The following is a 47,028-nucleotide window of genomic DNA, read 5'->3' as shown; positions in this document are numbered from 1 at the left end:
TATCAAGGTTTTAACAAAAAATAATAAAAGGTTATGAAAAGTTTAAAAAGTTCACAACCTAGTTAGTTTTAATATTTAAAAATTTTTTTAAAACAATGTTTGAGCAAAGAGGTATTTAAGTATACCGTAAATATTAAAAATAATAATAATACAAACTTAAAAAATTTCATTTTATAATAGTCTCCTTATGATGATATGATTTACTTTATGATTGCTATTTAAAATAGTTTTCAAATTAAATAAAAGAGTTAATCATTAACTCTTTTATTTAACTTCCATTACTTAAAGGTGTTTGACTTACATTTTGTTTCAACATTAATATTTTCTTTTCATGCTTTAACTTTTGAGTTTCTTGAAATTTCAACTGATATTGTAGTTTAAGTAAATCTCTTTTTTCTATAACTTCTTTTAAATTTTTAATTTCTTCTTCAGCACAACTATGTAAATATTTTTCTTTCAATGAAGTTAGGTCATTTTCTTCAAAATCATTATATATTTTGTGTCTAATATTTGTTATATCAACAACTTGTTTTTTATTTTTCAAAACAGTTTTTACAGCTTTAATATTTAAAAATGGAGTACCACTTTTATTCTTTAAAACCTGATAAGTTCCTTCCACAAATAAAACTTGCTGATTTAACTTGCTGTTTGTTAAATGAGTAGTATGCCTTCTGCTAAAATTTATTACTGCAATAGATGGATAAGAACCATCTATTGCAGGTATTTTTTCAATTAATCGGCTTTCTCCATTTTCTAAAAATGTTAAGTTTTCTAAATCGCTACATTCTAAAGCTAGGGTTATGTATGCATCGATAATTTTCATATTTTTAAATCCTCCTATAAAACTAACTAAATAAAATTGAATAATAACTAAAAATTAAAAAGTTTTAATAGTTAAAATAAGCAAAAAGGAATAAACCCTAATCGCTTTTATATGTACCAACACGTATACAGGTTAATTGAGTTAAATAGTGTTAAAGTAAAAACTAGATAGTATTATCTTTAATCGTTTATAGCTACACCTGTAAAAGTAAAGATTTTTTTAAATATCTTGATTAAAGAGAAATCTTTTTTGAAGGAATCTCTCTTAGTTACAGAGTTGTTGTCTTTACATTTATCATGTATTTTATCTATTGGTGTAGATATATATTTATACGGAAGAACCACTTTACCACTAAACTCACTTTTTTCAGAATTCATGATTTTTTTTATAGAAAAGTGATATTCTAAATTTTCATATATATCATTCCATAGAATCGTATTTGAATCGATATTATATATTCCATTACTAGAAATAGCCTTATCCAGTATATGTATAAATGATCCATCTATGTTTCTTATAACATTGTTAATTTCAATAGGTGATGAATCTAAATTAAATTCATAATTATTTAAAACAACTTCTTGGTTTTGTAGGTCTAAAAGACCAATGTTATTTAGACCATTTAAAGTATTTAAGTTTCTTATTCTATTATTATTTAAACTAAGACAAACTAAATTGGTCAATTTTGATAGAGGGCTTAAATTTTCTATTTGGTTTGAACTCAAATCTAAGTAGTTTAAGTTAGTTAAGTTCTTTAAAGGTTCTAAGTTGGTTATATAATTTTCACTTAAAGTCAAATAAGTTAAGTTAGTTAAATTTTGTAAATAAGTTATGTTATTGATTTTATTTTCATCTATATTTAGAGTAACGAGCTCTTTTAGGTTGCATATAGGGCTTAAATCACTAATCTCATTTTTTGATAACCCCAGATAACTCAAGTTTTTGCAATACTGAATGCCCTCAAGATTGTTTATTCCCACTCCAGTTAAATTCAATGCTAGAAGACTCTCTAATTGAACTCTAGTTATAGGGGCATCATCGGGTGAGTTAAATTTTGTGTTAAGAGCTTTCTTTAAGTTAAAATCAGGTATATTAATAACTTCATGTCTATTCATTAGTGTATTTTCTTTTTTCTTAAAATCAGTAGTTAACTTTACAATTGCTTGTTCCATGTATATTCTCCTTTTGTCATTAAAAATCTTATATAGTGATAAATTTATTTTTTAAATTAATGTTTTTTATTTTATAAAATACAATTCGATTTTATGCATTTACAATATAAGAGGTAAATCAAAACAAAAAGGTTCAATTTTTTTAAAAAGTTTTTATATTTTTATATGAAATATTTTTAATTAGAAAAAATTAATACATATTTCATATAAAAAGCATATTAAATTTATCTAAATAGAATATAGTGTATGTACAAGTAAAGGTATTAAACTTGAAAAATTAAAGTAAATACTTATTAAATTAAAAATATAAATTAACTTGAAATTAATCTCATGTTTTACATATATAGGAAATTATAAAACTGAAGATATTTATACTTATACACTCTAAATTCAATGGAGTTACTATGTTTAACTATTTTTAGAGTAGATTTTTCATAGATATAATTTGTTTTAAATTAAAATATTGAAGTTTTCTTACAATATTGACATGAAAGTTTAATAAAAAACATGTTAAACTTTCATTAAATAAGTGTATAGATGTATATTGTAGTATAAATTTATAAAATTGTAAGGAGAGGATGATTAGATGCCTAAAAGTTTATCTCATTATTCATTCAATGATGATTTAACAATCAGAAATTATTTAGCATTAATGACATGCATTATAAATCCAAGAATGACTCAATCAAAGGCTGTAAAGTTATTTGAAATTAATTGTAAGGGTGATAAAAGAAGAAAATAAATACAGATATTAATAATGTTTAAGTTTTTAGAAGGTAAATAAAGTTTTAATTTAAAATTAATATGGGGTATTCTATTAAGTTTTAATCGTTATAGTTTTATAAATTTAAAACTATCTTACAGATTAGCTTAGTTAAATATATAAATGAATTGAAAAAACTGAAGATAGTCTATCTAGTGATTAGGTAGACTATCTTTAGTTTTTGTTAAAAAGTTAAAATTTAATTGATTTTATGGTCAATATGCGCTATATAATTTTATTAAGGATGTAAATATATTTAAAATTAAATTAGATTAGGATGGTGTAAGTATGAAAGTATTGTTAGTCAATGGAAGTCCAAATAAAAATGGATGTACATACACAGCATTAGAGGAAGTTTCAAAAGCACTAGAAGCAAGTGGAATAGATACAGAAATTTTTCACATAGGTAATAAGCCTGTAGGAGGATGTATAGGATGCCGTTCATGTAAAAATACAGGGAAATGCTTCATGAATGATGGAGTTAATGATTTTGTAGAAAAGGCAAAGTATTCAGATGGATTTGTATTTGGATCACCTGTTTATTATGCATCTGCAGCAGGATCATTAGTATCTTTTTTAGATAGAGTATTTTATAGCGGAGGAAAACACATGGCATTTAAGCCAGGTGCTTCAGTAGTTAGTGCGAGAAGAGCAGGAACTACTGCTACATTCGATCAATTGAATAAGTACTTTACTATCTCTAATATGCCAATTGTTAGTTCTCAATATTGGAATATGGTCCATGGAAACACTTCAGACGAAGTAAAAAAAGATGTAGAAGGATTACAAACAATGCGAGTTTTAGGCAAAAATATGGCCTGGATAATAAAATGTATAGATATTGGTAAAAATAATAATATAGAAAAACCAGATTTAGAAGATAGATTACATACAAATTTTATAAGATAAAAATTATAATAAAAAAGCACTTCGAAAATACGAAGTGCTTTTTTATATATTAGAAAGTTTTTCATCTTTGTTTTTAAGTATTTTGGATATTATAAGCTTTTCTATTCCCCACATTGAAAAAGCTATAATTCCAATAATAATACCTTGATTTAGATTATATGAAGAAACAACAACTCCTACAACTATGCATACAAAACCATTTATTACTCCATTCACTTGATCCTTAGAATTATAAAATAACGGAACTCTTTTATACTGTTCTATTGCTGATACTATCAGTCCATATACAATAAAAAATATACCTATAATCATTTTTATAATCATAACTTCTCTCATAATTTTAATCCCTCCCTTAATTTAATCCCCTAGTTTACTAAAGCATACTATTTTAAAAATATAAAATCAACAATGTGTATATTTTTGTAACTTAATTGAAATTTTAGCTCTTTTATAATATAATAAATTGGTAAATTAAATCGGCGATGGAGTTCGCCATTAAATGCATAAGATGCTAATGACTCCTACTCTTATAAATATTTAAGGGTAGGAGTCTGTTTTTTTGCAGAAAATAGACTAGGAGGATTAATTGTGAATGAATTAAAAAAACATATAAAAGAAAGTGAAGTAGTATCTATTGTATTTTTAAGATGGTTTTTGCTAGCATCCATATCTGGGATTGCTGTTGGAATTGTAATATCATTTTTCTTAAAAAGCTTACAATGGGCAACAAGTACGAGAGAATCAAATCCATGGTTATTATACATGTTACCTATAGGAGGAGCTTTTGTAAGTTATTTATATTCTAAATACGGTAAAGATTCATCAAAAGGAAATAATTTAATTATTGAACGAATTAATGAGGGTGAAGGTAGAATTCCTTTTAGAATGGCACCACTTGTGTTTTTAGGAACGTTTATAACCCATTTATTTGGAGGATCTGCTGGTAGAGAGGGTACTGGAGTTCAAATAGGAGCTAGCGTATCTTCTAAAATAGGGGAACTTCTAAAATTAAAAGGTATGGATTATACAATACTTATAATCAGTGGTGTAAGTAGTGGTTTTGGAGTTGTATTTGGAACACCTATCGCAGGAACTGTATTTGGACTTGAAGTTTCAACTCTTGGTAAAATGCGATATGAAGCAATAATACCTTGTTTTATATCAAGCTATATAGGAAACTTTATAGCAGAAATTTTTAAGGTTCAGCACAGTCATTATAATATGGGATTATCTTTAACTGGTGTTGATGTATTTTTCAAAGTTATAGTATGTGCTGTTTTATTTGGGCTTACTAGCAAACTTTTTGCAGAGCTTACACATGCTCTAAAGAAGTTTTTTGCAACTAAAATACCCAATACATCTTTAAAAAGCTTTATAGGAGGTATTATCATTATTATTATAGTTTTAATTCTTGGAACTAGAATTTATCTTGGATTAAGTCTAGATTTATTAAGTAATGCATTTAACCAGCCTGTTCCTAAAGGGTCATTTATAATAAAGCTTGTTTTAACATCAATTACGCTTGCTGTAGGATTCCAAGGTGGAGAGGTTACTCCATTATTTGTAATAGGAGCAACTTTAGGAAACTTACTTGCAAGTATTATCGGACTTCCTATTGAATTTTTAGCAGGGCTTGGAATGATAGGAGTATTTGCAGGAGCTACAAAAACACCTATAGCATCTTTTATAATGGGAATTGAATTATTTGGATCTGCTAATATTGGATTTATATTCATTGCTTGTGTAATAAGTTATGTATTTGCAGGTAAAAGCGGTATATATACATCACAAGACAGTAGTCTTCTAGATAGATAATTTTTTACAAATAAAAAAAGACTGTTTCCGATACAGTCTTTAAAAGGGGTATTTTAATATTAATACTATTATTGGGGGGATAGTATTATTAACTTGATTAATGAGGGGCATTTAAAGCCCCTCTATATATGTCCGTTCCTACTGATTGTTAATATATGTCGTTTCTTGATGTCTATGTATACAATATACTATAATAAAATATACATGTCTATAATATAAATATATTTTTATATAAAAATATATTTATATTAATTCTTAATAGTTAAAATATATAAATTAATTTATATGTTTTTCTAGGATTATTACATTTAACGTCTAATATATTTTAAATGAGCATTCATAGAGCGCTTAAAATGGAGGTTATTATGTATAAAAGAAAAATATTAGAAATGGATGAACTTCAGGTTTACACATATATAAACTGGAAATATGAATATCCTTATGATTTTTATAATATCCCAGAAGAAGGTATAAAAGAAACTATTGATGAAATATTTGAAGATAATAATAGCTTTTACTTTTCTGTATTCGATTCTAATGATAAATTATTTGGTATATATGAGTATACCTTTAGAGCAAACTTTATGGAAATTGGACTTGGTATAAGACCTGAAGATACTGGTAAAGGACTGGGGTTAGACTTCATAAAAGAATGTATTCATTTCGGAAGGACTACCTTTTTATATAGAGGAGATATTTGTTTAAGAGTTGCTGATTTTAATAAGAGAGCTATAAAGTTATATAAAAAAATAGGTTTTATTGAATTTTCTAGAGAAGCAAATATTTCATTTGGAAAACCTGTTGTTTTTATATGTATGAGGCTACTTAATAGTGCCTCATATCTTAATGATTCTCCTGAAATCGAATATGAACACTTTAATTGATTTAATAGCTCAGATATATATTACTATTAAATACAATTTAAATTTCCTTATGTTTGTTAAAATAAAAGGTATGTAAATTGAATATTATAATATTCAATTTACATACCTTTTATTTTTATATTTTAGTTTTTAATATAGTCTATGTCTTTTTTCCTTTATTTCATATGCAAACGAACTCCATGTCCATGTTGTATAAATTAAAAATAAAGTTGTGTAAAATGCAGAAAATAATATATCATCAGTTTCTTTATGCACTAACTTTAGTATTAAAAAACATGAACTTTCAAAACATAAAATAGATGAAATAGCCATATTAACATATAAAGGTTTTTTGAAAAAATTCACCACATATTTAATAAGCTCTTTATTTTCACTTGAATCTTCAAAAAGCAATTATATCATCTCCCCCTAAAATTCTATAACCCCTCAATATATATGGTATCACAAAATTGTCACACAAGTTTTAAATTGTAGTAAAATTTGTATTTTTCGCACTAAAATTAAACAAATTACCATTATTTTATAAAGTATATTCTTTTAAGAGTTTTACTCAGGCTATAACTAAATATATATCAAAGTTTTAAATGCATATTTTATATGTTTAATGTTTGAAGCCATTCCTTAACCTTGTCTAATGAACTATCCGTTTCTTTTTTTAATGGATCTACTAATTCGATATTCCCTATAAACATATTTTCTGAAAGTTCTTTTTTGAAGTTAGCGAAACACTTCTCACTTCCACCACCTCCATGGCAAGCAAATAAAGCTATATTCTTATTATTTATAGTACTAATATCTAAAAAAGTATTAAATGGAGCTGCATAAGTTCCAGCCCATACAGGAGTACCTAAAAATATATTATCATATTTACTTATATCAATTTCCTTATTCATAAGTTCTGGTTTTTGCTTAAATATTACACTCTTACCTCCCCATACATACTTTCTAAATCCTGAAGATGGAAATTCTTTTTTAGGTTTTAATTCTATTATGTCTGCGCCAATTTCTTTAGCTATAAATTCTGCTATTAACTTCGTATTACCCTCTAATGAATAGTAAACTACTAAATTTTTCATGTGCTCTCCTCCTTATATATGGATAATTATATCAGATATATAAGTTATAATTATTATCTATATAAATTTAAGTTATTTTAAATTTTTTGTAACGAAAGTAGCTTTTAGAAGTCTCATTTATGTAAGGAGGATTCTACTTTGAATGATTTTGAAAATTTATACAACCAACATTTCAAGTATGTTTATAGGTATATATTATCTATTTGTAAAAATACTGAAATAGCTGAAGATATAACACAAGAAACATTTTTTAAAGCATTAAAAAACCTAAAAAATTTCAAAGGTCAATGCAATGTAAGATCATGGTTATGCCAAATAGGCAAAAATACTTATTTTTCATATTTAAAAAAGCTTAAAAAACAATGTGAAATAGATATATGTGAAACAAATAGCATTAGTTACTTAGAAGATAATTTAATTTTACAAGAAAATGTATCCGAAGTTCATAAGGAAATAGATAAACTTGAAAATGTATATAAAGAAGTTTTTTGTCTAAGAACATTTGGAGAACTTTCTTTTTTAGAAATAGCCAAAATTCATTCAAAAAGTGAAAGTTGGGCAAGAGTTACATATCATAGAGCAAAATTAAAAATCAGAAAAAACATGGAGGTGAACATTTATGAAAAAAGTTGATTGTGAAATAATTCAAGACTTGCTTCCTTTGTATATAGATAACATATGTAGTGAGAAAAGCAAGGAATTAATAAATATACATATACACTCTTGTGATGAATGTCTACGCGATTTAAATATAATGAGAGAGTCTATGTTCTTAATTGAGCCTCATACTAATTCAGATAATAATTCAGAAATAGATATATTAAAAAAAATTAAGAGTTCTTTATTAAAAAGAAATATAAAACTAGTATCTATTAGCTGTATTTTTATAACTATAGTTTTTGTATTACTTGGACTTTATATATTTAAACATGAAGATGTTATTTTATATAAAGATGTATCTATTAAAATCGATGAGTTTGGTCCTGAAAAAAATATAATCTACACTGGTCCTGCTAATAATTTAGTTAAATCTACTGAAAAGACTATAAAAGAAACTGATGATACAATATATCAATCAATTAACTTATGGCTAACAAAGACTCCTTACACAACATTTACTAAACCAAATCTTAAAAATTATTCTGTTTTTACTTTAAATGATTATGTGGATTGTGTTGATGTAGAACATCCAGATACAAAGAAAATTTATAAGCATGTTGAGATATATTATACGGACGGTATTTCAGGTGAAAAGCATTTATTATGGAAAGACAAAACGTTTTAATATTAAAATTTATAAAGGTGTACTTTTTTTGATACATAAATATATTTAAAATTGTTGTAAAATTAGGATTATATACAAAGTTTTGAGGGGGATATTATTATGGCTTTTTTAGAAAAATCAACTAGAAAATGTAATGAATGCGGTGAGGTCCTTGGTAGATTTTGGGGTGATGATATATGCCCCAAATGTAAGGAGAGTAAAAATGAAGCAATTTTAGCAATTGAAAATCAAAGAAAAACTGAAGAACTAGATAAGTATGAAGAAGAATGTAAAAAAGCAAAATCAATTTGCAAAAACATTATACTATCAACAACACCTTCATTAGAAGGCTATAAGATAAGTGAGTACTTAGGAATAGAAAGTTCTGAGGTAATAATCGGAACAGGGGTTGTTACTGACTTTATATCAAGTATTACTGACTTAGTAGGTGGTAGAGCTAGTGGGTATGAAAATAGCCTTGCTAAAGCAAAACAAGAAGCCTTTGATATATTAAGATTTAAAGGAGCCTTACTAGGTGGAAATGCAATTGTTGGCGTAAAGTCAAGTTATATGGATATTGGAGATAATATGTTTGGTGTTTTTATTGAAGGAACTATTGTAAAAGCTGATTTAATCAACTATGAAATATAATAACATAGACTTAAAATCAAGTATTATTATATTTCATTATAAAAATTATCTGTTAACTTAATTAACAAATTAAATCAATCAACTTCTTAAATTTTAACTCATAATGCCGATATTAAATGTTAGTTGGAGTGAGTGGATAAATAGATAAATTTGAATTTACGGGGGATGTAATTGAAAAAACAAATAATTTTTATAATATTAATAATCTCAAGTTTTACTATTACAGGATGTACTTATACTAAAATACCTGGCAATACTGATGAATCTATTAAGCAATACTTAATAGGCTCTAAATTAATAAATTCGCCAAGTAAAGAAGATATATCCATTGTAGATAATACTTATATTCAAAACTCTAAGATTGTAGGATTTTCAAGTAAATATAATAATGGGGTTGTTATATGTGAAAAAAATAAAAAAGGTAACTATATATTGAGCGATGTTAGATACTCTACGAAAAAAAAAGAAACACTTGGAGTTGAAAATTTTTTAGTTAATTATAATACATACAACGGTGCTTCTAAAAGTAGTAATGCTTTTGTCTTAATATCTGATGGTTCTAAAGTTTCTCATGTAGAAATTACAATAAATGATACATATAAGTGTAAGGAATCATTTAAACTAGATCGTCCATCTATGATTGTTGTCAGTAATGATTTATTAAGCAAAAAATCTTCTTACGTAAATTGTAAGTATTTTGACAAAAATAATAATGAAATAATCCAAGAAATTTAATAAAAAAGCTAGCTGGAGGACATTTGTCCTCCAGCTAGCTTTTTTATTAAATTTCTTGGATTATCCTTAATGAATGGAGATGTTTAAGTTCCTAATCTTTTAAAATATATTTAATCTTTTTTTAAAATGTTTTAAATGATTTTTAAATCTATATTTTTTATAAAAGGTAATTTGAAATTAATATTATGTTTTTGTATTTTAACTTCAAATACTAATTGTCTTTAATATATTTAGAAACTATACGGATTTAAGATATAAACAATAACAACTGTCTATATCAAACTTTATTTGATATTTTTCAACTTTGACATTATAAAAAATATTTCGTAAATGTAAACAAAAAACGACAAAATAAAATATATTTTTATGTTAGGATTTATATAAAAAGTTGGAGGTATTATAATGGAAATAATAGATAAAGAATACACAATCAACAAAAATAATTTATTGGTATATGTTGTTTTAAGCATGCTAACATTATCTATTATCATTATTTTAAATGTATTTTTAAAAGAAAATATTGAATCAAGTTATCTACAATCAACGTTGCATTTCATAAAATTTTTTAATTTTCTTATTTCCTTACTAGCCATAGGTAGTTGTTTAGTTTCTTACAATAGAACAAAAAATGAAAGTATTTTTTTAGTTTTATTAATGTTTGTTGGTTTGTCAGTCGGAATTTTATTTGGGCATATAGATTATCTACCTTATTACTCAAAGGAGCTATCTTCATCCCTATATGTAGTTATATCTTCATCTATACTTAGAGTTTTTCTACTTATGCTTGCAGTACTTCCAATTAATAGAATAAGTTCAGTGATAATTAATAACAAATATCTTTCAATATTTATTGTTATATGTTTAACCACAATTTTAGGTACTTTTGAAAGAAAGTTATTTATTTATAATAATGAATTTAATTCAAATACATTTTTAATTTATAATACTTTTTTAACTTTAGCATATATTATTTGTTCAGGTGCTTTGTTTTTTAAGTCAATAAATGATAAAGAGTCTATATTTGTAGTTCTAAGCTCTAGTATCTTCATACTTGCGATAAAAGCAATTTATGCTATACATATATCAACTCGATTAACATTTTATAATAAATTGGTATCCATATCATTAACGTATATTTGTTTTTTTATAGTAATTATAGGAGCGTTAATTGAATTGTTTATTTATATGTCTAAAACCAAAGTATTAAATAATAATTTAAACTTATTTTATAACTTATCAGAAAATGACAAACATAGTTTTATGTTAATTTTCGATGAAAACGCAAACTTATTATATGCTAATAAAAAAGTTAGAGATTATTATTCATGTGTTGATGACCTTGATAAATTAAATATACTTTTAAAAGATAAAATTTACAAATCAAAGGAATATGATGAAATTATAAAATCCTTAAATTTAAATAATTGTTGGAGAGGGGTAATAAAAATTGAAGATAGAAATATTACTTTAGATTGCTGTGTTCAAACAATAAATTCAAAAAGTAATAAAAAAGAGATTGCAGTTACATATATAGATATATCAAATGTCGTTAAGAAAGAACTCGAAGTAAAAAAACTTAAAACTTATGATAAAGAAAAAACTGAATTTATAGCTAATATTTCGCATGAATTAAAGACTCCAATTAATTTACTTTATTCATCCATTCAATTGTTAGATAGTTTTAGTGTAAAAAGTGCAATAGACTTTAATGCTATATACAACAAATATAGCAAAATATTACGTACAAACTGTCAGAGGATGACAAGACTAGTAAATAATATCATGGATTTATCTGAAATAGACCTAGGTACACTTACTGTAAAGTTTAAAAATTATAATATAGTGTCTATTGTAGAAGACGTAACCTTATCTGTAATTGAATATGCTTTATCGAAAGGTATAACTATACAGTTTGATACTGAAGAAGAAGAGCATATTATAAAGTGCGATGCTTATATGATTGAACGCTCTATATTAAATTTGCTATCAAACTCAATTAAATTTTCTAATAAAGGGTCTTCTATTTTAGTAAATTTAAACATAGATGATCAATGGACTAAGATTGTAGTAAGAGATGAGGGAATTGGTATATCTAAAGAAAACCAAGAGGTTATTTTTGATAAGTTTGTCCAAATAGATAAGTCATTTACTAGGTCAAATGAAGGAAGCGGAATAGGATTAAGTATTGTTAAATCTTTAATAAATCTTCATGATGGAGTTATTACTGTTGAAAGTGATTTAAATAAAGGGAGTTCATTTACAATATTTTTACCAAATGTAATAATTGAAAACTGTTGTCCTTCTATATATAATATAAATTCATATAACGCTGAGTTAGAGCTTTCCGATATATATGAAGTTGTAACTTAACATATATTTAAGTAAAAAATTCGCTTCACTCATCTCTCTAATGACTTCGCCCATTACTTATAATACCAATATTTTTACTTTCTAAAAAATATTGATATTAATATACTTCACAGATTATATACAAGCATTATTTAAGTATAGTTTTCTTAAGCATAAAAAAATGGAGGACAATTGTCTTCCATTTTTTATGCTTAACCCCCACTTAATACTTATATCATTCTTAAATAAGATACTTTTATAGAAACGTAATTATAGTAGTATCTATTTAAAAATAAGTACTACTCTAAATTAAGTATGTAAATACTTTTTCATTTATTTTTAATAGTTAGATAACTTAATTAAATCCTTTAGTGCTTAGTTGATACTTCAACCTTTATATTATATAAAACTACTTTAAATAAACTTAATTCAATCAGCTGAAATTAACTGCAAAATTACCACTAAATCTATAGAGACTTTTAAATTTGTAAAAATAAAAGTTTATTAAGAAAAATATTAAATATAAAAATATTTTAATATATTTTATTGTAAAATTATGTAAAAAAATAATTAAATATTGTTATCTATAGTGATATTATATAATTAGAGACTAATTAATATGGGGAGGGGTTTTTAATTATGGATCAAAAGGTAAAACATCCAATGGGACTTTGGCTAGCAAATATATCTATTGCTCTTCAAAGTTATGCAGGCTATGCAGTGTCATCTATTCTAATATTATTTTTTACAGCAGATATTAGTCAAAATGGATTAGGTTTAAGCGTAGCAAAAGCAACTGCAATTATAGGTTTATATCAAGGAATAAACTATATGGGTTCTTTAATAGGGGGATATATATCAGACAAGTGGCTTGGAATACAAAAGTCACTTATACTAGGATCTTTTATTACTGCATGTGGATATATACTTTTATTTTTTGCAAAGCCAAATATAGCAAGTGTATGGTCTGGGTTAATAGTACTCGTAATAGCAGGAGCATTCTTTAAGGGGCAGATAAGTTCTCTTGTAGGTACTTTATATGATCAAGATGAGTTATCAAAAAAAGATGCTGCTTACAGTATTTTTTATATGTTTATAAATATAGGTTCTTTCTTTGGCCCTATTATAGCTGGTTTTATATCAGATAAATGGTTTGCCAAATTAACATCTGATGGAGAAATAGCAGCGTATGGATATAAATATATTTTTTTAATGGCTGCTATCGCAATGTTTATTGTTTGCTTTTTACTTATAGTTCTATCTCCAAAATGGTTAGGTGAAAAAGGTAAATATCCAGTTTATGATAAAGAAAACAAGTCTAATAAAAAAAGTGCAGATAATGCTCTTACTCAAGTTGAAAAAAACAGATTAAAAGCAATGGGTGTTTTATTTATATTTGTTGTTTTATTTTGGACTGCATGGTATCAAACATCAACATCATTTACATTATTATCAAATGAGTTAGTAAATAGAAATTTAGGAAGTTTCGTAATTCCGGTTCCATGGTTAACATCTTTCAATGGAATATTATGTGTTGTATTATCTCCTGTACTAGGTAGTATATGGATTAAACTATCTAAATCAAAGCACGGAGACCTATCTATTCCTTCTAAAATGGGTCTAGGTATGCTTCTTACAGCTGCAGCATTTATTACAGTAATATTAGGGATAAAAACTTTAGGTGGAGTATTTGATGGAAGCAAACAAATGAATATACTATTTATTCTTTTAGCTTACTTCTTATTAACTGTTGGGGAGTTATGTATATCTCCTATTGGAATGGCAATGTTTAATAAATTAGCTCCACAAAAATATAGCTCACTTGCAATGGGTGCATGGTATATGAGTTTCTTTTTCTCAAACTTAATTTCAGGAAAAGTTGCTGGTTTCACAGAAACTATGGGATATACTAAGATATTCGTGTTAATTACTATTGTAGTAAGCATTTTTGGAGTTTTATTAATCCTAATGAGAAAGAAATTAACAGAGTTAATGGCTTTAGATAAATTTAATGCAAATGCATAGCTATTTTCATTACAGATATAAAAAAAGGAGCATTTAAATGCTCCTTTTTTTATATCTGTAATGAAAATAATTTATTCTGGAACTATAACTACAGTACACTTAGATTTTTTAACTACATATAAAGTTACAGATCCTATTGAATCTATAAAGTTTTTCTTAGTTGATTTAGTCATAACAATTAAATCAAACTTTCCATCTATTGACTTTTCTATAATCTCTTGACCTGCATCCCCTATTGTATAATAAGTTTTTACTTCATAGCCTTGTAGCTTACTTTTTAAACGATCTAGCATACCTTTTATTTCTTTTTCAGATTCTTTTACTTTCATATCTATAATCATTGGATTTGTTAAGTTAGTTAAAACAACATCATTTACACACATTAAGGTTATCTTAACCTTTTCTTTTGAAAATTCATTTAATATAAAATCTAAGGATTTTTGACTTCTATCACTACCATCAATAGGAACTAAAATGCTTCGCATATAATCACATCCTTTTATTTTAATTTTATCATATATAAATGTTGAATTAAACAAATTATCCCATTAATTTTTATTATTAAAAATATATATTTACTAATTTAATTTATAAATAAAAGTTGTAATTCTAATAGTTTTATAATATTAAATATATATTTAATATAAATTTAATATATATTTAATATTTTTAATGATTTTGAATCTACAACCCAATTTTAGAATTACTTAATCATATATATAAATAGTTTTAAAAACTACTATAGATACCTAGTAATTAGATTGAAAATTTCAAATTTTTTAACACGCATTTAATAAATTAATTGCTACTATATTATTATAATAATAATTAATTTCTATGGGTATTAAGTGTGGAGGTAAAATGAATATATTATTTTGTAAAAAATTGCTTTTAGTTTTATTGTATTTTTTTCATGTAGATAATTCTACTATTCTTATGGACATTTTAGTATCCTCAACTATAATTTTTAATCTATTTTTAATTAAAAAGTTCAAAGGATTAGAAAAGAACAAGAAAACACCTGGATTTATCTAGGTGTTTTCTTGTTCTTTATATTTGAATATATCTTATTCTAATTAGATAATTATTCAATTAAATATGAAATTAATATACATTTCAACAGGTTCTATATTTTTTTTTTGTTATAGTCTAACTTTAAATCTTAATAAAACTTAAGGTTTACTTATAAATTGTTTAATATCTTTCCTTTAAAATTAACTTATAAAAATTTTTAAGGAGTGTGTATATATGAAATCTAAAATAAAAGCAATAATAATATCAGGAGCACTAGCATTATCAACATTTTTTATAAGTTCTTATTCTGTAGCTTTTGAAAATTCACTTGAATCAGAAAATCGCCCAGAAATTATAGAATCTAATTTAATGCTGGTTAATAAAAATAATTCATTAAAATCAAGCTACAAACCTAAGGAATTAGTTATTCCTAATATAAGTTTTGATACAAGTGCTACAAAAGAAGAAAGGCTTATGACCCCAAACAGTGCAAAAGCAATAGAAAAATTGTTTAAGGATGCCAGAAAAGATGGTATAAATTTTTTAGGAATGTCAGCCTATAGATCTTATGATTTACAGAAACATACGTATTATAATAGAATAAGATCAGTTGGTAAAAAAGAGGCTGATAAATATGTTGCAAAACCTGGTAAAAGTGAACATCAAACAGGACTAGCAATAGATGTGACTAATAAAGATAGGTGGTTTGTTAAGTCAACTGCAGAAGCCCAATGGCTAGCTGCAAATGCTCATGAATATGGTTTTATACTTAGATATCCTGAAGGTAAAGAAAATATAACTGGGGTATCATATGAACCATGGCATATCAGGTATATCGGCAAAAAAGTAGCTCAGAAAATATATGATGAACAAATAACATTTGAGGAATTTTCAGAAAAAAAATAATCTAATAGGGAGGTTTAATCTAAATTGAGAAGTAAAATACTTGTTGTAGATGATGATGATGAAATAAGAAATTTATTGGAAATTTGTCTTTCTAACGAAGGTTTTAGTGTTGTTAAGGCATTCGATGGAGAAGATGCTCTTAATATACTAGATAAAGAAAGTATACAGTTAATAATATTAGATGTAATGATGCCTAAACTAAATGGAATGGAAGTTTGCAGTATAATAAGAAGAAATTTAAATATTCCAATACTTATGCTTAGTGCAAAATCAGAAGATATGGATAAGATACAAGGAATAATGACAGGTGCTGATGATTACCTTACAAAACCATTTAATTCTTTGGAGTTAATTGTTAGAGTTAAAGCCCTCTTAAGAAGATCTTATTATTTTAACAGTGCTTCAAGCTCGAATAATATTATTAATATAGATACATTAACAATAGATAAAAATCAACATAGAGTTGCTATAAATGAAGAGGAGATTCCTCTTACATCTAGGGAATTTGATATATTGTATCTTTTAGCAGTTAATAGAGGCTCTGTTCTGAGCTCTGAAGATATATTTAGAAAGGTATGGAAAGAAGATTATTTTCAATCTAATAACACAGTTATGGTTCATATGAGCAGAATAAGAGATAAAATTGAGAAATATACTAATGGACAAAAAATAATTCATACTGTGTGGGGAGTAGGTTATAAAATTGAAAAATAAAATAAAATTAAGTTTACCTGTAATGAAATATATGTTTCATCCAATTCTCAATCTGATTGTTAGTTGTATGTTATCCGGAGCCATTTTATATTCAGCTTACATAATATCAGACTCATTGTACAGAAAATCAAAGTATGAATTAATCAATAACTCTGTTGACTATTTTATGTACATTAAAAGACTTTTAACTGGTGATTTAATTTATATTATCTTATTCTCAATACTTTCATTAATTATATACGCTGCACTATCTTATAAAAGAAGTAGTAATATAATTGAACTTATCGATAGTGTAGATAAAATGGCTAATGGTAATTTAGATAGTGAAATTAAATTAAATACAAATGGTAATATAAAAAAATTGGCTACCAATATTAATAATATTATTGATCAGTTGAGGAATATAACTGTTGAAGAAAGAAAAGCACAGCAAACCAAAACAGACTTAATAACTAATGTTTCTCATGATCTAAGGACTCCGTTAACTTCTATAATTGGGTATTTAAGCCTTATAGAGGAGGATAAATATAAAGATGAAGTTCAACTTAGATACTACACAAGTATTGCTTATGAAAAATCAAAAACTTTAAATGTACTTATAAATGATTTATTTTATCTTACTAAAATGCAGAATAATTCCATGCCTTTAAATACAATGAATATAAATCTAGTAGAGCTATTAGGACAAATTATATCTCAATTTGAATATATGCTAAAGAGTGAAAATATAAAGTGTAGACTAAATTTTTCGGAGGATAAACTTACAATTCAAGCAGATCCTGTTAAACTAGTAAGAGCTTTTGAAAATTTAATTACTAATGCTATGAAATATGGTAAGGATGGTAAATTCATTGATATAACAACTAAAAAGGTAGGTACTTTTGCAATAGTACAAATTATAAATTATGGAGAACCTATACCAGCGATTGATTTACCCTATATTTTTGATAGATTTTATAGAGTAGAAAAATCGAGAAATAGAAATGATGGTGGATCTGGGTTAGGGTTAGCAATTACTAAAAATATCATAGATATGCATAATGGAAATATATATGTATCAAGTGACTATAATTGTACAAAATTTGAAGTTCACCTAAATTTAAGCTAAATTAACACTTTATATGTATATTCTAATGTAGTTACCATAAATTCATTATTAATAAAAAAGATATAGTATTTTATTTATTAATTTAAATAAAATGCTATATCTTTTTTATTTTGAGCTAATATGTCTGCATTACAGTGTAGACGCAATGACCTCGCCTATTTATCATTAATAACATTTTTCTAATATAAATTCTCTAAATCATTTGAAATAATTTTAATTTTAAATAATATCATTATACAGATATTATTTTGTATATTATTACTACAGTTGTATTCAATTCTAAGTGTTAATGCATAAAAACATTAAAATATATAATTCAGTTTAATATAGCTATTATTTATAAACATAATTATTTATTAATTTTACTATATAATAATTGATATTATCGCCGTATTATAATTTTATCGGTCTCTATATAATGAAAAAATATTATAGAACTATTAAGTTTTTCATTATATAACTAAGTGATATAAATTATTAAATAATATTACTTAATTATATATATCTAAATTTTAAAAAGGGAGAAATTATGGTATTTCTATTAATGACAATCATCGGTATATTTTTCATATTTAAAGCTTTTTTAACTTTGTTTTTTACTTTATTTAAAAAAGGAAAATTTTTAAGAAAAAAATTAATATTTATATCTTTAAGTTTAGTTACTTTAGTTGAATTCTATATCACAATTTCAGCTTTACCTACTAATTTTATTGTAAAAAAAGTTACACTTGAATTTTTAATGATTTTATTATTTTTCAACTTATTTTTATATTTAGTTAGATGTAAAAAAAGTTTTAACTCTAGGAGATTGATCCTAGGGATTTTATCTACGATATCAACAATAGCACTATTTACTTTTTAGCTCTACAGTTTTTATATTTATAAACAATAAATATAATTAACAAAAAGGTGAACTTAACTTTAAGTCACCTTTTTTATTATTTCATTTAAATTTCAATACTAAATTTTATACATTAATCTTAAACAATCATTTGTCATATGTTACGAAAAAGATACTTAAGGAAAGAAAACATTAAGATTTAATTACTTTTATATATGATACACTTTTTCTAAAGGAGGTACAGTTTAAATTAATAATTATGAATTTATATAAAAAATAAGAGAATAATAATTTATAATGTTTTAATCTTAATTTGTAAATATAAGGAGAGAAATCGTGAAAAAATTTTTAAAATATTCATTAATTGCAATTATTATTATTATTGTTATTGTAGGTTTTAATTTCAAAAATATAGTTGCAAAGTTTAATTCTTTTATAATTGAAAGTAACATAAACAATCAAATTAAAATGCAGTATGATGATAAAAAAGTCACTAAATCAAAAAATGATATTAATATAAATCAATTTCAAGCAGAATTATCTCAAATGAGTGATTTAAAATTTAGAAATATTGATAAATTAGTGTCAAATGCTACTATAAAAGACATACAATCTTTATATGATTCGAAAAAACTTACTTGTGAAGATTTAGTTGTATATTATTTAAAAAGAATTGAAAAATACGATATAAACAAGCTTAATTCAATAATAGAGTTAAATCCTGATGCAATTAAAATTGCAAAAGAAAAAGATCAAGGAATTAAATCAGGAAAACTATACGGTATTCCAATAACGTTAAAAGCAAACATAGGAACTTCGGATAAAATGCATACAACTGCAGGTTCTTACGCTTTAAGAGATTCTGTTTTAGACGAAGATTCTTTTGTTGTTAAAAAGTTAAGAGAGGAAGGTGCAATTATCCTAGGAAAAACTAATCTTAGTGAATTTGCAAACTATATGACTACAAAATCTTCTAATGGGTATTCAGCTTTAGGGGGTCAAACGCAAAATCCTTATGGAAAGTTTGATGTTGGTGGGTCTAGTTCTGGATCAGCATCATCTGTTGCAAGTGGATTCTCAGTAGCATCCATAGGAACTGAAACAGCAGGGTCTATAGTTTACCCATCTAGTCAAAATTCAGTTGTAGGAATAAAACCATCTATTGGACTAGTTAGTAGAAATAGAATAATACCTATAGCAGAATCACAAGATACAGCTGGTGTAATATCTAAACATGTTGAGGATTCTGCTTTAATCCTAAATTCTATATATGGATATGATTTAAATGATCCTGTTACTATTAAATCTAAAAATTTAAATGAAGATTACACACACTATCTAAACAATAATTCTTTAAAAGGTATAAAAGTTGCTATGCTTAAACCTATTTCAGCTAGAAATGAAGAACTTAAAATCTTTGAAAGAACAGAAAAAGAACTAAAAGATATGGGGGCTCAAGTTAAAATTGTTTCATTTAGTGATAATATAAATAAGGTAAAGATGAATGAAGCGTTAGAGGCTGGATTTAAATTCGACATAGATAAATATCTAAAAATCGCTAAAGTAGATGGGGTAAATAGCTTACAAGATATAATTGATATTAACAAACAAGACCTTGAAAATAGAGCTCCTTATGGACAGGATTTATTAGAGAAATCTTTAGAGAATAAGACTACGCCAGAAGAATATAATAAACTAATTGAATCCAATAAAAAAATAGCAAGCAAGGAAATAGATACTATATTAAAAAGCTCAGATGTAATAGTTTCATTAAGTAATCAAGCTGCCATAGCATATGCACCTGCTGGTTATCCAGCTCTTACAGTTCCTGCTGGCTATAAAAGTAACGGAGAGCCAGTCGGCATTACTTTTGTAGGCTCAATGTTTGAAGAAGGTAAACTATTTAATATAGCTAATATATATGAAGGTGATACTCAGTATAGAAAAAATCCAAGCTTAAAATAAAATTTATTTTATGTGTATATCATCTTTTAAATCCATCAGAGTCTTTATTTCTATACTCTGATGGATTTTTATATACTATAATTGTAGTATATAAAATTGACATCAATAAATTTTTATGGTTAAATTATTTTATTATTAAACAATTTAATTGTAAAATATTTTTGGAGGATAATAATGGATAATAATGACATTAAATTAAAAAAAGCAATTGAAGTATTGCAATCATTTTATTCGGTTATAAAAGAAACTAGTGATTTTACAAAGAAAAATGCTCATGAGTTAGGGATGACTATTCAGCAATTATCTATTTTAAATGCACTAGCTACAAATTCAAACTTAACGCTAAAAAATCTTACTGAGGTAATGTCAATGTCTCTTTCGAAAAGTTCTGTAAGCTTAATAGTTGATAAATTAGTTGAGCAAGATATAGTTGAACGAAAATCATCAACATTAGATCGAAGACAAATTATACTAAATCTTACTGAAAAAGGTATTCAGCTTTACCAACAATCACAAAGTAACGCCTATGCCTATAAAGCAATGTTATTAGCTCTTAATGGAATAGATTCTAAAGATATAGATTTATTACTTACAGTACATGACCATATAATTGAAAATATAAAGGCTTTAAAATAGTTATATCATTATTTAAAGGTTAAAGGTGATTTGCGGAATTTGCTTTACACTATCTTTACTGGTATAACTTTTTTAATATAATTAAATGTTAAGTATCATACCCGATTATAAGTTTTATGATATAAAAAAATATATTCGGGTATAAATTATTATTAATACATATTAAAACGGTTTATTAAACAAAAAATAAATTCGTAGGTGATAACTATGCTAACAAATTTAGTTTTAATCTTATTGTCTATAACGGCATTAAGCTTAAATCACACCGAAGATAAAGATGCAAACAAGTATGTTTTTTATGGAACATTTCTAATTATCAATATAGTTTTATTATTTGGTGTAAGAAATTTAATTTCTTATATAATAATTGCTTTGCTTTCTATTTTGTGTATATTTGCATTTATAAAAATCTCATTTAAAAATAACAAATTATCTCAGCAAAAATCAAGAATAAAAAAAGATTAAATGTATATTTAATCTTTTTTTATTCTTGATTTTTGCTGAGATAATTAATTTAGCAATCATTAATCTGATTTGCATCTATCTATTATTTCATAATCATCATCAACTTTTAACTTTTCTAAATCAGTATTTATATAGTTTTTATGCGTATTTTCACTTTTAAATTTAAAATCTTTAAACTCCTGAGAAGGTTCAATTAAGTTTAAATAGTCACTCAAAATTTTTTGAACTAGATAAGTTCTTTCATTATAATAACCTAAAATATCTTTTATTAAATTTAGTTTATTATTGTAGTGTGATATAGAATCAAATTCATTTACTATAACCTTATTTAATAACTCGTCAAAAGATTTGCTTATATTAGACTCTGTAAATAAAATTTCCTTTATTATCTTAGAACATTCTTCTTTCTGTTTCTCTTTCATGTGTCAATCTATCCTTTCTGCATAATTTTGTTATATTAATAAAGTTAACATCTTAAAAATTATATTAATAATGTATTCAATTGAACTTTTTAGTTTACACTTAGTTATTTAAACCTTTAATATTTTTAAATACTTGTTTCAACTAGGAATTATTCGTTATTTAGCTAGTTAACTTAGATAATTTTAGTTTTCTCAAAAAATAGTTGATTTTTTTGTATAATATACTACAGTTAATGTTAAGTAGGTCATTAACGGAGGTTTTTTTATGATAAGTTTATCAAATAAAAAGCAAGTTGAAAAACTTCAATTTGAAAAAACTAGGCTTGAAATTAAAGTTGTAAAATTAGAAGATGAAGTTCTTAAGTTAAAATCTGAAGTCAAAAAGCAAGAAGATCTTATCAATGAATGGCGAAGATATTATAAAGAATCCGTACAAGAAATATCCAAGTTAAAAAATCAACTTAAGGAATTTAATCCAAATTTAAAACCTAGAAGCAAAAAAATATCTCAAAATGATATAGACAAAATAAAAGAATTATTTAATATGAAAAAATATACCTATCGAGAAATAAGTAATATTTCTAATTGGAGTATATGTACTATTTCTAAAGTAATTAATGGTTATTATGATTAATTACTTTAGAATATATAAGTTAAATCTATCAATTAATCAATATTATTTTTATACATTTTACCAAGGATCTAAAAGATTTTTACTATATAATCTTTTAGATCCTTTTTTATTTATGATTGTAAATATTTAACCTTAATTACCATAAGCATCTAATTAAAATCTATAAAATATTTTATACAATTTCATTATTAAATTTTCATCTAAATATTCCGAAAGAATACTTTTTTATCGAAAAACAATAATTTTATATTGATTTATTATAATTATATGTTATAATTTAATTAAAGCAAATTTAAAGGAGAGTCTACAATGAAAAAAAATTTATTATATTCAATACCATTTTTAATAGCAATAGGATGCTTAGTAATTTTCAATATTATAGGATCTGAAGTTGCTACAGATGGAACTCTTATAGAACCATTTTTCTTAATACCTACATTCTGGTTATTTTCTTTCATAGGAATTTTAGCCTTAATTTTTAAATTTATGCTATTTCTATTTAAGAAAAAACATATTAGCCAATAGATATATTTTAAAATAGGATATGAAATAATGAATAAAAATTTTAGCTCAACAATTTTAAACAATATTGTCTCAATAGGTATATTTATAACTCTAATATTATTTTTACTTATACCTTTATCGTTCAACTATTTTTTTAAAAATACTTTGGGATTAGTGGGTGGGAATATATCTTTATTTGTTTCAACCGGAGTTTATATATGCATAATTCCTTATTTAATAGCATTAATTACACTTAAAAAATTATGTAGTTTAATATATAATAAAAATCCATTTTCAAGGGAAACTACTTATTTATTAAAAACAATATCATTATGTGCTTTTAGTGAATTTTTTGTATTTAATATAGTACAATTATATTTGTGTAATTTATTTGATATTTATTTATATTCAATAAATGTAATTCCAACAGTTTTAATTTCATTTATTTCTTTATTTGTAGGACTTTTTAGTTTAGTTTTATGCAATATTAATTCAAAAATACTAAAAATAAAAAACATAAAATAAAAAACGAGGTAATAATTATGGAAAAAAACATTAGTTCAAAAATTTTAAATAATATTGTTTTACTAGGAATAACATTAACAATATGTTTGCTTTTATTCTTGCCCCTTGGGTTTACAGCCTTTTTTAAAAGTAACTTTGGAATAGTTGGCTCGAATATTCCTATTATTTTATCTGTAGGAGTTTATGTGTGTGCTGTACCTTATTTAATAGCATTGATATCATTGAAAAAATTATGCAGTTTAATTGCTAACAAAGATCCTTTTTCAAGGCAAATTCCTTATCATCTAAAAACCATATCAATATGTGCTTTTAGTGAAATTTTGATATTTAATGTGGTACAATTATTTTTATGCTACTTCTTTAATGTTTACTTTTATGCACTTAACATAATTCCAGCTATTTTAGTTTCATTTATTTCTTTAGCTATAGGATTTTTAAGTTTAGTGCTAGGTAGGTTATACACTATGGCAATTGAAATAAAAGAAGAAAATGATAAGACTATATAAGGAGATATTATGGCGATTATAGTTAATTTAGATGTAATGATGGCAAAGAGAAAAATGAGTTCTACTGAGCTTTCAGAAAAGCTCGGAATCACTATGGCTAATCTTTCCATTTTGAAAAATAATAAAGCTAAAGCTGTTAGATTCACAACTTTAAATAGTATTTGTAACATATTGGAATGTCAACCTGGAGATATTTTGGAATATGTTGATGATACTGAAGATGTTAAATAGCTATAGTTAATCAAAAAGCTACTGTTTTTAATAAAAAAACAGTAGCTTTTTAATTCTAATTATCAATGTGTTGCTTTTATATAAAAATTTTTTTAAATCATTATAATTTAAAACAGTTAAACATTAGCATTTTCAATCACTTAGCATTTCACTTGAAGTTTTGATACATAATAATTTTTTTAAATTATCAATATGACACATTTTGATTTATTTGTCTACTATTTCTACTATACTTGAAATGTTTAATATATATATTTTTTATTATTTAAACTTTTAGTGTGATTATCAAGTTGACATATTTTAAGACTACCAAAATAAATCCATTTCTTCTTTATGCTTTAAATCTTCTTCATACTCTTTCTTGTACTCCAAAATTTTATTATCTAAGGTTCCCTTAAAGAATTTATATGATACGGCTTTTATAGTTTCAACATCGTCTTTATCTAGAGTTATCATAACAGCATCATCAAATGCTTTTTTCATATAATCATTTTTAAAGTCTATATTTTCGAAATCCATTTTAAAACTTCTTAAGGTTCCTTTTGTAAAAACTGTTTCATCTGGAACAAAAAATTCTCTATTTAAAATAGATTTTTCTAATTTTAAATTTATTTTACTTTCTTCAAATGGTTCAGGTACACTTGATTGTTCATAAATATTAGACTCCCCAATTTGATCAATTACATCATCTTTAGAGAAGTACTTTCTCTTGTCTAAGTCTTTTACTATAAAATCTATTGATTCAACTTTTCTTCCTGATTTGTTTTCTTTTATATCTATTTCAAAAAACCCACTTTCATTTAGTTCTTTTATTGCTGGTAAAATTACACGTCTTTTAAAATTTGAATATTGAGGATAACTATCTTCTAGCATTAAATACATCTTTATATCCTCAATTTTATAATTTATAGTTTGTTTAGTTCCTGACCAAACTCTTATTAAATCATATAATCTTTGAGCATTATAATTCTTCAAACTAAATAGTATAGCTAAGTTTGCAGGAGTATATCCTGTCTTTAAGTATTGGTCTAATAGAGTATAAATTTTTTTGGGGCTTTCGATTCTAAAAATCTGAGTTTCTTCATCAAACTGGTATCCTGATATAAAATTGTATTGTCCCCAAATCAATTTATCATTTCTCTTTTTTTCAATGAAAAATATACTTTTGTTCATAAGACCTTCTAAATAGCTACTTATTTTTTTCACAGTTCTATCATTCGTTCTTTTTATTATTTCTTTAAATTCATCATAATGAATATCACAATGCATTGATCCATTATAGTTTTTTTGAAGTTTATAAAGTATTAACAAAAATATTCTATTTTCATTCAATGTTAAGCTATATTTAGATTGTATTAGCACATTGTTCTTCATAAGTATTTTTGGATTTTCTATATCAGTTAAATTACTCATAATACCCCCCAATTCTATTAACTACTAAAACTAGTATATCATATGTATAATTTAAAAGTGTCACTTTTTCAATTTTGACACTGTATTTTAACAGTATTAACTTTTTGTTATATTAATATGCTATCAAAGTGACACTTTTAATGCTATCAAAGTGACACTTTTAACTATCAAGTTGACACTTTTAACTATCAAGTTGACATATAAAAACTATCAAAGTGACACTTTTAACTATCAAGTTGACACTTTTAACTATCAAGTTGACACTTTTAATCGCTTCAGTATAAGTGATTTCAAGGTTTTCACTGCTACTTAAATACTATAAATACTATTAAATACTATTTTAAATAATAGTAAAGACTAGTAAAGGTACTTTTCTGTTCTAATCTAATCTATTTAAATCAAAATATATTATCAATATGACATATTTATTTTGCTATTTAGATGATTAATTTAATTATAAATATTAGTAATATATTTTTTAACTTTACGTAAAAATCTTTTTCAAGAAATATTAACTATCAAAGAATAAAGTTTACATATAGATAAAAACCTCTCAGCGCCTATGAGAAAGTTTTTGCACATCAAAATGGGTAAATATATGGGAATTTAGAAAATTTAGCTAAAAACGGAAGATAAAGATCGAAAAAACTGTAATTTTTATAAAATAAAATGAGAAATTTAATATCAAATTCAAATAAAAAAAGGATATTAGTAAATAATATCCTTTTTTTATTTGAATTTGATATATTAACCTATAAGAAAATCTAAAATATTCCATCCATCTGATGTATTACTTTTATAAAGTTCAGTGTATCCACATTTAGTACAGCTTATAGTTATAAATTTTTTATTTTGGATATCAAATATTTTTGCAAAGTTTCCACCTGTAGCTTGAAATTGATCACTTTCATAAGATGTATTTGAACATTTAGGGCAAACATATTGTTTTTTCTCCATAACTTAAATCCTCCTAATATTGATTTGAGTAAAATTTTACTATAATAAATAAAAAAAAACTAATTAAAATTAGTTACAATATAAAACTTTATATTATTCCTTATCTTTTAATTTATTGATTTCAATATCAATCTGATTATTAGATTTTAAAAACTTAAAAATTGATATAAATATAATTACAAATACATTAATTAATAACAGAATGCTTAAGATTTGGAATAAGGATATTAAAACCATTATGAACTCCTTTACATATTTGTAGTTAACTCAGATTGATAATTATTATACAGATTAAGTAAAATAAATCAATTTAAATAGAGTGAATTAAAATAAAATTGGATTAAAATGAGCATATATTTAGATTAAGATTTAAATATAAAGTATTTTTAAAAGTTTTAACATATAGGTTAGAATTAACTACTTACAACAATATTTATTTTAATACTTAGGATAAATATTATTAAATTTCATCCGAACTTTAAGTTTTAGAAAAGAGAAAAAGTTAGCTAATAGGGAAGAAAATGACAAAAAAATATAAAATTAAGCAAATTTCAACAAAAATAGACTTATTTGATTTTTAATATACAAAATATAAAAATTTATTTCCAAAATATCCTTACATCATGAAAGTGAATATTATGTAATTCCAATATTCGTACACAGTATATATAGTAGATTAACTAAACACGTTTACTTATTTCAATTTATTAAATTATATAAAAATTTTGACATTATTCGAACTGAATATTGCAAACGATTTTTTGATATGCAACAATTTATACAAAGGCAAGGTTGTCAAATATCTAACAATGTCTTTTGACTTAGGTGTTCTATTTAAATTAGAGGAGGAGATTGGGAAATGGAATTAATACAATACAATGCACCTGTAATAGAGTGTGATAATTTTGAAATAACTGAGGAACAAGCATGGTTTTTAGTTTTCGTAGCAGTACTTTTAGCATTAGGAGCTACTGTTGTTTTAGGAGCTGCAATTTGGTGTTTAGTTCAAGGTAAAGGAAGTTTTACTGGTGGAGTTAAGTGGGAAAATGGACTTAACGTTAACATAGAGTGTAAATAGATAGGACTTTAATTTATTAAAATTATACTAAAAAATTTAAAACTATAACAAAAGATAAAGATTTAAATTTAGGACACCTAAGTCTATAAATTGATTTAAGTACTGGGAGGAATGTGTAAACTATGCTTTATGTAGATAACTTGACAAAAACTTATAACAATAAAATTGTTGCTATAAAAAATCTCAGTTTTTCTTTAAATAAAAATAAAGTTTTAGGGCTTGTAGGCCCTAATGGATCTGGAAAGACTACAACAATTAATTTAATCTTAGGGACTATCAAAAGAGATACAGGTAAGATATTATATGAAAATTATAAAAATGATAGTCTAGAATTTAAACAGAAAGTTGGATACATCCCAGATGACTTGATACTACCGGAATCTTTGACTGGGAGAGAATATATAGATTTTATTTTATCAGTATACTCTATAAAGAAAAGTGATAAATTAAAAAAATTAATTCAACTGTATAATATGCAAGACTTTTTAGATATTTTGATAAAAGAATATTCACATGGAATGAAGAAAAAAATTCAGATAATAGTTGCTTTCTCATTAGAAAGCGAGGTAATAATTATTGATGAACCTTTCAGGGGGTTAGATATAGAGTCAATTATAATAACAAAACAGCTTTTTAAGAGCTTTATAAGCTCAGGAAGTATATTATTATGCTCACATGATTTAAATTTAATTGAGGAATTATCGGATGAGGTAATAATGCTTTATAAAGGTAATACTGTAGCAAAGGGCACAAGTCATCGTTTAAAAGAAGAATTTGAATGTGAAGACTTAGAAGAAGTTTTTATGAAAGTTGCTATAGGGGAGGACAGAAAAAATGAGATTGGAGAAATCATTTCTAATTTTAACAACAATGCTTAAGGGAGTTAAAAATAGTTTATATAATAAAATTAAAAAATACTTTGTTTTTATATCTATTGTAGTCCCATTTTTTATTCTTTTAGGAGCTATTATATCGTATAAGATATTTTCGCCTATGATTAATGCTATTATTAGCGGAAATAAAAGTATGCTTTTTTCATTTATTTCCTCAAGTATGTTAAATGTAACTTTAATTACTTTTGTTATATACATAATACTAATTAACTCAGACAATGATAGCAGTAATTATAGCAAAATAATAAAATGGTTACCTCTTACAAAGAAAGAAAAGATATGTGCACAAACAATTCAAGAATTATTTTTTATAATTATTACCAATCTATGCTATGTAACATTTTTTCACCTACCATCATTTATCGGATCCAAGGTTAATATAAAAATTATTATTATATATTTAATATCTGTAATTTTGCAATCATTATTGATATATTTCTTATTAAATATTATTTATCTATTAATAATTAGATTACTGTACTTTATATCACATAAAAAATTTATCAGAGAATTAGCCTCAATTATTTTAGGTATAAATACGTTTATTTATTTAGTTAGTAAAATTAACCTAGATAGTCTTTTAGTTAAAAGTAACTCATATAAGGTATCAATAGTAAATATTTTATTACCCGTTATAGATATGTGTTTGGGATATGGATATTTTAACTATAAAGATGCAAAAGTTGGTTTGACTTTAAGTGGAATAATTTTGATTTTAGGAATATTAATAACGATTATATTTGCTGGAATTGAACTTGATAATAGAAATTTAATGATTTTTAAATATATACCAAAATACAAAGGTAAAATGTTATGGATTGTAATAAAAGAAGTTAAACATATTGTACGAAGTGAGACTAATATTTCAAATTTCTTTGTATTAATATGCATAATTATATCTGTAGGGTTTTTGGATCCAAACACTATAGACAAAACAATTGCTAATTTAATTTTATCAAGTTTTTGTTCAATATTCGCACTAAGTTCATTTGGTGAAGATAGAAATTTCACTATTTACTCTAATATAGTTCCTATTTCTAGTAAGTTAATTTCTTATGGGAAACTAATAGGGAATCTTATTATTGGAATATTGCTATATACGATACTATTTTTCATCGTATTTACATATTTAGGTATAAATATAGAATTATTTAAAAGTGGATTAATGTATACTGCAATGGGGGTTATAGTGATTTACACATATGGTATTGTAATTCCAGTTAGAGAAAAAGAGCCATTTTCAAATATAATTGTATTTTTATCTTTTGCGGCAATATGTATTTTGATTTCTATAATATCACTAACATTTAGTGGTGCATATATATATCAACTTATTTTAATATCTGTAGTAGCTATAACGCTGATGATACCAAAGCTTTATAAGTTAAATTCTAAGTTAGATTAAATTTATATTTAAATAATACATTTTAATTTATAAAGGAGAGATTAGATGAACCTATTTACATTTTTAATTGAAAAGATAAAAGAATTATTAAAAATAAAAACAGTTTTTATTATTCCTAATAGCGTAGATTTAAATGAAAATTTAATTTTTGATAAGGATTTAAATAAAAGCATTACACTAAATGGGGTTGCTTATGAAATTTTAAAATTGGTTAATGGCAAAAACACTATAGATGACATAGTTATAGCGCTACTCAAAAAGTATAATGTAAAAAAGACTGTATTAGAAAGAGATGTAATAAATATATTAAGCAATTTACAAGATAAAAACTTAGTTGAAAGTAAGGTAATAGGGAATAAAATAGTAGTTTTATTTTTAAACATAAGTATATTTCAATATGTGTATAAGAAAAGATACTCTGTTTCTGAATCTAAATTTGGATCTTTGACTCTTTTGATTTATGTAGTAACAAAAAAGTTGTTTGTAATGTGGATGATTACTTTTATAACTATTTACTTATTTAAACATAATTTAGTATCTGAGTTTAATGAGAAGATAAATTATGCCATTGACTGCTACTTGGTTTTTATACTTTCAATTATAGGTGGATTTGTTATGCATGAATGGATTCATATAGCTGTTAGTAAAATTCAAAATCAGGAATTTCGTGGATACATATTAGCAAGAAGATTTACTGTAAGCATAGTTAAGGTAAATACAGAATCTAGTTTATTATCTATTTTACTAGGACCATTGATTCCAAGCGTTTTAGGAATCATAATAATAGTAATTTCAATAAAAATACAAAGTGTAATGATATTTACTCTAGGAATAGGATTTGCAATTAATGTAATAAATCTATTACCTTTTACACAAGATGGGAAAGGAATACTTAGAAAAATTCTAATGAAGAAACTAATGAAGGGAGCTATAAAATGAAAAAAACATTAGGAATTGTATCTGCTGCATATTTTATACTTATACCGTTTAGTATAGTTTTTTACTTGTTATATTCCTTGATAAGTAACAAAAGCGTAAATTTATTTAATGGTGGAGTTGTACTAGATATAGCACAAAGTAGTTTCAAATTAAACATAAGTTCAAACTTAGTTTTGATATACATAGTTTTATATATAGTACTTATTGGATTAGTATTCATAGTTTCAAGAACGAAGTTTTGTAAAAATTTCTATGAAAAAGGAAAGAGGGCAAATGGATAAGAAAAGAGTAGTTAAATTAGTTTTATTTATTGCTTTTATTACAATCTGTATATCAGCATATTCAATATACTCTAAAGGTAAAGAAACTATAGATACAAAGTATGGACTAGCATATGGAGACCCTAATGCCAAAATAAAATTGGTAGAATACATGAGTTTTCAATGTATAGACTGCTATGAGTTACATGAAAATATAGGAGATACATTAAGAGATAAAATTAAAAATGGTGAAATATATTATGTAGTAAAGCATGTTGATTTTGAAAAGTTTAAGTATGATGATGTTATATTCAACAGAATTGATAACTTAGATAAAATAGAAACGGTAGATTATATAATGGATAATTATAAAACATGGAGTAAAATGAAAAACGTGAAAGATGTTGAAGAGTTTTTTAAACTAGGTGCTATTAAAAAAGATAGAGTTGAGATGCAAAAACATATTCTGTCTGAAAGAGATGATCTTGGGATAGATTTTATACCTACATTTTATTTAAATGGTGAAAAGCATGTTGGATCATTTACAGAAAAAGAGTTCAATAAAATGATAAGTGATGTAAAATAAGTATATATAGAATACGCATACATGTAAATGAAAGGAAATTTTTATGAAGTATATAAGTAAAATACCAGATACAGATATTAATTTAAATAAGGACATGCTTAGTACTGGTTGGAAAATGTTAAAAGAACCTCGAAACTTAGTGACAGCAACTCTAATATCATTACCTATATCAATTATAAATATTTATTTATGTATATTTTTTATTAAGCTTATAAATAAAGACTTATTGACAATTATAAACTCTATTTTTTATGATGGAAAATTTGTTTTTACAATTAAGCCTGTATATATAGTATACATATATATGTATATATTTTTACATGAAGTTATTCATTTAGTATGTATTCCAAACTTTGCAAACTCTAAATCAACATTTATTTCAGTAAAACTATGGGGTGGTTTTGTTTATACAGAAGAAATAATTAGTAGAAATAGATACTTGATAGTAACTATAATGCCATTTATAATATTGTCATTTGTAATGCCAATTATAATGACCTTATTAGGGGTAAACCCTATGATTATTTTAATTTTGGAAATTGTTAATGCTGCAGGAGCATCAGTAGATGTATTATCTTTTATACTATTGTTTTTTCAAGCTCCAAGAAATAGCAAGATAAAAAACAATGGAATAAAAACTTTCTACAAGAGTAGTAAAGTATCTAATTTAGATTAATAAATGTATAAAAAAGGGAGGACAATTGTCCTCCCTTTTTTATACATTTATTAATTATTTTTTATTTTTCTTTGATTTTTTTTTATACTTCTCTTCATATGCAGTTAAGGCATCTACATTAAGTTCAACTGAGTCAAACATTTTACAGACGATATCTTCTAAGACTTGAGAAACAGTCATATTATTTTCATAAGAAAAAGATTTAACCTTATCAGCGATTTCCTTTTTTAATTTAATTCCAATCATAACTTTTTCTTCTTTTAATTTTGGTTTATTTATTAAGTCAAATACATTAATATCAGTATTTTTATTCTCAATAAATTCTTGGCCCGTTGATTTTTCATCTACTTTTTGTTTTATGTTTAATAAACTGCTTTTTTTATTTAACATTGGATTTTCAATATTCATAGCTTTCTCTCCTAATATTTAATAAATATTTAATATTGATTAAATGTATTTTTAATAATTATAAAATTTTTATTAAATAACTATTAAACCTTCTTCTATGTATTCATTTATTAAGTCGGAAATTTCATTTCCTATATCAGTTTTTATTTTTCTTTCTTTAACTTTCACATACTCACTAATCGATTCGTTATATAATATTGAGTTTTCATAGTGAACAGACTTTCTCATAGTTTGTTTAAATGTATTTCCTAAAATTCCTTTTTCTGTAGCACACTCTAACCACATTTTTATTTTATTGTTTTCTTGTTTTTCAAATTTAGTGATAACTGGTTTTCTTATATCATCTTTATCTATTCTAAGAGCTTTCTTTATATCTCCATAGGTTTTTAATAACAAATCATAACCTGTTAGAGTGCTATAACATCCGTAGTTTATTATAGGCACAATATCTGTACAACATATAAATACATTTGTATTTAAAACAGATATAGCAGGATTTAAATCAAATAATACTAAATCATATTCTGAAAAAACATCTATATTCTTATCGTCAGTTAAGTAATTCAATAAAGTATATTCCTTACCGGCTTTTGTATTAAGAACTAATTCAAGAGTAACCATATCTATATTACTTGCTATAATATCTAAATTTTGAAATTTACTTAGCGGAGATTTCATAATTAACTTATCTATTTCAATATTGCTTTCTAACCCATCTTTCAAAGTATATATATTGGATTGAATTACTTCTTCTCCTAATAAAAATACTGATGCATTTGATTGAGGATCAGCATCTATAAACAATACTTTTTTATGGGGATAGTTTGTACAAAATTGATGTATAAAATTTAGATTTAAACATGTTTTGGAACTACCACCCTTAAAGCTCATATGTGTTAAAATTGTTTGATTTTTAGCCACTTTTATTACTCCTTTTTATATTAAATATACATTTAATAGTAGTTTAATATATATTTTATCATTAATTAAATTATTTTTAAATACTAATTTAATCTATTTATAAAGATTAAAAATAAAGAGCTAAAAATATAGCTCTTTAAAAATAAAATATTAATACTATTATATAATTCAGTTTTAAATTAATTAGATTTGGTATTTTGTTTTTTAGAAGCCTTTTTCTGTTTGAAAACAATATAGAAACCATTACCAAAATAGAAAATTACACTTAATATTATAAATATAGCAAATACAAATAAAGCATAATCAATCCAGAGCCAGTTTGAATAGTTTATGCCTATAAAGTTTAGTAAAAACATTACACTAACACCTCATTTTTATTTTTTTAATTTATTAATTTAATGTTGAAAATGTTATTTAAGTATAGAAAAAAGAGACTTATTTCGTGATAACAAGTCTCTTTCAAAATTAGAGATAATTATTAAATACACTATTAAATGTATATTTAATTACTTTTAAATATATGCTGATTATTTTATAAATGTGAATTTTCAAATAGATAAAAACAATAATACTACAGATGGCAGAAAAGTAATTATTGTAATAATTAAAGTAGTATTTGTAGGTATAAATTCACTATTATATTTTGTAAAATAGACTAAATGAAAAATTATAAAAGTTAAAATCATTAATATAAAATTAAAAAATAAGCTAATGAAAAACACCTCAAAACTTCCATCTATTATAGTATAAGATTTTAAAGTATTAATGGTATAAATTATATAAATTATTACTCCAAAAATAAAATAAAAGTTACTTTGCTTTTTCAAATCTTTGTTTTTTAAAAAGTTGAATTTAAAAATAGATTTATTGTCATTGTACTCGATTCTCATAGGGGTCACCTCATTGTTATATTAAATAAATAGTGATTCTAAATATAATTATCGTCATGTTAAAATAATTATAAAGGGATATGATAAGCGAAATATATAAATATAGACTTATAAATAAAATAAGGAGGACGTTTGTCCTCCTTATTTTATCAACTAATATATGTATGCAGTCACCAATTGATTATATTAGGTTTGAGTTAGTGTTACATTTAAAAGTTAGATATTAATAAAATTAATTATATTTATCTATAAACTCTAAAAATGCTTTACTTATAATGTCATGTTTATTTAAATGAGAATATTTATTTTTACATAAATCAGAAAAATCATTCCATATATCTTTATCTAATCTGATTGTAGTTTTTATAACTTCGGATTTATTGAAATTTATTTGAAGGCCAGTCTTTACCTCGATTACATCTATAGGACAATTGTCCTCCTTAGATTCAAAGTTATTTATAAGACTAATTATCTTATCGTAATTTTTAACTATATTTAATAGTTTTTCTTGAATTTCATAATTATTAAATAGCTGATTTGAATTTACTGTAAATGGGTCATAATTGCTTGAAATAAGTGAGTTTGAGTTATGTTTAGGATATATATTATCTATGGTTAAAATGAATTTACCATCAAATTTTTGATATCCATATTTTTTCATGAATCTATCTAAAGTATCAACTCTTGTATAACTCATTTTTTCAGCAATTTCTTTTCTTGATAGCCCTTTTTCCTGTAGAGTAATTATATAATTTATTTTTTTATCATAGCTCCAATCTTTCTTATTTTCCAAGTTACCACCCCCAACAATATGGAGGACACTAGTCCTCCATATTATTATACTATTTAAAAATTGCGTATTTAGTTGAAATTTAGCTTTTAATTAAAAAATATCTAAAATGCATAAGTTAAGGTCTAGTATGCAACAAAGCATTGAACAAAGTTTTTTTAAGACGTATACTTTTTATATAGTTTGTAAATAAGTACATACATAAAAGTATGAACTAAGTATCTCAATTCAAATTCAAACTCATAGTGTCGATAAAAGTATATAAAAGTTAATTAAAATCTAAATAGAAAAGGGTATATTTAGATTTTTAATAGTTGTGTTTTAGGGTTATAAACATAAATTTAATTAACTTAACAAAAGAAGTATTCAAATTGAATACTTCTTTTTGTGTTAAGTTAATTAAATTTAACAATTAAAAGATAACTAAAATGAGATAATTATCTTTAAAAACTAGAAAAAGGTACCGATATAAGATATTATGTAATGACAAAAAATATGTTAGGGGGATTTTTAAATGGTTGTACTTGGCATATGCGATGATGAAAAGCATTATAGGTCAATTATTAGAAAATATTTAGAAGAAATATTACAATCAAATGTACAGAGTTACGAAATACATGAATTTACATCTGGAGAAGAACTACTAGAGAATTACCCTAATAATTTAGATATCTTGATTTTAGATATACAAATGGATGGCATCGATGGTATGAATACAGCTAGAAGGATTAGAACATTTGATAGTAAAGTAGAAATTATATTTATGACTTCCTATTCTGAATTTATGCAAGAAGGATATGAAGTAAGAGCTTATAGATACCTATTAAAACCTATAGATTTCGATAAATTAAATAAACATATAACACCTTGTGTAAAAGAAGTAAAAAGAAGCAATAGTAACTATTTAACAATTAATACAAAGAACTATATAGATAGAATAAACATAGATTCTATATTGTATATTGAAACTCAAAGACCGAATTTATTAATTTATACAAGGAAAAAGATTCATAGTGTAAGGATGAGTATGAGGAAGATTGAAGGAATATTAGAAGAATACAGTTTTTATAGATGTCACAATAGTTTCTTAGTTAATTTAAAAGAAATTGAATCAATGGATGGAGAATACATATTTATAGATCATATAAAAATACCAGTAAGTAGGTATAGAACGAAAGGATTAAAACTAGCTATAACCAATACTCTAGGGGATATAGTATGTTAAATAAAGTAGGTATAGACACTAGAGACATATTTAAAGTCTCAATAGTATTTATGAATTTTATAATATTTTTTTGCACACTAGATGTAGTAAGTATTAGAAAGATTAGTAATATAAAGATTTTGCAGTATATAGGCATTTTAATTTGTATTTTAGTAGTGGTAAGTGTATCAAATATATTTAGAAATTTTAGAATTTTATTATATATAATATTTGGAATCATATACTATAACCTAGTATATGATGAAGTTTTAGTGAAATGTCTAATAGTGACTATATTGTTTTGGATAAGTGTAATGGTTGTAGAGACTACATCAATTGGGGCTATAGCAGCAATTAACAATATATCAGATCTAAATTACATAATAAATCAAAAAAGGTATGTAATTCAAGCAATTATACTATCTAAAGTATTACTTTTAATAGAATTTGTATTATTAAGATACTTTAAATTGGCATTAGAGTTTAAACCAAAAGATATGGCTCTTATAGGTCTTTCGATAAGTTATAATATATTAAGTTTATTATTAGTTTTTGGATATAATTTTTTAAATAGTATATTAAGCAAATTAAATATTGTATTTTTAATATTAATTACAATGCTTTTAATGTTATCAACTATTTCATTACTAGTAGTTATAGCTAGAATTAGAAGATCTGATAGACTTAAGCTTGAAACAGAGCTTATAAATGAAAGGACTCAAATGAATTACAAAAATTATGAAAATATATATGAGGTCCATAGTAGCTTAAGGCATGTATATCATGATTTAAAGAATCATATGATGTGTATAAAAAATTATAATAGTAAAGAAGATATTATTAAATACATAGATAACTTAAGTTTCGAAATAAGAATGTTCGATAGTATTTCTCATACAGGGAATGAGACTTTAGATATAATTTTAAGCCAAAAGATACATGAGTGTAATAAATACAACATTAAGTTTGAATCGAATATAAATTTCTCAAAACTAGGGTTTATAAGTAATATAGATGTATGTTCCATATTTGGAAATGCGTTAGATAACTCAATAGAGGCATGTAAATTAATAGATTGTTGTATTGATAGAAAAATAGAGGTAAAAGTAACCTATATTAAACAGTTTTGCATAATAAAAATTATAAATACTAAACAAAATAAAATTAACCTTACAAAAAAGGGAATACAAACAAGTAAATATAATAAATATGAACATGGTATAGGATTAGCAAGTATAAAAAGAACTGTAGATAAGTATGATGGAGAAGTTGCTGTGAACTTTTCTGAGACTGAATTTATTTTGAAGATAATGATACCTATAAAGTCATAATAAAAAAGCACATAAAATATAGACTCTATATTTTATGTGCTTTTTTATTATGTTAAATTAGAAGGTGCTTATGTTTATATTACCCATTAAAAAAATAGTTTAACTCTTAATGTATTAATTTTTCAAATGCAACAATATATTATTTTATAAGTGGATTATTTATTAAAAGTTAAAAATTAAGAGGAATATAAAAAATATAAATGGATTTAATGATGCATATATTGAAAACACTATAATATATACATCATTAAATTTAAAAAAGTCAAAAAAATTGGAATTATTTTGACTTTTTAAACTTAAAATAAACAAGAATTTTGGTCAAAAATGAAAATAGAAGAAGTATTTAATTATTTATGAAATAATAATTCTGAATTTTAAAAATTTATTGTAAATATTTTTCAATCTGATAGAATGTATTAAAAAGGAGTGCGCTATTATGAAAAAAATATTATTCGTAACAGATTTATATTATAAAGCGAACGGAAGAAACTACTATCAAGAAGATCTTTTTATAACATCTAAATTAGTAGATAAATTTAACCTAGTTATTTGCAATCCAAAAGATATGAATAAGTTTAATGATGATTTTGACTTAACTATATTTAGAAATGCAGGTCCTGTTGCAAATTTTCCTAAAGAGTATAATAATTTTAGAGAAAAAATAAAAAGAAATAATTTAAAGACATATAACTCATTTGATGGAAAGGGAGATATGAATGGCAAGGATTATTTGATTGAATTAACTAATTTAGGATATCCTGTAATCAGCACTGTAGATTCAATTAATAATATTAATAAACTACCTAAAGTAGATAAATATGTTATAAAGCCAAAAGATGGGGCAGATTCAATAGGAATGGAATTTGTAACAAAAGAAGAATTATATGAAAAAGTTCTAAAGGATGATTTTAATACATTAATTCAGCCAGCGATAAACTTTGAATATGAAGTGTCTTTTTACTATATAGATAAAGAGTTTCAATATGCTCTTTATGCCCCGGATAAAAGAAAGAGATGGGAATTAAAAGAATATGATGCAACTACATCTGACTTAGAGTTTGCGATGAAGTTTGTTGAATGGAATAATATAGATCATGGTATTCAAAGGATTGATGCATGCAGAGATGAAGAAGGCAATCTTTTACTTGTTGAATTAGAAGATTTAAACCCGTATCTATCTGTATTAGAATTATCAAATCAACTTCAAAATAAATTTATTGAATCACTAAAAAAATCAATTGAAAATGTTTTAAACGGTAATTAACAAAAATAGATATATAAAAGGAGCATCATTAATGATGCTCCTTTTATATATCTATTTTTGTTGTTTTTAGACTTATTATAATAATAAATTTAACATATCAAAAATGTAAGAAATCTTTAAGGTTGGTGAAAGGCTATTTTAAGTATGTAAATGTATAATAGAGTTAACAAATAAAACAAAGGAGGAATTATATATGACAATAATAGGAGTTTTAATGATAGTTCCATTCGTACTAGCAGTAGGAGCAGGGCTAGTAAGTAGTGAATTAGAAGTAGCTAACTAACAATAGACGTTTAAAATATTTAAGAAATGTTTAAGATTAAAGATGTAATATAAGAATATAAGATAAAAAACAAGGGAGGAATAATAAGATGGCAATAGTAATAGGGAGTTTAATGATAGTTCCATTCATATTAGCAGTAGGCGCAGGGATAGTAAGCAATGAACTAGAAATGGCAAATCAATAAAACTTAAAATTAATTTGAGTGTATAGAATAAATATAAAAAGGCGAAGGAGAAATTATATATGATAGTAATATGCAGTGTAGTGATGGCACCGTTTATATTAGCAGTAGGCGCAGGACTAGTAAGTAATGAACTAGATGCAGCTAACCAACAATAGAATGGTAAAGCAGTTAGATAATATAAGATTATAGGATACAAAATGAGGGAGGAACAATAAGATGACAACAATAATAGGGAGTTTAATGATAGTTCCATTTATACTAGCAGTAGGAGCCGGTTTATTAAAAAATGAATTAGAAATAGCAAACCAATAATATAAATTGAAAATTTAAGACATAATAAAAATGGAGGAGTTACTATGACATTATTATTAATAATAGGAATTATAATATATATTGTTAAAAACAAAAGAAATAATGAAGATGTTTTTTTAGAAAATGATAAAATAATAGATGTTAATTATAGAGAAGTTGACTAGAACAAGTCTTATTATATAATTCAATATTACAAAAAAATAGTATATAAGCAAATTAACCTTCATACGCCACCGTTTATATAGGTTAGTGTGTAGAAGGCTAATTAGGACAAATCTTAATAATTTAATACAATGAGGGTAAAATGTAATTCTACTTGTATTAAGTATAAAAAATTAAAACAAAACATAATTAGGTTTTATATAACTCTATCAATAAAAATATAGGGTTTTAATTGATTCTATTTAAATTATATAAAAAGTATAATTGTTTAGGTATATTAGATATACGTCTAGCAAACAGAAAAATTAATACTTTAAATTAGATTTTTTAATAAAATTTATATGACCATATATACAAATCTAACACAAATTTATTATATTTCAAATCTATTAATCTAGATTCAGATAAATCATAATTCAAGTCGATTCAAATATAACTATTTCTTTTTACAATACCTTAAAGTTTAATGAGTAAAAAAATAAATATAATCTTTTTCATTATGAAAAAAATTGTATAATGAAAAAGATTATATTTATACTTTTTAAATACCTATTTTAAGTTCATTTAACTCAGACTTTTTATCCATTTTCTTTTTAATTTTTTTCTGTTTCACTTCATCTAAATCGTCTAAAGTAATTTTACCAATATACAAATTAAATTCATCAACACCAAAGTGTTTTATCATAGATTGTTCTGTTATTAACCAAGTTTTACCAAATTTTTTTACCTCAACATTGTCGATTAGCTTTCCATTTGATACTTGTTTTCGTAACGTTGAATTATCTAACCCATAAATATCTGCTACTTGTTGAAACGTATATAGACCCTTAAAACTCCCATTTGCCATTTTAATTTCCTCCAAATTATTCTATGTATTAAAATTTGTATAACTTTAAATCAATTAGATATTTATTAAGGTTTGTATCTAATTGAATCCCCCGGATATATTATAAGCCAATTCATATACTAGGTGTTAGAGGTTATTTGAAGTATTTTAATAAAAAAAATGGTATAAGTCTAATTATATAAAGACATATACCATATAAACTTATTTTCTATATTATTAATATATATTTTATTTAACTGTTTTAAGAATGATATGTAAAAACCTATTACCTATGAAGGTATTCTTAATAACATAAAAAATAATCAAATGTGATTATATCACAAACACCTGTATTTTAACCCTCTTAATTTTTATAGTATAGCACGCTGATTTTTAAAATCAATATATGTTACAGGATTGAAACAGATGTATCAAAATTGATACGCATTTAACGATGTATGACACTTGTCCGACAAAGTTAAAACTATTGGGACGTATTGAAAGCAAATACAAAATAATACACATAAAAATATTTAATAATTATTAAATAATTATTAAATATTTATTTAAGTTAGATAACAAAATCTAAAATAGATTTAATTTGTAGGATAAATATTGTAGGATATTTGTCCTACAATTCAAATAAGTTACACAGGCTGCAATAATCGCATCAATTTGCCTGTAATAAGTATAAAAAAAGGATACCTAAAAAAGACATCCTTTTTTTATTCAAAATGGGGTTGAAAACTTCAACTAAATACTTGATACTTTCATTGATTTAACTTTCTTTTCATTAAAGCATTTCATGATTCTAAGCATTGTATAAACTATAAAAATTGTAGAATAAATAACAATTTTTAATATATCTATATGATCTTTATTTAAAAGAATAAGAGCTACATGCAAATAAGTTAACCCATAAAATAAGTACGACCATCTTTGTATTTTTTTCCATTTAACATACTTAATTTTGATTCTAACAAATTTAAATGAAGTAATAAATAATGGAATCATAACTAAAAATGCAACTAAACCTATAGTCAAATGAATCATAGATAATCCAGGAAGAGTAAGTGATTTAACAAAATCTCCAAATATAAAATATGTATATATTAAGCCATGTGGAAGTATAAGTATAGATCCTAGTATAGCTAATTGAGCTCTTATACTTAATAGTTTTTTAGTTATAGCATACTTTCTATCAAGAGCCCCTGTAAACATTACGATAATAAAGAAAGATACAGATAAAATACCTTTCATTGATGATTTATAAGATGCTAGTAGAGGCCCTTGTAGCTCTATATTGTATGTTTCTCCGTAAAGATTTATGTAACTAGTTAGCAAAGCTATAGTCAAAGCAATTATGTAGTATAAGCTTGAATGCTTTTTAATACTAGACGTACAAAATAATGATACTACTATTGTAAATATCAGTGAGTAAATCAATAACATTTTTGATTCTCCTTTTCATTTTATAATGATAATTAATTTCAATAAAATTGTATAATAAAATTTTAACTAGGTCAACAAGTTTTTGTAAAAAATCTAATTATTTAATTTCAATAATAAAAAATATAGTTAAAGTAATAAAAAAGAAGTGTATTAGAATTGATAATTAAGATTAATAGATTGTGGTTTTAGAGATTTAAATTAGAGTAATTGTAATATCTAATTTAAAAAACAAGTTGGCTAAAGTAAAAATACTGAACTTTAGCTAACTTGCTAATATGCTATAAAGAGATTAAATTTTTGAGTCTATATGCAACAACTAATAATAGATTTGATTCAAGAATTGTAAACATAATTGTATGTTTGGGCAAATAAAAGTTATATATATAAATAGTTGTTAAAAAAATTAAAATTATAGATCTAAATATATTAGCTCTGTAATTATTATAATTGTGAGAAAGGAGATTGTTGCTACTTTTCTTAAAATATAAATATAAAGCAAATATAAACATTGAAACTAAAATGTTTATTGTAGTGATAAAAATATGTAAATGTATGTTCATATTATAACCTCATGTAAGTAAGTATTTAGTTTTTGTACTGCTTTTATTTCTAATACGGATATTATAAAATTAACTATAATTAAAAATATAGTTAATACAAAGTTTTTGATATATAGTATACTACAAAAAAGTATATTTTTAGCATGATTCAAAATCTTATTTAAATATGAATTTTGGTAGTTAATATACTAATTAGAGTAAAAATCATAATATTTAAATGGATAAATATATATTTATAGTATAGGTGGGGGTTATAACTTAATTTTAAAAAGTAAGTTATAACCCCTTAATACATAAAGTTTATAAATTAAATATAAAAGATTTTATAATATTTCTATTACTGAAATACCTGCATTTGCTAATGTAAATATATTGATAGCAGAAGCAGTTGTTGCAAGTTGTAATGTTGACGTTGTATTACCTGTTGTTCTTATTATAGCTTGCCCAGCGATACTTTCAGATCCAATACCTGTAGTAGTAATACTTGCAGTACTTGATGTTATAGAAGCACCGTTTAGTAAAAGTACACCACTAAGAGTACCTGGTGTAGCTGTAGAAGTTGCATTAATATTATATGAAACGTAGTAACTATGATTAGGTGCTAATATTATAGGGTTTAATCCAGCTATATCAGTTCCATTAGTAGCAAGAGTAGAGCTAAAAGTTATTGGTGTTTGTACAGCAAGAATTGCTGCAGAACCTGCACCTAAAGATAAAAATTGATTTGTAGCAGTTGGTCCTACTGGTCCTGCAGGCCCGAAACAAGGTATATATTCTACACAAGGTCTACAATCGTTATGACCACAACAATTTGAATATGACATATATTTTTCACCTATACTTATGATAAATTTATAGTATAAATAATCACTTAGGTTTATAAAAAATTATTTAACTACAATATTAATATATTCAAAAATGTTTTTTATGTGTCTAATTCAAGTGAAGTTTATCGAAAAATAAAATTTTCGTATATATTGACGACAATATATACTTAATAAATAGAAAAGCATACTCAAATATTTAAGTATGCTTTTCTATTTATTAAGTTTTGCATGAACAACCATTCGAGCATTATCAAACTCATAACTGCATGTAGATAAGGTTAAAATTTTATCGTATGAATCAACATTTACTGAAGATGTAAACAAAGAATCTTTTTTTATTTTACTTAAAAAATTATTAAAATCTTCCTTAGAAGCAAATGAAGTTTTATTGTAAACATTGCTAGAATCAGTTACATACACAGAAAATATTGTATAGTTTAAAACAGTACCATCAGGCTCAGATATAGATATAGTTTTATATTTATTAAAAAAATCTTCATTTTTAAATTTTTTCAGTTGGCCAAACATAGTTCTATTCCTCATACTGTGTCCATAAAGTACTGTATTGCAATCATTAAATTTATCATTTTGGTAATCCAGGAAGATAGATCCTGACTCTAGATAATTTTTATCCATATCTTTATTTAAATAGAACTCATTATTACTTGATTGAACTATTGGATAGTGAATATTTGTACCATCTACATCTAACCACCCTCTATAGTCTTTATTAATATAAGATAAGTCTACTGAATTATCATTGTTATCTTGTTGTGATTCTTTTATTTTGTAAATTTTATCATATACTTTATCAGCTTTATTATACTGTACAAATTTGTTTATTATTTTATAAGAGCTAAACAACAGTATAATTAAAAGTAGTAAGTTTATTATCCATCGTATTTTTTTCATTTTTAAATTATCCTTATACATTAAGTTTATATATTTTGAAACCTATACCTTTTTTATATTATACACAGCTTTATTTCCAACAATATCATATATAGTTAAGTATAAAGGTAAATTACTTATTTTTACAACAATAATACCTTTATCTTTGTCTATTGATTGGATATTTAAAATTTTTTCATTAGAATCTTTTAAATAAATCTTATTAAAATCTATTCCACTACTAGAGTCCTTTAAGCTAATTATAATTTTATCACTATCATATGTGTAGTTTATAATATTTGGAGATTCTGTATCTATACAATTAATTTTAAATTCCTGAATTAGAGGAGAGTGTTGTTTAAAGTTTACAAATACCTTATAATCCCCATTTTTAGTGATTTTAAATCTATAAGTAGATTGATTTACATAGTTACCAAAGAGTTTTTCAGAATTACCAAGTTTAATATACAAATCATTTACTAGAGACTTATCCTTTACTTGAATATCTACTAAAACTGGATTATTTGTAATTTTAGATGTATCACTTATTGATATATTTATAGTATATAATAAATTAGATTTAGAAGATAAATTACCTACATTTGAAAAATCATATTTGGTGATTTCATAAATACCTAAAACAGAAGTAGACACCACTATTGAGGTAGTTAGTGAAACTGCCATAGTTTTCGACATACCTTGTTTATGGTTAATTTTGAATTTAAAACTTTTACCTAGATTAAAATGAGACTTATATAATACATTTCCCAAAATATTTTTTGAGGAATTTAAATTTAGTAAGTTTTCATTAGATGCCTTTTTAAAGAACGCAAATAGCATAAATCCATACATTTTTCTATTAGCTTTTCTTTCTTCAGAATATAATTTATATAAATTTTTCTTTGCATTACTTAGCCTACTTTTTACAGTACCTTCAGAAATGTTTAAAACATATGCAATCTCTGAAATTTTTAGATCATCGAAATATTTTAAAATAAGTATTGTTGAATGTATAGATGAAAGCTTATTAATTAAATTCATCAATTCGCAATTACTTTCTTTTAGAATATATGATTCAATAGGATCAACACCCTTTGAATTATCGCTTATCGTAGGCAAAACATAATCCGAATGAACCTCTCCAAATTTTTTCACCTTGGAAAGCTCTTTAATGCAATAATTGTATGTAATTTTATTTATCCATGCTATAAATAATTCAGGGGATTCTAACTTATCAAGTGATTTTAGAACAATCAAAAATACTTCTTGCACGGCGTCTTCTGCCATAGACTTATCCTTTAAAATATTTAAAGATAGGAAATAAACCTTTTGATAAGTTAAAGAATACAAATCTGAAAAAGCTTGAGAGTCTCCATTTTTACATTTAGATACAAGTTTACTTATTTTTAAATACTTTAAGCTACTCAATTATCAAATGTCCTCCTAATATTAATTTAAAATCTAATTAATATTAAACATAATACCATAATTATAAAAATGAAAGTAAAATTTTAGATAAAATATTTAATGAGTAAAAATTCAGATATTAAAATAGAGAATACTTGGAGTTTATAAGCCC

Annotated in this window: 48 protein-coding genes and 1 riboswitch; of the genes, 31 read left to right on the top strand and 17 right to left on the bottom strand. The window is 24.2% G+C overall.

All coding sequences use genetic code 11. The features are described from left to right. Nucleotides 1-268 precede the first annotated feature (268 nt). Both KXZ80_RS17495 and KXZ80_RS17490 read right to left on the bottom strand, forming a co-directional pair. Nucleotides 269-823 (bottom strand): hypothetical protein, encoded by a 555-nt coding sequence (locus tag KXZ80_RS17495; protein ID WP_021434358.1) that lies wholly within the window; start codon nucleotides 821-823, stop codon nucleotides 269-271. Between the two features lie 179 nt (nucleotides 824-1,002). Then, the gene (locus KXZ80_RS17490; protein WP_021434348.1) at nucleotides 1,003-1,995 is read right to left on the bottom strand and encodes a leucine-rich repeat domain-containing protein; all 993 of its coding nucleotides are present in this window, start codon (nucleotides 1,993-1,995) and stop codon (nucleotides 1,003-1,005) included. 586 nt (nucleotides 1,996-2,581) lie between these two features. Between KXZ80_RS17490 and KXZ80_RS17485 the strand changes: the two genes are divergently transcribed. Both KXZ80_RS17485 and KXZ80_RS17480 read left to right on the top strand, forming a co-directional pair. Beyond that, nucleotides 2,582-2,737 carry a hypothetical protein gene (locus tag KXZ80_RS17485; protein ID WP_021430601.1) on the top strand — a complete coding sequence of 52 codons (156 nt, stop codon included), beginning with the start codon at nucleotides 2,582-2,584 and terminating at the stop codon, nucleotides 2,735-2,737. A gap of 309 nt (nucleotides 2,738-3,046) precedes the next feature. Next, nucleotides 3,047-3,667, top strand: a complete 621-nt coding sequence (locus tag KXZ80_RS17480) for a flavodoxin family protein (protein ID WP_021434381.1) — start codon at nucleotides 3,047-3,049, stop codon at nucleotides 3,665-3,667. Between the two features lie 42 nt (nucleotides 3,668-3,709). On the opposite strand, the gene KXZ80_RS17475 is transcribed toward KXZ80_RS17480, so the two are convergent. After that, the gene (locus tag KXZ80_RS17475; RefSeq protein ID WP_021434364.1) at nucleotides 3,710-4,003 is read right to left on the bottom strand and encodes a hypothetical protein; all 294 of its coding nucleotides are present in this window, start codon (nucleotides 4,001-4,003) and stop codon (nucleotides 3,710-3,712) included. A 133-nt stretch (nucleotides 4,004-4,136) separates the two neighbouring features. After that, nucleotides 4,137-4,198: riboswitch (Fluoride riboswitch) on the top strand. A gap of 57 nt (nucleotides 4,199-4,255) precedes the next feature. Here KXZ80_RS17475 and KXZ80_RS17470 point away from each other — a divergent pair. Together KXZ80_RS17470 and KXZ80_RS17465 are read left to right on the top strand one after the other, a co-directional pair. Continuing rightward, entirely contained in the window at nucleotides 4,256-5,482 is a 1,227-nt protein-coding gene (locus KXZ80_RS17470) for a voltage-gated chloride channel family protein (RefSeq protein ID WP_021434387.1), read from the top strand. A gap of 365 nt (nucleotides 5,483-5,847) precedes the next feature. Beyond that, complete coding sequence (locus KXZ80_RS17465) at nucleotides 5,848-6,366, top strand: GNAT family N-acetyltransferase (protein WP_021434398.1); 519 nt, start codon at nucleotides 5,848-5,850, stop codon at nucleotides 6,364-6,366. Between the two features lie 129 nt (nucleotides 6,367-6,495). Here the strand turns inward: KXZ80_RS17465 and KXZ80_RS17460 are convergent, their stop codons facing one another. Continuing rightward, nucleotides 6,496-6,759: a hypothetical protein gene (locus tag KXZ80_RS17460; RefSeq protein ID WP_021434377.1), complete on the bottom strand. Its 264-nt coding sequence runs from the start codon at nucleotides 6,757-6,759 to the stop codon at nucleotides 6,496-6,498. A 200-nt stretch (nucleotides 6,760-6,959) separates the two neighbouring features. Continuing rightward, a complete protein-coding gene (locus KXZ80_RS17455) occupies nucleotides 6,960-7,442 on the bottom strand; it encodes a flavodoxin family protein (protein ID WP_021434351.1) in 483 nt (160 codons plus the stop codon). 138 nt (nucleotides 7,443-7,580) lie between these two features. Between KXZ80_RS17455 and KXZ80_RS17450 the strand changes: the two genes are divergently transcribed. The 6 genes from KXZ80_RS17450 to KXZ80_RS17425 all read left to right on the top strand — a co-directional run bounded on the left by KXZ80_RS17450 (nucleotide 7,581) and on the right by KXZ80_RS17425 (nucleotide 14,466). After that, nucleotides 7,581-8,075 (top strand): RNA polymerase sigma factor, encoded by a 495-nt coding sequence (locus tag KXZ80_RS17450; protein WP_021434388.1) that lies wholly within the window; start codon nucleotides 7,581-7,583, stop codon nucleotides 8,073-8,075. Beyond that, entirely contained in the window at nucleotides 8,062-8,727 is a 666-nt protein-coding gene (locus KXZ80_RS17445; RefSeq protein WP_021434397.1) for a zf-HC2 domain-containing protein, read from the top strand. The genes KXZ80_RS17450 and KXZ80_RS17445 overlap by 14 nt, the downstream gene beginning before the upstream one ends. A 99-nt stretch (nucleotides 8,728-8,826) precedes the next feature. After that, on the top strand, nucleotides 8,827-9,357 hold the full coding sequence (locus tag KXZ80_RS17715; protein WP_021434374.1) for a YbjQ family protein: 531 nt from the start codon (nucleotides 8,827-8,829) through the stop codon (nucleotides 9,355-9,357). Between the two features lie 171 nt (nucleotides 9,358-9,528). After that, complete coding sequence (locus KXZ80_RS17435) at nucleotides 9,529-10,092, top strand: hypothetical protein (protein WP_021434369.1); 564 nt, start codon at nucleotides 9,529-9,531, stop codon at nucleotides 10,090-10,092. A gap of 402 nt (nucleotides 10,093-10,494) precedes the next feature. Beyond that, nucleotides 10,495-12,462: a sensor histidine kinase gene (locus KXZ80_RS17430; RefSeq protein WP_021434350.1), complete on the top strand. Its 1,968-nt coding sequence runs from the start codon at nucleotides 10,495-10,497 to the stop codon at nucleotides 12,460-12,462. A gap of 615 nt (nucleotides 12,463-13,077) precedes the next feature. Beyond that, nucleotides 13,078-14,466 (top strand): peptide MFS transporter, encoded by a 1,389-nt coding sequence (locus KXZ80_RS17425; RefSeq protein WP_038286123.1) that lies wholly within the window; start codon nucleotides 13,078-13,080, stop codon nucleotides 14,464-14,466. A 71-nt stretch (nucleotides 14,467-14,537) separates the two neighbouring features. On the opposite strand, the gene KXZ80_RS17420 is transcribed toward KXZ80_RS17425, so the two are convergent. After that, nucleotides 14,538-14,951, bottom strand: coding sequence for a universal stress protein (locus tag KXZ80_RS17420; RefSeq protein ID WP_021434363.1), 414 nt, complete (start codon nucleotides 14,949-14,951; stop codon nucleotides 14,538-14,540). A 763-nt stretch (nucleotides 14,952-15,714) separates the two neighbouring features. Here KXZ80_RS17420 and KXZ80_RS17415 point away from each other — a divergent pair. The 6 genes from KXZ80_RS17415 to KXZ80_RS17390 all read left to right on the top strand — a co-directional run bounded on the left by KXZ80_RS17415 (nucleotide 15,715) and on the right by KXZ80_RS17390 (nucleotide 22,115). Beyond that, complete coding sequence (locus KXZ80_RS17415; RefSeq protein ID WP_021434354.1) at nucleotides 15,715-16,386, top strand: M15 family metallopeptidase; 672 nt, start codon at nucleotides 15,715-15,717, stop codon at nucleotides 16,384-16,386. 24 nt (nucleotides 16,387-16,410) lie between these two features. Next, a complete protein-coding gene (locus tag KXZ80_RS17410) occupies nucleotides 16,411-17,100 on the top strand; it encodes a response regulator transcription factor (RefSeq protein ID WP_021434382.1) in 690 nt (229 codons plus the stop codon). After that, nucleotides 17,090-18,208 (top strand): sensor histidine kinase, encoded by a 1,119-nt coding sequence (locus tag KXZ80_RS17405; RefSeq protein ID WP_038286125.1) that lies wholly within the window; start codon nucleotides 17,090-17,092, stop codon nucleotides 18,206-18,208. The genes KXZ80_RS17410 and KXZ80_RS17405 overlap by 11 nt, the downstream gene beginning before the upstream one ends. 1,177 nt (nucleotides 18,209-19,385) lie before the next feature. Continuing rightward, nucleotides 19,386-21,014, top strand: a complete 1,629-nt coding sequence (locus KXZ80_RS17400; protein WP_021434380.1) for an amidase family protein — start codon at nucleotides 19,386-19,388, stop codon at nucleotides 21,012-21,014. 174 nt (nucleotides 21,015-21,188) lie between these two features. Then, entirely contained in the window at nucleotides 21,189-21,650 is a 462-nt protein-coding gene (locus tag KXZ80_RS17395; protein ID WP_021434392.1) for a MarR family winged helix-turn-helix transcriptional regulator, read from the top strand. A gap of 207 nt (nucleotides 21,651-21,857) precedes the next feature. Continuing rightward, nucleotides 21,858-22,115: a hypothetical protein gene (locus KXZ80_RS17390; protein WP_021434367.1), complete on the top strand. Its 258-nt coding sequence runs from the start codon at nucleotides 21,858-21,860 to the stop codon at nucleotides 22,113-22,115. A gap of 59 nt (nucleotides 22,116-22,174) precedes the next feature. On the opposite strand, the gene KXZ80_RS17385 is transcribed toward KXZ80_RS17390, so the two are convergent. Beyond that, nucleotides 22,175-22,537: a hypothetical protein gene (locus tag KXZ80_RS17385; RefSeq protein WP_021434361.1), complete on the bottom strand. Its 363-nt coding sequence runs from the start codon at nucleotides 22,535-22,537 to the stop codon at nucleotides 22,175-22,177. Between the two features lie 265 nt (nucleotides 22,538-22,802). On the opposite strand from KXZ80_RS17385, the gene KXZ80_RS17380 reads away from it, so the two are divergent. The 5 genes from KXZ80_RS17380 (at nucleotide 22,803) to KXZ80_RS17360 (ending at nucleotide 24,937) form a co-directional block, all read left to right on the top strand. Next, nucleotides 22,803-23,171: a DNA-binding domain protein gene (locus KXZ80_RS17380; protein ID WP_021434386.1), complete on the top strand. Its 369-nt coding sequence runs from the start codon at nucleotides 22,803-22,805 to the stop codon at nucleotides 23,169-23,171. A 309-nt stretch (nucleotides 23,172-23,480) separates the two neighbouring features. Next, on the top strand, nucleotides 23,481-23,696 hold the full coding sequence (locus KXZ80_RS17375) for a DUF3955 domain-containing protein (RefSeq protein ID WP_021434373.1): 216 nt from the start codon (nucleotides 23,481-23,483) through the stop codon (nucleotides 23,694-23,696). A 27-nt stretch (nucleotides 23,697-23,723) separates the two neighbouring features. Next, the gene (locus KXZ80_RS17370; protein ID WP_119472449.1) at nucleotides 23,724-24,200 is read left to right on the top strand and encodes a DUF2975 domain-containing protein; all 477 of its coding nucleotides are present in this window, start codon (nucleotides 23,724-23,726) and stop codon (nucleotides 24,198-24,200) included. Nucleotides 24,201-24,217: 17 nt separating this feature from the next. After that, nucleotides 24,218-24,706 carry a DUF2975 domain-containing protein gene (locus KXZ80_RS17365; RefSeq protein WP_021434378.1) on the top strand — a complete coding sequence of 163 codons (489 nt, stop codon included), beginning with the start codon at nucleotides 24,218-24,220 and terminating at the stop codon, nucleotides 24,704-24,706. 9 nt (nucleotides 24,707-24,715) lie between these two features. After that, nucleotides 24,716-24,937 (top strand): helix-turn-helix domain-containing protein, encoded by a 222-nt coding sequence (locus KXZ80_RS17360; protein WP_021434349.1) that lies wholly within the window; start codon nucleotides 24,716-24,718, stop codon nucleotides 24,935-24,937. A gap of 306 nt (nucleotides 24,938-25,243) precedes the next feature. Here the strand turns inward: KXZ80_RS17360 and KXZ80_RS17355 are convergent, their stop codons facing one another. Both KXZ80_RS17355 and KXZ80_RS17350 read right to left on the bottom strand, forming a co-directional pair. Further along, nucleotides 25,244-26,350, bottom strand: coding sequence for a replication initiation protein (locus KXZ80_RS17355; protein WP_021434360.1), 1,107 nt, complete (start codon nucleotides 26,348-26,350; stop codon nucleotides 25,244-25,246). A gap of 747 nt (nucleotides 26,351-27,097) precedes the next feature. Continuing rightward, nucleotides 27,098-27,307, bottom strand: a complete 210-nt coding sequence (locus KXZ80_RS17350; protein ID WP_021430843.1) for a zinc ribbon domain-containing protein — start codon at nucleotides 27,305-27,307, stop codon at nucleotides 27,098-27,100. A gap of 859 nt (nucleotides 27,308-28,166) precedes the next feature. Here KXZ80_RS17350 and KXZ80_RS17345 point away from each other — a divergent pair. The 7 genes from KXZ80_RS17345 to KXZ80_RS17315 all read left to right on the top strand — a co-directional run bounded on the left by KXZ80_RS17345 (nucleotide 28,167) and on the right by KXZ80_RS17315 (nucleotide 33,144). Continuing rightward, entirely contained in the window at nucleotides 28,167-28,385 is a 219-nt protein-coding gene (locus KXZ80_RS17345) for a hypothetical protein (RefSeq protein ID WP_021434379.1), read from the top strand. Nucleotides 28,386-28,507: 122 nt separating this feature from the next. Beyond that, complete coding sequence (locus KXZ80_RS17340) at nucleotides 28,508-29,263, top strand: ABC transporter ATP-binding protein (RefSeq protein WP_021434375.1); 756 nt, start codon at nucleotides 28,508-28,510, stop codon at nucleotides 29,261-29,263. Next, on the top strand, nucleotides 29,220-30,683 hold the full coding sequence (locus KXZ80_RS17335; RefSeq protein ID WP_021434371.1) for a hypothetical protein: 1,464 nt from the start codon (nucleotides 29,220-29,222) through the stop codon (nucleotides 30,681-30,683). Before KXZ80_RS17340 ends, KXZ80_RS17335 begins: the two co-directional genes overlap by 44 nt. A gap of 45 nt (nucleotides 30,684-30,728) precedes the next feature. Beyond that, on the top strand, nucleotides 30,729-31,622 hold the full coding sequence (locus tag KXZ80_RS17330; RefSeq protein ID WP_021434357.1) for a PqqD family protein: 894 nt from the start codon (nucleotides 30,729-30,731) through the stop codon (nucleotides 31,620-31,622). Continuing rightward, entirely contained in the window at nucleotides 31,619-31,903 is a 285-nt protein-coding gene (locus tag KXZ80_RS17325) for a hypothetical protein (RefSeq protein WP_021434389.1), read from the top strand. Before KXZ80_RS17330 ends, KXZ80_RS17325 begins: the two co-directional genes overlap by 4 nt. Next, nucleotides 31,896-32,468 (top strand): thioredoxin domain-containing protein, encoded by a 573-nt coding sequence (locus KXZ80_RS17320; protein WP_021434396.1) that lies wholly within the window; start codon nucleotides 31,896-31,898, stop codon nucleotides 32,466-32,468. Before KXZ80_RS17325 ends, KXZ80_RS17320 begins: the two co-directional genes overlap by 8 nt. A gap of 43 nt (nucleotides 32,469-32,511) precedes the next feature. Next, nucleotides 32,512-33,144 (top strand): DUF3267 domain-containing protein, encoded by a 633-nt coding sequence (locus KXZ80_RS17315; RefSeq protein WP_021434385.1) that lies wholly within the window; start codon nucleotides 32,512-32,514, stop codon nucleotides 33,142-33,144. 54 nt (nucleotides 33,145-33,198) lie between these two features. Here the strand turns inward: KXZ80_RS17315 and KXZ80_RS17310 are convergent, their stop codons facing one another. The 3 genes from KXZ80_RS17310 to KXZ80_RS17300 all read right to left on the bottom strand — a co-directional run bounded on the left by KXZ80_RS17310 (nucleotide 33,199) and on the right by KXZ80_RS17300 (nucleotide 36,156). Next, nucleotides 33,199-33,552 carry a hypothetical protein gene (locus KXZ80_RS17310; RefSeq protein WP_021434384.1) on the bottom strand — a complete coding sequence of 118 codons (354 nt, stop codon included), beginning with the start codon at nucleotides 33,550-33,552 and terminating at the stop codon, nucleotides 33,199-33,201. Nucleotides 33,553-33,624: 72 nt separating this feature from the next. Beyond that, nucleotides 33,625-34,473 (bottom strand): ParA family protein, encoded by an 849-nt coding sequence (locus KXZ80_RS17305; RefSeq protein ID WP_021434395.1) that lies wholly within the window; start codon nucleotides 34,471-34,473, stop codon nucleotides 33,625-33,627. Nucleotides 34,474-35,595: 1,122 nt separating this feature from the next. Then, complete coding sequence (locus KXZ80_RS17300) at nucleotides 35,596-36,156, bottom strand: hypothetical protein (protein WP_021434376.1); 561 nt, start codon at nucleotides 36,154-36,156, stop codon at nucleotides 35,596-35,598. Between the two features lie 511 nt (nucleotides 36,157-36,667). Here KXZ80_RS17300 and KXZ80_RS17295 point away from each other — a divergent pair. The 3 genes from KXZ80_RS17295 to KXZ80_RS17285 all read left to right on the top strand — a co-directional run bounded on the left by KXZ80_RS17295 (nucleotide 36,668) and on the right by KXZ80_RS17285 (nucleotide 39,952). Beyond that, nucleotides 36,668-37,378: a LytR/AlgR family response regulator transcription factor gene (locus tag KXZ80_RS17295; RefSeq protein WP_021434390.1), complete on the top strand. Its 711-nt coding sequence runs from the start codon at nucleotides 36,668-36,670 to the stop codon at nucleotides 37,376-37,378. Beyond that, nucleotides 37,372-38,688 carry a sensor histidine kinase gene (locus KXZ80_RS17290; protein ID WP_021434391.1) on the top strand — a complete coding sequence of 439 codons (1,317 nt, stop codon included), beginning with the start codon at nucleotides 37,372-37,374 and terminating at the stop codon, nucleotides 38,686-38,688. The genes KXZ80_RS17295 and KXZ80_RS17290 overlap by 7 nt, the downstream gene beginning before the upstream one ends. 436 nt (nucleotides 38,689-39,124) lie before the next feature. Continuing rightward, nucleotides 39,125-39,952, top strand: coding sequence for an ATP-grasp domain-containing protein (locus KXZ80_RS17285; protein ID WP_021434366.1), 828 nt, complete (start codon nucleotides 39,125-39,127; stop codon nucleotides 39,950-39,952). 1,482 nt (nucleotides 39,953-41,434) lie between these two features. On the opposite strand, the gene KXZ80_RS17280 is transcribed toward KXZ80_RS17285, so the two are convergent. The 5 genes from KXZ80_RS17280 to KXZ80_RS17260 form a co-directional block, all read right to left on the bottom strand. Then, nucleotides 41,435-41,740 (bottom strand): helix-turn-helix domain-containing protein, encoded by a 306-nt coding sequence (locus KXZ80_RS17280; protein ID WP_021434368.1) that lies wholly within the window; start codon nucleotides 41,738-41,740, stop codon nucleotides 41,435-41,437. A 732-nt stretch (nucleotides 41,741-42,472) separates the two neighbouring features. After that, nucleotides 42,473-43,171, bottom strand: a complete 699-nt coding sequence (locus KXZ80_RS17275; RefSeq protein ID WP_021434394.1) for a ferric reductase-like transmembrane domain-containing protein — start codon at nucleotides 43,169-43,171, stop codon at nucleotides 42,473-42,475. A gap of 883 nt (nucleotides 43,172-44,054) precedes the next feature. Then, nucleotides 44,055-44,555 carry a hypothetical protein gene (locus KXZ80_RS17270; protein ID WP_021434365.1) on the bottom strand — a complete coding sequence of 167 codons (501 nt, stop codon included), beginning with the start codon at nucleotides 44,553-44,555 and terminating at the stop codon, nucleotides 44,055-44,057. Between the two features lie 213 nt (nucleotides 44,556-44,768). Then, the gene (gene srtB / locus KXZ80_RS17265; protein WP_021434356.1) at nucleotides 44,769-45,470 is read right to left on the bottom strand and encodes a class B sortase; all 702 of its coding nucleotides are present in this window, start codon (nucleotides 45,468-45,470) and stop codon (nucleotides 44,769-44,771) included. 42 nt (nucleotides 45,471-45,512) lie between these two features. Then, nucleotides 45,513-46,877 carry an RNA polymerase sigma factor gene (locus KXZ80_RS17260; RefSeq protein WP_021434355.1) on the bottom strand — a complete coding sequence of 455 codons (1,365 nt, stop codon included), beginning with the start codon at nucleotides 46,875-46,877 and terminating at the stop codon, nucleotides 45,513-45,515. Nucleotides 46,878-47,028 lie beyond the last annotated feature (151 nt).

It is taken from the genome of Paraclostridium bifermentans, assembly GCF_019916025.1.
Lineage (GTDB): Bacteria > Bacillota > Clostridia > Peptostreptococcales > Peptostreptococcaceae > Paraclostridium > Paraclostridium bifermentans.
Note: the sequence above shows the minus strand (reverse complement) of the source record. Positions and strands in the feature narration are given on the sequence as shown.

Bases quoted from the DNA above. Each gene is read 5' to 3' on its own strand.
- KXZ80_RS17495 (WP_021434358.1), bottom strand. From the start codon at position 823: ATGAAAATTATCGATGCATACATAACCCTAGCTTTAGAATGTAGCGAT.
- KXZ80_RS17490 (WP_021434348.1), bottom strand. From the start codon at position 1,995: ATGGAACAAGCAATTGTAAAGTTAACTACTGATTTTAAGAAAAAAGAA.
- KXZ80_RS17485 (WP_021430601.1), top strand. From the start codon at position 2,582: ATGCCTAAAAGTTTATCTCATTATTCATTCAATGATGATTTAACAATC.
- KXZ80_RS17480 (WP_021434381.1), top strand. From the start codon at position 3,047: ATGAAAGTATTGTTAGTCAATGGAAGTCCAAATAAAAATGGATGTACA.
- KXZ80_RS17475 (WP_021434364.1), bottom strand. From the start codon at position 4,003: ATGAGAGAAGTTATGATTATAAAAATGATTATAGGTATATTTTTTATT.
- KXZ80_RS17465 (WP_021434398.1), top strand. From the start codon at position 5,848: ATGTATAAAAGAAAAATATTAGAAATGGATGAACTTCAGGTTTACACA.
- KXZ80_RS17455 (WP_021434351.1), bottom strand. From the start codon at position 7,442: ATGAAAAATTTAGTAGTTTACTATTCATTAGAGGGTAATACGAAGTTA.
- KXZ80_RS17445 (WP_021434397.1), top strand. From the start codon at position 8,062: ATGAAAAAAGTTGATTGTGAAATAATTCAAGACTTGCTTCCTTTGTAT.
- KXZ80_RS17715 (WP_021434374.1), top strand. From the start codon at position 8,827: ATGGCTTTTTTAGAAAAATCAACTAGAAAATGTAATGAATGCGGTGAG.
- KXZ80_RS17430 (WP_021434350.1), top strand. From the start codon at position 10,495: ATGGAAATAATAGATAAAGAATACACAATCAACAAAAATAATTTATTG.
- KXZ80_RS17420 (WP_021434363.1), bottom strand. From the start codon at position 14,951: ATGCGAAGCATTTTAGTTCCTATTGATGGTAGTGATAGAAGTCAAAAA.
- KXZ80_RS17415 (WP_021434354.1), top strand. From the start codon at position 15,715: ATGAAATCTAAAATAAAAGCAATAATAATATCAGGAGCACTAGCATTA.
- KXZ80_RS17395 (WP_021434392.1), top strand. From the start codon at position 21,189: ATGGATAATAATGACATTAAATTAAAAAAAGCAATTGAAGTATTGCAA.
- KXZ80_RS17390 (WP_021434367.1), top strand. From the start codon at position 21,858: ATGCTAACAAATTTAGTTTTAATCTTATTGTCTATAACGGCATTAAGC.
- KXZ80_RS17385 (WP_021434361.1), bottom strand. From the start codon at position 22,537: ATGAAAGAGAAACAGAAAGAAGAATGTTCTAAGATAATAAAGGAAATT.
- KXZ80_RS17380 (WP_021434386.1), top strand. From the start codon at position 22,803: ATGATAAGTTTATCAAATAAAAAGCAAGTTGAAAAACTTCAATTTGAA.
- KXZ80_RS17375 (WP_021434373.1), top strand. From the start codon at position 23,481: ATGAAAAAAAATTTATTATATTCAATACCATTTTTAATAGCAATAGGA.
- KXZ80_RS17370 (WP_119472449.1), top strand. From the start codon at position 23,724: ATGAATAAAAATTTTAGCTCAACAATTTTAAACAATATTGTCTCAATA.
- KXZ80_RS17365 (WP_021434378.1), top strand. From the start codon at position 24,218: ATGGAAAAAAACATTAGTTCAAAAATTTTAAATAATATTGTTTTACTA.
- KXZ80_RS17360 (WP_021434349.1), top strand. From the start codon at position 24,716: ATGGCGATTATAGTTAATTTAGATGTAATGATGGCAAAGAGAAAAATG.
- KXZ80_RS17355 (WP_021434360.1), bottom strand. From the start codon at position 26,350: ATGAGTAATTTAACTGATATAGAAAATCCAAAAATACTTATGAAGAAC.
- KXZ80_RS17350 (WP_021430843.1), bottom strand. From the start codon at position 27,307: ATGGAGAAAAAACAATATGTTTGCCCTAAATGTTCAAATACATCTTAT.
- KXZ80_RS17345 (WP_021434379.1), top strand. From the start codon at position 28,167: ATGGAATTAATACAATACAATGCACCTGTAATAGAGTGTGATAATTTT.
- KXZ80_RS17340 (WP_021434375.1), top strand. From the start codon at position 28,508: ATGCTTTATGTAGATAACTTGACAAAAACTTATAACAATAAAATTGTT.
- KXZ80_RS17335 (WP_021434371.1), top strand. From the start codon at position 29,220: ATGAGATTGGAGAAATCATTTCTAATTTTAACAACAATGCTTAAGGGA.
- KXZ80_RS17330 (WP_021434357.1), top strand. From the start codon at position 30,729: ATGAACCTATTTACATTTTTAATTGAAAAGATAAAAGAATTATTAAAA.
- KXZ80_RS17325 (WP_021434389.1), top strand. From the start codon at position 31,619: ATGAAAAAAACATTAGGAATTGTATCTGCTGCATATTTTATACTTATA.
- KXZ80_RS17320 (WP_021434396.1), top strand. From the start codon at position 31,896: ATGGATAAGAAAAGAGTAGTTAAATTAGTTTTATTTATTGCTTTTATT.
- KXZ80_RS17315 (WP_021434385.1), top strand. From the start codon at position 32,512: ATGAAGTATATAAGTAAAATACCAGATACAGATATTAATTTAAATAAG.
- KXZ80_RS17310 (WP_021434384.1), bottom strand. From the start codon at position 33,552: ATGAATATTGAAAATCCAATGTTAAATAAAAAAAGCAGTTTATTAAAC.
- KXZ80_RS17295 (WP_021434390.1), top strand. From the start codon at position 36,668: ATGGTTGTACTTGGCATATGCGATGATGAAAAGCATTATAGGTCAATT.
- KXZ80_RS17290 (WP_021434391.1), top strand. From the start codon at position 37,372: ATGTTAAATAAAGTAGGTATAGACACTAGAGACATATTTAAAGTCTCA.
- KXZ80_RS17285 (WP_021434366.1), top strand. From the start codon at position 39,125: ATGAAAAAAATATTATTCGTAACAGATTTATATTATAAAGCGAACGGA.
- KXZ80_RS17280 (WP_021434368.1), bottom strand. From the start codon at position 41,740: ATGGCAAATGGGAGTTTTAAGGGTCTATATACGTTTCAACAAGTAGCA.
- KXZ80_RS17275 (WP_021434394.1), bottom strand. From the start codon at position 43,171: ATGTTATTGATTTACTCACTGATATTTACAATAGTAGTATCATTATTT.
- KXZ80_RS17270 (WP_021434365.1), bottom strand. From the start codon at position 44,555: ATGTCATATTCAAATTGTTGTGGTCATAACGATTGTAGACCTTGTGTA.
- srtB (WP_021434356.1), bottom strand. From the start codon at position 45,470: ATGAAAAAAATACGATGGATAATAAACTTACTACTTTTAATTATACTG.